Origin of the sequence: Rhodococcus sp. KBW08 (assembly GCF_003852455.1) — a bacterium.
GTDB lineage: Bacteria > Actinomycetota > Actinomycetes > Mycobacteriales > Mycobacteriaceae > Rhodococcus_F > Rhodococcus_F baikonurensis.
On the sequence record NZ_QAJJ01000010.1, the window covers coordinates 1 to 56,281 of the forward strand.

Here is a 56,281-nt window from a genome sequence, read left to right on the forward strand (position 1 = left end):
AGCGCAATGAGTTCTACGCCTCGAAAGGCCTGTACGGGCGGGTGACCGTGAAGGGTGATTTGGATGCGATCAACGGGGCCCGTCTGATCACCTTGCTGTCTAGCCTGTCGGCTCCGACACCAGAGAAGGACGGTGTCAAGGACACCCGCACGCCGGCTTTACGGCGCGCGGACGGGTTCTGCGAGTTGTTGCGCCGGTACGAGCGGGCGGGGTTGGGTCCGATCGAGGGTGGGGTGAAACCGCACATCACGGTGACAGCGTCGGCGAAGGACATGACCGACCTCAAAGCCTTGAAGGATCTGTTGCCGTCCACCGAGGAGTTGGGATTCGCGTGGACGGATTGGGTGGGCCCGATCAGTATCGACACTGCCCGGATGCTGGCCTGCGACTGCACGGTCACGCGGATCTTGTTGGATGAGAATGGTGTTCCGCTCGACTGCGGTAAGGAAGCGAGAACCGCGACGGTGCCGCAGCGGCGGGCGTTGGCGGTTCGTGATGGTGGGTGCGCGTTTCCGGGGTGTGGGACACCGTCGGGGTGGTGCGATGCCCACCATATCGTTCATTGGAACGATGGTGGCCCAACGGATCTCGACAATCTGATCTTGTTGTGCGGTCATCATCATCGGACGCTGCACCACACCGAGTGGAGGGTGGAGATCAGTCCGGATCGGAAGTCGGTGTTCTATCCGCCGATGTCGATCGACCCGTATCAGCACCCGATCGGCGGGAACAGCCCACCCACAGCGGCCTGAACTGAACCAACTGAAGACGCGAGCACCGGGGCACAGTCGTGCCCCGGTGCTCGGGCCTGCGTTTGGGAGTCTTGGTGGCCGGGTGTCAGCTCAGCGACTTCTTGAACCCGACATGGGAGGCGACAAATCCGAGACGCTCGTAGAAGTCGTGAGCTTCCTTGCGAGTTTGATCCGAGGTGAGCTGCGCCAGGAAAGCGCCGCGCCGGGCGCCTTCTTCGCAGGCCCAGCGGATCATCGAACTGCCGATGCCCTTGCTCCGGTAATCCTCGTGGACGCGAACAGCTTCGATCTGCAGTCGCGTCGCTCCCATCCGGCTCATCCCCGGAATGAAGGTCAATTGCATGGTGCCGATTACCGCGTCGCCGACCAGAACGGTGACGAGGAGTTGAGCCGGATCTTCGTCGATTCGCTTGAACGCGTCCTCGTAGATCGTTCGGGCTTCGGGGTTGGTCGTCTCCCGAGTGCTGCCGATCGGATCGTCGGCGAGCAAGTCGATCAGTGCTTCCACGTGTCGAATCTCGGCCCGCGTGAGGGTGTACTCCACTCCGCCGGACTGAAATGACGTCGCAATCATCGATGCTCCCCTGAAGAAGAATGAATGTCTGAAATGTCAGACTCTCACGAGTCTCCTCCAGCGCACTCGATCACGTCCAAAAACGCATGAGGGCGTTACCGAGCATGGCGTAGTAGTCGGACACACCGCTCAATTCGAAGATCCAGTAGATCGCGTCGAAGAAGACGACATTGATCTGCGGGACAAACAAGAGTGCAACCAGCAGGAGCAGTCCGTACGGCTTGAACTGGTCGAGTTGGTGCCGTGTGTTGGGTGCGAGATAGGGCTCCAGCGCGTTGTAACCGTCCAGACCGGGGACTGGGAGCAGGTTCAAGACCGTCGCCATGACCTGCAAGAAGGCAAGGAAGCTGAGGCCGGCCCAGAACGTCAGGTGCTCGGCCGCTGAGCCGTACGTACGTATGACGACGAGGAGAATCACCGCGGCGACGGCGTTCGTGAACGGACCGGCAAGCGATATTCGCGCCTGTACCTTGGGCGGAAACATCCCGGTGCGCAGATACACGGCGCCGCCGGGAAGTCCGATGCCGCCCAATGCGATGAACAGCACCGGCAGACCGATCGAGAGCATCGGATGGCTGTACTTGAGCGGGTTGAGCGTCAGGTAGCCACGAGCCTCGACATCGGTGTCTCCGTGACGCCACGCCAGATACGCATGGGCGAACTCGTGCAAGCACAGCGTGACCACCCAGCCTGCAACCACGAGAACGAAAACACCCGCTCGGCCCGTGATGGAGCCCCACGTCGAGTTCCAGGCGACCACTCCGGCGATGACAGTGATCGCAACTACGCCGAGGAAGACAGGGCTCGGCCGAACCGCCGACCGTGCTGCTCCGGTTCTCACCTGACCAACAACCAAGTTTTGTCATGCCGGTAGAAGGTCGAACGCTTGAGATCGCGTGGGTTGGCCACCCCGTCGCGAACCAGACGAGCCGCGGGCGAGCCCAGCTGAATGGCTCGGCCTTCCAGCCAGCGTCGCCCGCCCCAGCGACTCTTGCGATCCACAGATGCCTTGATGCCGGGGAGCTTGGGACTCGGCACTATCCGGATGCCGGGGACCGTGCCGGAGAACAGTTTGTTGTCGTCGACGTAGGCCTCGCCGATCAATTCTGCGGCATCGGCCGGACCCGTGACAGTTGCCGCACCTACCAGCGCGATTCCAGCGTCGTCGCGGATGAGCGGCACGGTGTGGACTGTGCCTTTCAACGCCGTGCGCGCAGCTCGCGCACCCGTTGCGAGTTTGTACGCGTCGGTTGCGTCCGACCTGTTCTCGGTGACGTAGGCGAGTTCGACGTTGAGTCGCTCCAGTCGCATCAACCGTGTCAAAGCCGCGGCAAACGCGCCGTCGTTACCGACGACGATCAAGCGCGGTTCGGTGACGACCTGCAGTTGAGACAGGGCCTCGTCGAAGTCCTGCTTCTCCGGAAGCTCAGGGACAGTGAACGACGTGAGTTCACCCAGGGGGAGTGGAACCGGCGAATCGCCACATTTGAGCACCACAGGGGTCAAAGCCACTCCTAGCTCGATCAAGACTTCTTCTCGGGTAGTGGGACCTCGCCACCCTTCCCCGAAATGGCCGTCCGAATCACTGCCGACGATCTTAGTGCGAGTCTCCGTGTCGACTCGTAATCGTGATGGTCACACCGCCAAATTCTGGACCGTCAGGTCTGGTCTGGTGCTCTGGGCTAGACTGCTCCTTCGGTCACTGCAACAGTTCGGCGCTGCATCATGTGCGCGGAAGCCAGGCAGTACCAATGCGGCGGGACAACTGCTGCACGTCGACCGTAGGAGACAACGTCATGCCGGCAATCGTCCTGATCGGCGCCCAGTGGGGCGACGAAGGTAAGGGCAAAGCTACAGATCTACTGGGCGAGCAGCTTCAGTGGGTCGTGCGATACCAGGGCGGTAACAACGCCGGACACACCGTGGTTCTGCCGAACGGTGACAAGTTCGCACTGCACCTCATCCCTTCCGGAATCCTCACCCCCGCCGTCAACAACGTCATCGGTAACGGTGTCGTCGTCGACCCGGGAGTGTTGTTGACCGAATTGGCAGGCTTGGAAGAGCGCGGCGTGGACACGTCCCGCCTGCTGCTTTCTGCTGATGCGCACCTGATCATGCCGTACCACGTGGCCATCGACAAGGTCACCGAACGCTTCCTGGGAGCGAAGAAGATCGGCACGACCGGCCGCGGTATCGGCCCGTGCTACCAGGACAAGATCGCCCGTGTCGGTGTCCGCGCTGCGGACGTCCTGGACGAGAAGATCCTGACCCAGAAGGTCGAAGCAGCACTCGAATTCAAGAACCAGGTGCTGGTCAAGATCTACAACCGCAAGGCACTCGACCCGCAGCAGGTCGTCGACGAGGTCCTCACGCAGGCCGAGGGTTTCAAGCACCGCATCTCGGACACGCGTCTGGAGCTCAACCTCGCCCTCGAGCGCGGCGAGACCGTTCTGCTCGAAGGTTCGCAGGGCACTCTGCTGGACGTCGACCACGGTACGTACCCGTACGTGACCTCGTCCAACCCCACCTCGGGTGGTGCGGCGGTCGGTTCGGGAATCGGTCCCACCAAGATCACCACGGTGCTCGGCATCCTGAAGGCGTACACGACGCGTGTCGGTTCCGGTCCGTTCCCGACGGAGCTGTTCGACGATCACGGCGCATACCTGGCGAAGCAGGGCGGCGAGGTCGGTGTCACCACCGGACGCGCTCGTCGTACGGGATGGTTCGACGCTGTCATCGCGCGTTACGCGACGCGCGTCAACGGCATCACCGACTACTTCCTCACCAAGCTGGACGTGCTGAGCAGCCTCGACACGGTACCGATCTGTGTCGCGTACGAGGTCGACGGTGTCCGCCACGACGAAATGCCGATGTCGCAGAGCGACATTCACCACGCCAAGCCCATCTACGAAGAGATGCCCGGCTGGTGGGAAGACATCTCGGAGGCTCGCACCTTCGAGGAACTGCCGCAGAATGCGCAGAACTACGTGCTTCGGCTCGAAGAGCTTTCGGGTGCATTCATCTCCTGCATCGGTGTCGGCCCCGGCCGCGACGAGACGATCGTCCGGCGCGAGATCGTCCGCTGATTCGATTCCTCGAAATCCCCGTTCCTGTCTGCAGGGACGGGGATTTCGTGTTCAAGCCAGCTTCGACAAGTGTGCGGTGACGGTCTTCCAGTCGGGAAACTCGGTGCTGCCGAACTTGATCCAGTCGCCCTCGAATCGATCTGCGCCGTTTGCTCCGCGGTCGTCGACGAGGTAGTCGCCTCGGTTGAGGTGCTTGTGGTGCGAGAGGATCAGACGTTTGTACGCGACGCTGCCTTCCTCCATTCCGAGGTGCTCTTGGACCCATAGCACCTTGTCGTGCCAGGCTGTGGCGTTCTTCCACGGCGCCGTCGAGAGGATGTAGGTGTCGAACTGCTGCGCCAGTTGGTGGTAGGCGTCGATGGCACCGTCGAGTGGGTCCATGCGAGAGAAGATGTGTGGCGCTTCGTCGAGGCCGTTCTTGTACTTCTCCCGGACGCCGTCGGTCAGGCGATCGATGCCCGACTGGAAGTTGACGAGGGTGTTGTCGAGATCGATGTAGAGAATCTTCTTGGAAGCCGGCATTGAAACCTCTCTGGAGACTTTCTGAGTGCGAAAAGAGTCCAGTTTTACGCAACTGGACTGAGATCAGTGAATTCTTCCCCCTGATCACAATCGCATGGAGGTCTGACAGAGTTGTTCTCGCCGTCCGGAGTTGCGTCGTGGAAGATGCCGCCGAGGGGTGCTGCCAGGCGAAACTGCTCCACGCGAATGTAGGTACCTTCACCTTCGGCGGGTGCGAAGAAGTAGACGAGGGCCACGAAGAGTCCGATGCCGATCAGGGTCGCGAAGGTAGTCATGGACATATGATCAACTCGACTGGCATTGAGTTACATAGCCAAGTTGGCGATACTGGACTGCATGATGACTCGAGTTCTCGGTGCCCGTTCGCTCGCGCGCGATCTGGGGTCCTGGCAGGAAGAGTCCGGACGCAGGCCCGCGTACCGTGCGCTTGCCGACGGCATCCGCCTGCTCGTGCACGACGGTCGCGTTCCGCTGGGGGTCGCACTGCCGAGTGAGCGTGAACTTGCGACGGTGCTCGAACTCAGTCGAACCACGATCACGTCCTCGTATTCGGTGCTACGAGACGAGGGGTATCTGATCAGCCGGCAGGGTTCACGAAGCACCGTGGCGTTGCCCGCCGGCGCGCGGCCGAACGGGTTGATGTTCCGCTCCCACCAACCGGGGCCGAGTGGACCCGTCGTCGATCTCAGTTACGCAGCGATGGCAGCTCCCGCCGCCCAGGTCGAACTTGCGTATGCGTCTGCGCTGCAGGAACTTCCGAACTTCCTGCCCACGCACGGGATGGAACCGGTCGGGATTGCCGACTTGCGTGACGTGATCGCGCAGCGCTACACGGCGCGGGGCTTGCCCACCACTGCCGAACAGATCATGGTGACCTCGGGTGCGCAGCACGCGCTTCGGTTGTTGCTGTCGGTGCTCACCTCACCAGGCGAGCGGGTGCTGGTCGATCACCCGACGTATCCCAATGCGCTGGAAGCGATTCGGCGAAACGGCGCTCGGCCCGTGCCGGTTCCGGTCCGGCCGGAGTTCGCGGCGGCCGGAGCCTGGGATCTGGACGGGATTCGAAGTGCAGCAAGGCAAACCGCTGCGAGAATGGCCTACCTGATCCCCGACTTTCACAACCCGACCGGCCTCTGCATGGACTCTTCCGGTCGCGCAGAGCTTGCGAAGATTGCGCATGAAACGCGAATGACTCTGGTCGTCGACGAGACGATGGTAGACCTGTGGCTCGACGCACCACCGCCGGCACCGGTCGCGTCACATGGGCGAGGCGCGGCGAAAACCGAAGTGGTGACGCTCGGTTCGACGGCGAAGTCCCTGTGGGGCGGGCTACGTGTCGGTTGGATTCGCGCCGATGCCGCACTCATCACCCAGTTGGTGGGGGCGCGTGCCGCGGTCGACCTCGGTACTCCCGTCATGGATCAATTGGCAGCCGCCTACTTGCTCGCCGACGACCGCTCGTTGCTCGAACAGCGTCGCGAAGTTCTGCGAGAACAGCGTGCGGTGCTTCTCGGTGCAGTGGCAGAGCATCTGCCCGACTGGCGTCCCACCATCGGCTCCGGCGGAATGTCGGTCTGGATGCGAATGTCCGCGCCCGTCTCGACGGCGTTGGCTGCGGTGGCACCCAACTTCGGTGTACTCCTGGCCGCCGGCCCCCGTTTCGGCGTCGAAGGTGCGTTCGAACGATTCATTCGCGTGCCGTACGCACGTTCTCCCGAGGACCTCATTCGCGGCGTTGCGTCCATCGCCGCTGCGTACGACACTCTCGCGACGGATCGCGACACGGCAGACCAACGAATGGTCGTCGTCTGAGAACTGGGTACACACCCTGAAAGCGGTGTGAACCAGGAGGTCGGGCATGACGGCGGTAGACGGTACAGGCGCAGCGGGAACCAGTGCGGCGGAAGCGCTCGCAGAACGATTGTTCGCGGCCACGCTCGGGGCGTCGGAGCTGCAGGCTGTGTATCTGGGCGACCGGTTGGGCTGGTACCGCGCGCTGAGCGATCACGGCCCGCTCACGTCCACGGAACTCGCGGACCGGACGGGGACCGTCGAAAGGTATGCGCGAGAGTGGCTCGAGCAGCAGGCCGTGGCTGGTTATGTGGACGTCAATTCGGATGCCGATCGGCGGTACAGCTTGCCGCAGGCCCACGCCGATGTGCTGGTCGACGACGAGAACCTGCTTTTCCTGGCCCCGTTGGCGAGGCTGTTCGTCGCGACGACGTCGTCGATGCCCCGCCTGCTGGACGCTTATCGTCACGGCGGGGGAGTCACGTGGGAATCGATGGGTCCGGACGCTCGCGAGGGCCAGGCGCTGCTGAACCGGCCGATGTATCTCCAGCAGCTCTGTCAGCAGTTTCTGCCGGTAGTCACCGATCTGCACGCCATTCTTCTCGGCGGCGGGCAGGTCGCTGATCTCGGGATGGGGGAGGGTTGGTCGTCGATCGCGCTCGCCCTCGGGTACCCGAATATCGAGGTGCACGGCTTCGACGTCGACGCAGCCTCGGTGAATGCTGCCCGCCGAAACGCCCACGATCGCGGGGTGGACGACCGCGTTCATTTCTCGTTGGTCGACGTGGCCGGCCAAGCCCCGGAGACTGGTCGAGCCGATGCCGGGACCTACGACGCCGTGTTTGCTTTCGAGTGCCTTCACGACGTTCCGGATCCGGTGGGATTTCTGTCCACGGCTCGGGCGATTGCCCAGCCCGGCGCCCCGGTGATCGTGATGGACGAACGAACGGCAGATGCCTTCGATCCCGAGGCGGGTCCGATCGAGCAATTGCTGTACGGATTTTCGCTGACCTGCTGCTTACCGGACAGTCTTTCGCATCCGGGGAGCATTGCCACCGGGACGGTGATGAGGCACTCGACACTCGAAAGTTATGCCAAGGCAGCAGGTTTCGAGAGAGTGGACGTGCTGCCGATCGAGCACGAGATGTTCAGGTTCTACAGGTTGGGCTGACGCCCCCGTGCGCGGTTAGAGAGTCCCGAGGCTCCTTGACCACGCACGGGGCCGAAGGCCCTAGGTCCAGACAGTGTCGATATCCGTCGCCTCACGTGCCGGGGCGGCGGGCGTCGCGGTGGGCGTGCGCGAGAAGCGCGGCGCCGGAGCATGCTGGGTGACGCCGTCGAGCTCGATGAGCGAACCGCGGGCCGCGATGTGTTCGTTGGACGGAGCCTCGGCGAACGTGAGGACCGGCGAGACGCAGGCGTCGGTGCCGAGGAAGATCTTGGCCCACTCGTCGCGAGTCTTGGACAGGAACTTTTCGGTGAAGAGCTTCTTCATGTCGTCCCACTTGGACGTGTCCATCTGATGGGGGAGCGTCGCGGGATCGAGTTCGAGGCCCTCGAGCAGCAGTGCGTAGAACTGCGGTTCGATGGATCCGACGGCCATGTACTTGCCGTCGGAGGTCTCGTAGGTGTCGTAGAACGGAGCGCCGGTGTCGAGGAGGTTGACGCCACGCTCGTCGGACCAGACGCCGCGACCGCGGAATGCCCACATCATGTGGGAGAGCGCGAGGGTTCCGTCGACCATCGCCGCGTCGACGACCTGGCCCTTACCGGATGTCGAGCGCTCGACGAGAGCCGACAGAATGCCGAAGATCAGGAACATGGAACCGCCGCCGAAATCGCCGACCATGTTGAGCGGCGGGACGGGACGTTCACCCTTGCGTCCGATGGCGTTGAGGACACCGGTCAGTGAGATGTAGTTGATGTCGTGACCGGCGGCGTTGGCGAGTGGGCCTTCCTGGCCCCAGCCCGTCATGCGGCCGTAGACAAGACGCGGATTGCGCTCCGAGACCACGTCGGGGCCGAGTCCCATTCGCTCCATGACGCCGGGGCGGAAGCCCTCGATGAGGACGTCGGCGCGGCTCAGGAGATCGAGAACCTTGGCGACGTCGGCCGGGTCCTTCAGGTTGGCCTCGATGATGCGGCGGCCGCGCTTGATCTGGTCGGTTGCGTTCGAGTCCTGCGGAATCTGCCCTGCGCGCTGCACGATGACGATGTCGGCGCCCATGTCCGCCAACAGCGTCGCGGCGTGCGGGCCCGGTCCCAATCCAGCGAATTCCACGATCCGAATGCCCGCGAGCGGGCCCTTCTTCTCCACAGCTTCTGCAGACACACGCACTCCCAATTCCGACGGTGACAACACTTCTGACCCGACGGTAACCTGTCGGATCGATCAGGTGTGCTCCGGGGCACTGTGTCCGCCGAGGGAGGCGCCGATCACTAGACGGCGGCACCCTCGAACTGAGCGTTGTAGAGACGGAAGTACGCGCCCGCCGCTGCGATGAGTTCGTCGTGTGTGCCCTGTTCGACGATCTTGCCCGCCTCCATCACGACGATCAGATCGGCGTTACGGATGGTGGAGAGCCGGTGCGCGATGATGAAGCTGGTGCGCCCGACGCGCAACGCGGACATTGCTTGCTGCACAAGCTGTTCCGTACGTGTGTCGACCGAGCTCGTCGCCTCGTCGAGAATCAGCAGCGACGGCTCCGACAGGAATGCGCGGGCAATCGTGATGAGCTGTTTCTCGCCGGAACTGATGTTCGACGCCTCCTCGTCCAGCACGGTGTCGTACCCGTCCGGGAGCGTGTGGATGAAGCGGTCGACGAAGGCAGCGCGTGCGGCTTCGTGGATCTCGTGTTCGCTGGCGTCGAGCCGGCCGTACGCGATGTTGTCGCGGATCGTTCCGCCGAAGAGCCACGTGTCCTGCAGAACCATGCCGACGTGGTTTCGCAGGTCGGAGCGGCGCATCTGCGAGATGTCGACGTCGTCGAGAGTGATTCGGCCCGAGTCGACTTCGTAGAAGCGCATGAGCAGGTTCACCAAGGTGGTCTTGCCGGCACCGGTGGGTCCGACGATGGCGACCATCTGCCCGGGCCGAGCCGTGAGGTACACGTTCTCGATCAACGGCTTGTCCGGCTCGTATCGGAACGAGACGTTCTCGAATTCGATGTGACCGACGTTGCGATGGCGTCCGGCGGGCTCGGGGAGAAGCGGCACGTCGATGTCGGGCGACTGCTCGGGTTCGTCGAGAAGCTCGAAGACCCGCTCGGCCGACGCGGCCCCGGACTGCAGGCTCGTCGACATGGACGCGATCTGCGTGAGTGGCTGGCTGAACTGGCGCGAATAGACGATGAACGCCTGAACGTCACCGAGAGACATGTTGCCGCTGGCGACCTTGAGTGCGCCGACCACAGCGAGCAGCACGTAGGTGATGTTTCCGACGAAGTTCATGACCGGCATGATCAGACTGGAGAGGAACTGTGCGCCGAAGGACGCGTCGAGGAGCTTCTTGTTCTGCTCGGCGAATTCACGCTCGGCTTCGGCCTGATGCCCGTACACACGAACCAGGTCGCGACCGCTGTAGTTCTCCTCGATCTGTGCGTTGATCTTGCCCGTCTCGGCCCACTGAGCCTTGTACAACACCTGTGCTCGCTTGGCGACCCTGGCAACGAGGAGCACCGATACCGGCACCGCGATCAGTGCGATCAGTGCGAGCATCGGCGAAATGACGAACATCATCGTCAGGACACCGAGGACGGTGAGCACCGACGTCAGGAGCGAGGTCAACGTCGACGACAACGTCGACGAGATGTTGTCGATGTCGTTGGTGACGCGGCTGAGGATCTCGCCGCGCGGCGTCTTGTCGAAGTACGGAAGGGGCAGACGGTGAAGCTTCGCCTCGACCGAGGCACGCAGGTTGTAGATGGTCTTCTGGACGATGATGTTGAGGAGGAATGCTTCCAACCAGGCAAGTAGCGACGAGAGCAAGTACACGCCGATTGCGAGCATGACGACCTTGCCGATAGCGTCGAAGTTCAGACCCACGCCCGGAACGACGTCGGTCGAATTGGACACGAGGTCGGCGAAGGTCGAATTTCCTGATGCCCGGATGGCGTCCGCGGCCTGCTCGCGGGTCAGTCCGGCAGGCAGGCTCTTACCGATGAACCCGGCGAAAATGAGGTCTGTCGCGTGACCGAGGATCTTCGGCACCGCGACGGAGAGCGCGATGCTGGCGATCGTCGCAGCGACGACGCAGATGACCGCAAATTTGTGTGGCTGCAGAAGCGAGAGAAGCCGCTTCATCGTCGCTTTGAAGTGGCGAGGTTTGGTGTCCGTCGCGGTCAGCGCAGGCTTCGGCTCTTTGTCGGGGTTCTCGGGGTTACTCGACTTCGCATCCCCGTCCGCGGATTCGGGTTCGCTCGGGATCTTGGCGAACACCACAGTCGGGGCATCGTCGAAGTACTGGCTGTTGGGGCCGCCCCATGTCGGGTCCTGCGGGCTGGTCATGCGCTCATCTCCGCGGGAATCTGGGAAGCCACGATCTCTTGGTACGTCGGACAGTTGGCCAGAAGGAACTGATGGTCGCCGAGGCCGACCGGCGCACCATCCTCCAGCACCATGATCTGGTCGGCATCGATGATGGACGCGACGCGCTGCGCGACGATGATGACCGTCGAATGAGTCGAGACCGTGCGGAGTTCGCGCCGGACCGCAGCATCGGTGTGCATGTCGAGTGCTGAGAACGAATCGTCGAAGACGAAGATCCGGGGTCTTCGAACCACAGCTCTGGCGATGGCGAGACGTTGGCGTTGTCCGCCCGAGAGATTGCCGCCGCCCTGGGCGATCGGAGACTCGAGACCATCGGACAGTTCCCGCACGAAGTCGTCTGCCTGGGCGATGGTGAGGGCTGCCCAGATGTCGTCGTCGGTGGCGGTCGGGTTTCCGTAGCGGATATTGCTCGCGATCGTGCCGGCGAACAGGTACGCCTTCTGGGGCACGTATCCGAAGTTGGTGAAGAGTTCGTCCTGATCCCAGCCGCGGACGTCCAAGCCGTCGACGAGGACGGCGCCGGCCGTGACGTCGAAGAGTCTGGGGATGAGTGAGACGAGGGTCGATTTGCCACTACCGGTACTGCCCACGATCGCGGTGACCGTACCTGGCATGCATCGCATCGAAACGTTCGACAGGACCGGCGTTTCTGCTCCCGGATACGTGAATCCGGCTCCACCGAACTCGACAACGCCGTAGGGGCTGGTCGGGCGGAGGGGCTGGGCCGGCGCGGGCACGGTCGGCTCGGTGTCGAGTACCTCGGTGATGCGGTCGGCGCACACGGCCGCGCGGGGGATCACCACGGCCAACATGGTCGCCATGACCACTGACATCAGGATCTGCATGACGTAGGCGAGGAAGGCGCTGATCTGTCCGATCTGCATGTCTCCGGTGTCGACCAGATGCGCGCCGAACCACAGCACCGCGACGCTCGACAGGTTGGCGATCAACATCACGGTGGGCAGCAGAACTGCCTGGTACCGACCGATGAGGAGCGAGGTGTCGGTCAGTTCCTTGTTGGCCTTGTCGAAGCGGATCGTCTCGTCAGGCTCGCGAACGAAGGCGCGAATGACACGCATACCGGTGAGCTGTTCGCGCAGTGATCGATTGATGTTGTCGATCCGCGTCTGCATAGTTCGGAAATGCGGGATCAGCTTGGCCACCACGACCGAGACGGTGATGCCGAGCAGTGGCACCGAAATCGTCAGGAGCCAGGACATCTGCAGGTTCTCGCGCAGGGCCATGACGATGCCGCCGATACACATCAGTGGGGCGCTGACGAGCATCGAGGACGTCAGCATGACCAGGGCCTGGATCTGCAGGACGTCGTTGGTGTTCCGTGTGATCAGCGTCGGCGCACCGAAACTGTTGAATTCGCGATCCGAGAAGCTGCCGACGGCTTTGTAAAAGGCGCCTCGAACGTCGTGGCCGAAGCCCATCGACGATTTTGCAGCCAGATAGGTCGATGCGACCGACGCGATGATCGATGCAAGCGAGACCAGAAGCATGATCCCGCCGGTGGACATGATGAATCCGGTGTCACCGCGGGCGACACCGTCGTCGATGATCCGAGCGTTGAGCGTGGGGAGGACCAACGACGCGATGGCCCCGAAGAGTTGAAGTGCGAGAACTCCGGCAAGCAACCAGCGGTACGGCGGGAGGTACGCCTTGAGCAGTTTTGCTAACACGACGGTTCCCAGTGAATTGGCCGGGTTGCCGCTCGTTCGCGATTGATCACAAGCACACGGTATGACAGATCGTGGTCGAGGTTGGCACCGACTCTGACGATTGCATCCTTTTGTCCTATTTGATTGTGATGTCTGCCACATTCGAATTCGAGGTTGGATTCAGGTCACAGTGCCTGAACTGCAGGTTTACACATCGATCCAATATGTCACGTTTCTGTTTGAACAAAAACAAACTGGACGTACTTGTTTAGCTTGGCTACAAAGGGGCGGAGCGAACAAAACGTGCGCCGCGTCATAGATATTCATGCAAGGAGTCACACATGGGATCCCTCGGAAACCTTCTCAAGGCCAACGGTATGGGCTGGGGCATTCTCCAGCTTCTTCCCCTGGTCAACATGCTCAAGACCATTCAGGGGCTGGACACCGCGAGCTCGAACTCCTGACGTTCGACCGCTGGAAATCTTCCGAAACAACACAGGAGTAGTCGCATGACCTCAATTCAGAATCTCGACGCCTTCCTCAAGAGCGTTCTCGCATTCGTGACCAAGTTGAACGCGGGATCGGCAGACGACTCGGGTTCGGCCGGTTCCACTGCCGAGTAGTTCTCGGTCCCAACTTCTTTTCAACTGCATCCCGACATAAGGAGACCCGACATGGGTTCATTCGAAGACTTCAGCGGCGTCGTCAAGACGTTCATTCCGGTACTCAAGGACCTGTTCACGGCGCTCGGTGGTGGCTCGCTCACCCCTGGGACCGGATCGGCGGCTGACAAGTAAGTCCCGTTTGTCCGAAAGTGTGGCTCGCAGTTGTCTGCGAGTCACACTTTCCGCATTTCTAATGTGAGCTAAATCACATTTTTGCAAGGATTGAACAGTAGATGTGCGCCCTGAACTGCAATTACGACTGAAAGTGTTACTGGTCGTTCACCTTGGTAGCTATTTGGTAGCTATACAAGTGTCGGTAGCCGGTCTATAAATGCAGTCAGCGCCACGGTAGTGCGCTACGTCACAGCTCGGGATGTTGTTCGGGGGCGGTTCAGCCATCCGTGCGGCAGAAGTTCCCGAACCATCTCGGCCACCGCCTGCGGCCGGAATGGCGCTGGAACATCACACCACCTCACATACAGGAGAACCTCCTATGTTCGGATCACTCAGCACCCTCGGACCCCTGCTCACCGCGCTCGGAGCTTTCCTCAAGTCCGTTCCCACCGAATCGCTGTCCGGCGAGGGCGAGGGCTCGTCCACCGGTTCACTCTCGGGTCTGTCCAGCGGATCCGCCGAGTAGTCATCCCTTCCGGCAGGGTCGTTCGGCTCTGCCAATCGGATTGCATGCAGGTGCCCTCTGTCCACTGTCGTGGCCGGAGGGCACCCGTGTTTGCGGAGATATTCGTAGTTGCCCTTTTGGCATGTGAACACAGAACTGCGAGTGGCAGCACCTGCGTACGATGGTTCGACGACATCGGCATACGGTCACCGCGACGTCCGGTGCTCCCGAATTCAGAGGTAGCCGACCGCGAGGTGACGCATGGTAGGGACGAGTCGCTTTCTGCGCCTTCTCCTAGTGCTGGCCGTCGTGCTTGCGGCTTCGTTGATCGGCATCCTCACCCGCCCACCAGGTTTGCTCGCGACATTCTGGTGCGCCAACGCCATTTTGCTGGGAATGATGGTCAGATGGCCGGTCCTGATCGAATGGCGAACGTGGATCGCTGCGGCCGTCGGATACGTCTGCGCCGACCTGATCACCGGCAATTCGCTGTCGCTTGCCCTGCAGTTGAACGGGGCGAACCTCGCCGGTGTCACAGTCGGTGTTCTTGTTCTGTACTACTTGAAGCGAACACCGTTCCGATTGGTCGATTCGCAGTCACTGGTGTGGATGGTCTTCGTCTCGTTCGTCGCGGCGACTGGTACCGCGGCAACCGCCGGCGCCTTGGACCGGCTCTTACGCGGTCTGTCCTTCACCGACACGTTTGTCCACTGGGGCGCCACCGAGGTCATGGCGTACCTGCTGGTCCTTCCTCTCATTCTGACTCTCACCATCCCGTCGAGCCTTGCCGAGTTCCGCACCAAACTGACGGCCAGAACTGTCGCCGCTATGAGCGTTCCGCTACTCGCCACTGCAGCCTGCGTGCCGATCGCCCTCAGCATCGAAGGGCCGATCGCGCTGGTCCTGCCGATTCCAGCTCTCCTGTGGTGCGCCACTCGCATCTCGGTTCCGAGCACTGCCTTCGTTTCCGTGGTCTGGTCGGTGTGGTCACTCATGATGGCGGGTAGCGGTCGACTCGATATCGGAGATCAAGCCGCCTCGACTTGGAACGAGGACGTCATCACGTCCATTGCGGTCACGTTGATCGCGTTGGGGCCGATCGCGGTTGCCTGTGCGACCGAGGAACGTCGCGCTGCCGAGCGTGAGCTTTTCCTTGCTGTCGAATTCGACCATCTGACCGGAGTCCTCTCGCGCGGTGCTTTTCTCGGACATGCGGAATCGGAACTTGCCGACGCGGCCCGCGCGCACTCCCCGGTCGGCCTGCTGATGCTCGACCTGGACCACTTCAAGAGCATCAATGACACGCATGGACATATGACCGGTGACAGCGTTCTCGCGAACTTCGCAGAACGGGCCGCTGACCGATTGTCGGACGGCGATCTGATCGGAAGGCTCGGCGGCGAGGAGTTCGCCATTCTGCTTCCGGACTGCAGCTTTGCCCGAGCAGTCGACGTCGCCGAGGCCGTCCGCGGCGCGCAGGTCGAGTACTCGGCCGAATCAGATGTGACGAGCACGGTCAGTGTCGGCGTCGCGTGGGTTGATCACGCGACGCCCGCCTTGGCCACCCTCATGAGCGTCGCGGACGAGGCTCTGTACGACGCCAAGCGTGCCGGACGCAATCTCGTGAAAGTGCGCAACGTCGGCAACGACGCCGTGCCGCAACAGAATTCCGAGCCGACCACGGCCACCCGCACCTATCGCAAACCGGCGGTACCTCGAACGATCAGGCGAGGGTTTGACCGCGAAGGCGTGGTCGACGGCGGATAACTGCGCTGACCTGCATCGGGATTGGCATATAGTCGCACCCATGCAGCTTGATTCGACGCCTTCGCACCTGCCGACCCTCCCACTTCGATTCGGGACCCCACTGACCGAGAACGCCATTCGCGTGATGATGTTGGGATCAGGCGAGTTGGGTAAGGAAGTTGTCATCGCGCTGCAGCGTCTGGGCGTCGAAGTGATTGCGGTGGATCGCTATCCCGACGCCCCGGGGCATCAGGTGGCCCACCGTGCTCACACTGTCGACATGACCGATCCGGAAGCGCTGCTTGCCGTCATCGAGTTGGAAAAGCCTCACTTCGTGGTTCCCGAGATCGAGGCCATCGCGACGGATGCGCTTGCACTCGTCGAAGAACGCGGAGGGGCGGTGGTCATTCCGACCGCCCGCGCCACTCAGCTCACGATGAACCGTGAGGGAATCCGTCGGCTCGCGGCCGAGGAGTTGGGCCTGCCCACTTCGCCGTATGCCTTCGCGGACTCGCTTGCCGAAGTACAGGCAGCGACAGACCGAATCGGTTTCCCGTGCGTCGTCAAGCCGGTCATGTCCTCGTCGGGAAAGGGACAGTCGACGGTTCGATCCGCCGAAGATCTCGACGCCGCATGGGATTACGCGATGGCCGGAGGCCGTGTTAATCACGGCCGGGTGATCGTCGAGGGTTTTGTCGATTTCGATTACGAGATAACGCAATTGACGGTTCGCGCCGTCGGGGAGAGCGGTCAGGTCGAAACGTCGTTCTGCGAGCCGATCGGGCACCTGCAGGAGGCCGGCGACTACATCGAATCGTGGCAGCCGCAGCAGATGTCCGCGGCTGCCCTCGCGTCGGCGCGGGACGTCGCCGAGAAGGTGACCACGGCTCTGGGCGGGCGAGGCATCTTCGGCGTCGAGCTGTTCGTGAAGGGCGACGACGTCTACTTCTCCGAAGTGAGCCCACGGCCGCACGACACCGGATTGGTGACCCTGCGGACGCAGCGACTCTCGGAGTTCGAGCTGCATGCCCGTGCGATCCTGGGCTTGCCGGTCGACACGACTCTCACGGCCCCGGGAGCGTCGGCGGTGATCTACGGCGGCGTGGAGGCAAAGGGAATCGGATTCGACGGTGTCGCCGAGGCACTCGCGGTTCCCGAGACGGACCTGCGGCTATTCGGCAAGCCGGAGAGCTTCACGCGTCGTCGCATGGGTGTTGCCGTGTCGACGGCCGCCGATGTGCCCACTGCACGCGCCCGGGCTCGCGAAGCCGCGTCGAAGGTGCGTCCCGTCGGATGAGTCCTGTGGCCGAGGTCCTCGTCGGGCTGGTCATCCTGGTCGGTCTGATCGGGGTCGTCGTTCCGATTCTCCCCGGGACACTTCTCGTTTTCGCCGCAATTCTCGTGTGGGCGATCATGACCGGTGGGGCGACGGCGTGGACGGTGTTCGCGCTGTCCACGCTGGCGCTGGTGGTCACCGGGATCGTGAAGTACACGTGGCCAGGCAAGCGGATGAAGTCCGGGGGCGTGCCCAACCTGTCGGTGGTGGTCGGCGGCGTCGTCGGCATCATCGGGTTCTTCGTGATCCCGGTCGTGGGGTTGTTCCTCGGGTTCATCGTCGGAACCTACTTCGCGGAACTAGCGCGGCTGCGTCGCTACGACATCGCCTGGTCGTCGACGCTTCACGCGGTGAAGGCAGTCGGATTGTCCATGCTGGTGGAACTGTTCGGAGCGCTGATCGCGGCGGGGCTGTGGCTGGGAGCCGTCGCGTTCACTTGAGCGCAGCGGTACCAGGAGCGTGCGTTGTCGCACATGACCGCGGACAGGTCGTCGCCGACGGCATCGGCGATCACGTCCAGGTCGTGGACCTCGAACGCTCGACGTGCCCGGGTACCGGGTAGGTCGGTGCCGAACATCAGCGCAGCGGGATTGACCGCGTGGATCTGGCGAAGCACATCGCTGACGTCGGAGATGGTGGTGCGGCCGAACCCGGTGGCTTTGACACGTACTCCGCGGTCGACGAGGTTGAGGAGATACGGCAGCCCGCGGGTGGACATTCCCAAGTGGTCGATGCTCACCGCCGGCAATTTGGCGAAGACGGGTTCCAACGACAGCAACAGCGTGGCATCGACGTAGAACTCGGCGTGCCAGCCCACCAGATCGAATGCGCGATTGGCGAGATCGGCGAGCAGACGCAGGTCGGTGGCGCCTCGGCGCAGATTGAACCGGACGGCGCGCACTCCCAGCGCGTCCAGAGCAACGATGTCTTCGTCCGTCGCATCGAGTGGCAAAGCAGTGACGCCCACCCAGCCTTCGCCGAGCTCGGACAATGCGGCTTTCAGGTATTCCTGGTCATTGCCCTGGTACGACGCCGTCACCACCGCGCCGCCGTCCACACTCAGGCCCTTCAGCGAGGCAATCCGGGCCCGGTAATCGGCCACGGTGAAGGGCTCAGGCAGGTACCCGTGATTCTCGACCAGCGGGAAGCGCGGGTCGATGATATGCACATGGGCGTCAAACACGGGGTCTATTTTGCCCTGTTGCCTTGGGTCCCCGCACACACCACCGGCCCGATGTGACCTGGGTCGCGTCGGGCCGGTGGAGGGCTTGTGTTCAGTTACTTCTGCGCACTCAGTTCGCGCGGTCGGGCTCCGACGCCTTCAGCATGTCGTGACGCTCGACGACCTTGATGCGCTCACGGCCTTCGGGCTCGCCCAGGCTGCGCTCGTGCGCGTCGAGGCGGTACCAGCCCTGCCAAGTCGTGTACGGCACCTGCTTGCCTTCGAGGAACTCGATGACGGCGTTCTCGTCGGGGTTCGCGGCGCCGGCGAAGTCGACGGAATCCTCGAGAAGATTCGCGACGGTTTCGTTGGCGTCACCCTTGGTGTGGCCGATGAGGCCGACGGGGCCGCGCTTGATCCAGCCGGTGACGTAGGTGGCCGGCATGAACCGGGCTGCGCCCTCGGCGTTGTCGTCTGCGACGACGCGTCCGGCGTCGTTGGGAACGGTGCCTGCCTGGTCGTCGAACGGCAGCTGCGTGATGTTCTGCGAGAGGTAACCGACGGCGCGGTACACGGCCTGGACATCCCAGTCCTTGTACGTGCCGGTGCCCTTGACGTTGCCGGTTCCGTCGAGCTGGGTGCGCTCGGTGCGCAGGCCGACGACCTTGCCGTCTTCGCCGAGGATCTCCGTGGGAGATTCGAAGAAGTGCAGGAACAGCTTGTGGGGACGGGCTCCGACATCGCGAATTGCCCAGTCCTGCAGGGTATTCGCAACCATGTCGACCTGCTTGGAGTTGCGGCGAGCCTGCTCGGAACCCTCGTCGTAGTCGATGTCCTCGGGGTCGACGATGACCTCGATGGTCGGCGAGTGGTCGAGTTCGCGCAGTTCGAGAGGCGTGAACTTGGCCTGGGCCGGGCCGCGGCGTCCGAAGACGTGAACCTCGACGGCCTTGTTGTTCTTGAGACCCTCGTAGACGTTCGCGGGGATTTCGGTCGGCAGCAGTTCGTCACCGGTCTTGGCGAGAACGCGGGCGATGTCGAGCGCAACGTTGCCCACGCCGAGGACGGCGACCTTCTCGGCCTCGAGCGGCCACGTACGCGGCACGTCGGGGTGGCCGTCGTACCAGGAGACGAAGTCGGCCGCGCCATAGCTGCCGTCGAGTTCGATACCCGGGATGCCGAGCGCGCGGTCGGCGTTGGCGCCGGTGGAGAAGATGACCGCGTCGTAGAATGACTGCAGGTCGTCGAGGGTGATGTCGGTGCCGTAGTCGATGTTGCCGAGCAGGCGTACCTGAGGCTTGTCGAGCACCTTGTGCAGGGCGGTGATGATGCCCTTGATACGCGGATGATCAGGCGCGACGCCGTAACGAATCAGGCCGAAGGGCGCGGGCATGCGCTCGAAGAGGTCGATGCTGACGCCGCGGCCGGAGACTGCGGTGTCGGATTTCATGAGGGCGTCGGCGGCGTAGATGCCGGCGGGGCCGGCGCCGACGATCGCGACCCGGAGTGGGCGGTTGGAGTCAGTCATCGTGAGGACAGCTACCTTCTTCGAAGTTCGGACAACATATCGACAAGTATCCAATTTAGCCGAACCTAAGCACAGCGCCTCGGTTGCGGCCGAACGGATCCACACTCTCACTCGATCGGTTGTGGGTAAACCTATTCTTTCTTCCCATTCTCCCGTTGTCTCGGGTATTCGGGGTAGGGGCCTGCTCCTTGACGGGCCACAACTTCAAGTTGTGGGGGAGTATTGGCGCTATGAGTGACGAGCTTCGCGAATCCGACAACATCGATGGCAAGAAGGCGTCTGCGGGGCCGTTCCTCTTGGCTGTCGCCATCGTCGCCTTGATCCTGGGTGGAATCTTCGTCGCGTCGTGGATCTCGCCGGCCGAGGAGAACGTCACCGAGTCGGACCGCGTGAGTCGCTCCGTCACCGACTACGTCGATGCCGAGAATCGGAATGACGCGGAGACGATCAAGACCCTGACCTGCGCGAGCTTCAATTCGAGCAACGGTCCGATGGCCGACGTCGACGGAACCGTCGAACTGAAGGGTGTGGACGGGGTCGTGGTCAACGGCGATCGTGCACGGGCCGACGTGACGATCACCGGTGGCGGAGCGGGCGAGCGAGTCTCGACCTGGGCCCTGACCCGTGACGGCAACCGTTGGGTCGTCTGTAACTGACGGCCCGCTCAGGCGCTCGCGGCAGTCTTGTGAAAACATGGACTACGTGAGTTACGCAGGCGATCTGACGCCGGAGCAAGCCTGGGAGCTGCTCCGCGAAAACCCCGACGCCGTGCTGGTCGACGTGCGGACCGATGCGGAGTGGAAATACGTCGGTGTCCCCGATGTTTCCTCCCTCGGCAAGCAGGCCGCACTGATCGAATGGGTGAGCCACCCGACCGGCGCGCGCAATGACAACTTCGTCGACCAGTTGAAGGAAGCCGGCATCACCGCCGATTCCTCCGGGTCGGAGCGTCCGGTGATCTTCCTGTGTCGATCCGGACAGCGTTCCATCGGTGCGGCGGAAGCTGCGACTGCGGCGGGTATCGGCCCGTCGTACAACGTGCTCGACGGGTTCGAAGGCGCATTGGGCGCCGACGGGCATCGCGGACTTGTAGGTTGGCGGGCCATCGGCTTGCCGTGGAGGCAGCAGTGAGCGGAATTCCCCAGGGCGGCGCATTTCAACGAGCGCTGCCGGACGACGTCGGTCTCGGCACCCTCGGTGTTCGCGGCGGACTGATGCGCACCGGGTTCGAGGAGACTTCCGAAGCTCTGTTCCTCAACTCCGGATTCGTCTACGAGAGTGCAGAAGCCGCCGAACAAGCCTTCACCGGCGAGGTGGATCATTTTGTCTACTCCCGCTACGGCAACCCGACCGTCAAGATGTTCGAAGAGCGTCTGCGTCTCATCGAAGGTGCAGAAGCGTGCTTTGCGACGGCCAGCGGAATGTCGGCAGTCTTCACGGCGTTGGGCGCACTGTTGGCCAACGGCGACCGATTGGTTGCCGCGCGCAGCCTCTTCGGATCCTGCTTCGTGGTGTGCAACGAGATCCTTCCGCGCTGGGGCGTCGAGGTTGTGTTCGTCGACGGTGAGGACAACGCGCAGTGGGAAGAGGCGCTGTCCGTGCCGACCACTGCCGTATTCTTCGAGACTCCGTCCAACCCGATGCAATCTCTCGTCGACGTTCGACGGGTGTCGGAGCTTGCTCATGCAGCCGGTGCAAAGGTAGTGCTGGACAACGTCTTCGCGACGCCGCTCCTGCAGCGCAGCCTTGATCTGGGAGCCGACGTCGTTGTGTACTCCGGCACCAAGCACATCGACGGTCAGGGCCGCGTGCTCGGCGGCGCGATCCTCGGAACCGAGGAATACATCAGCGGTCCCGTCCGAGAACTGATGCGGCACACCGGTCCTGCGCTCAGCCCGTTCAATGCGTGGACTCTGCTCAAGGGTCTCGAGACCATGCCGGTCCGCATTCGGCATTCCGTGGCTTCGGCCCTCGAGATCGCCGAATTCCTCGAAGGACACTCCGGCGTCAAGTGGGTCAAGTACCCGTACCTGACTTCACACCCGCAGCACGAGCTCGCGAAGTCTCAGATGAGCGGCGGCGGAACTGTAGTCACGTTCGAGCTCAATGCGCCTGACGGCGAGGGCAAGAAGCGGGCGTTCGAGGTTCTCAACGGTCTGCGCGTCATTGACATCTCCAACAACTTGGGAGATTCCAAGTCGTTGATCACCCACCCCGCAACCACAACGCACCGGGCCATGGGTCCGGAAGGCCGTGCAGCGGTGGGTATTACGGACGGAGTTGTCCGTCTGTCCGTCGGGCTCGAGGACACGGCCGATCTGTTGGCTGATCTGAAGCGAGCTCTGGGGTAGTCCCGTCGCAAACCGCGGAGAGTTTCGAGGGTAGTGCCGTCGAAGCTCTCCGCTCAGATTGGCGCCAATTGTTGTGTGACGAGGCTGAGGCCGGCCATGTTCAGGGTTCCACCTGCGCTGAGTGGGTCGTTCGGAAGGATGCTGAACGCCACGGTTACCAGAACGTCTTGGGCATTCTGCGCCGAGGTGAGGTCACTGCGGATCTTGGGAGTCAGTGTGCTGTTGTACAATTCGACGTTCGACTGTGTTGTTACATAGGTTCTGAATGCGTTGACAGTAGTTGGCAGGGTGCCGCCGGCAAGTGATGGGTCCGCGGTTACCGATGCTCGCAACCGAGGGCCAGTAGCTGAAACCGGTGAATAGCAGTAGTAGACGTAGTCGTAGCCGGCCCGCAGTCTGAACGAAGCGATATCGGCAATTTCGGTGTAAATGTTCGGGTTGGGGTCTGGGGCGTACACTCTCTCGGACCACCCGCTCGCGCCGTCTTTGACACACGCCCCGAGGGACAACGTGCCTGCCGTGACCTTCGCGCCCGACAGTGATTCCTGGTCGACCCATTTTGCGAGTGAATTCCCCCCGCCGAGCATGACCGCCAGCGCGACGGTCGCTGCAAGCGCACCCTTTATTTGTCTCTGCATCAGGGCACCAAGTCCTCGATCTCGGCCGGAAGGTCGCCCGGCGCACGCTGTCGCAACCCCGCTCCTGCTGTGAATTGGACGAACTCAGCGCCTGTCGTGCCGATGATCCACAACTGGTTGGTGCCGGAGAGCCAGTGCAGTACATCGGTCGATTCGACGGAAGTGCGATAGATCCGAGTTCCGAGCGCGTCGTACACGTCAAGGAAAATCCCGGTGTCGCTGCGGATTCTGCGGGCGGTGTATGAATCCGGACCTGTTGAGACGAGGTCGGATCCGACCTGTGCTTCAGTCGGGGGCGGGGTTGTTGTTGTCGCTGTGATCTCGGTAGTGGTCGTGGTTTCCGGTGTTGTGCTCGCAGTAGTCGTCGGCGTGGTTGTAGTCGGTGTAGTTGTCGTTGTGGTCGACGCAGACGTGGATGGAGTCGGTTCGGTGGTACCTGTGGTGGTGGTTGCCGTCGCTGTGGTTGTTGCCGGAGTAGTGGTTACGGTCGACTGAGTCGATGTGGGCGCACTGGCAGCCATTCTGCCGGCGGCGCTGGTTCCGGAAATCATCGAGCCACAGTATGTTCCACCGAAGAGAAGACCTTTACTCAAACTGAAGCCCGTCCATGTAGGGGCCGTCAGTCCGTTTTCAATCGAGTAAATTCGTACTGTAGAGGTGCCGCTCAGATCGAGAAGTGCGGGTGGGAGCGTGATGTCAACGGTATTGGCGCTCTGCATGTTATCGCTGTACGTGGTGCCGTCGGGCTTGAGTACCAGAACACGATAGGTGTAGGTTCCCGCCCCTGGCGCCGTCCACGTGATTCGAGCACTGGAGGCAAAAAGGCTCGGCGAATAGTTCTCGCATGTGAAGGTCTGGACTGTGGCGAACTGGCCGGTCTTTGCGGTTGCGGTGTCGGTGATCATGGCGGCGGTATTGCCGATCGGTGACATCGCCAGCAGTGCGCCCAGTCCGGCAGCTGTAACGAGGATCAATTCCCTTTGTCGCCAGGGTGCTGTGAGGATGCGCGACGAGACCTGCGTCGAACGTGAACGAGGCGAATTGTGTTCGGGCACAGTCGGAGTGTCGTTGGGTATGCCCTCTTCAGGCATGCCGCCGCTCGGTGGACCTTCGCCGCGCGGTGCTGGACGAAATGCGATCATCAACAGGGTGCCGGCGAACAATCCGCCGGCGAAGATTCCGATCGGACCGGACAGCCACGCAAGTACGTAGCCGACTCGACTCATGCTGAATACAACCAGGTCTGCGTCGGCGACCGCGTATGTTTCGCTGTCGGGAGCATTGTTGGCGTCACCTTTGAGTGTCAGTGACGACAGATTGTTGTCCAGCTGGTCGATTCCGTACACGCGGTGAGTGAGTCGATCTCCGCCGTTGGTGGTGACACTGACAATGTCGCCAACCGTCAACTCGGATACCGGTTGGGATTTCACAAATGCCAACGAGCCCGTCGGTATTGCGGGAGACATCGAGCCGGATCGAAAGACGACGGGTTTGATGCCGAATGCCAATGACAGTGCGGTGGCAACGATGCACAGAACTCCGAGGACGGCGCCTGTGGTCAGAGCAGCTTGCTTGAAGCGATTGATCGTGTCCGGGCGGTTGGGATGTGACATATCGATTCAGACCGCCGTTCCCGCGATGTTGAGTTGCGTATAGGGGAGGTTTCCGCCTGCCGGAGTACCTGCGGCCAGAGTCATTTTCACGCACAGAATCGTGCTGGTCCCAGCGGCCAGCGTTATCGGGCTTGCGAGGAGCGCCGCTGTACTGCCACCGCCGACCAGCGCGAGCTCTGCCTTTTGCGCAGTGCCGGAGCACGCCGATCCAGAGGATGTGCTATCCACATACACCGAGATTTTCAGCGCCGCAGCGAAACTCGGCGGAGTCGATGCGGGAGACTGGGCCGTGATGCCGAGAGAGGCACCGAAGGACCCGGTGTTCTTCACGGTCAGACTCTGTGTCACAGCGGTTGTGGATGTCATGGCGCTCGACGACAGTTTGATGGTGATGTTCTTTGCCTCGGTCACACCAGTGCTCGATGCGACCAGGTTGACGGTTCCCGCGGAGAAGTCGCCTGACGTGGATGTGGCTGTTGCACCCCAGGCCGCCATGGTGCTCAACGTGCCGACTCCGAGCACCATACCGAGTGAGAGCAGCGCCCGAATACGAGTGCTTCGGGCTCCGGAAAAACGCTGACGTAACGAGCTGTCATTGCCCGCCATGGTGCACACCATCTTTCGTCGACCTAGTTGTTTCCGGATCTGCGGTGTCAGCTGAATCGTCTGGTGCGGATCCTTGTGGCTCGCTCCGGTTCTTGTTGCGAGAGCGCATACTTTCACGTGTCCCGCTGGCGATCATGTACAACGCGTACACACCCAGCGTGCCGACCGTAACGGTGAGGATGATCTTGCGCTGGTCGCCGGTCAGCCAACTGTTGACGTGACCAAGGTAGGGGACTGAATACCACACCTTGCCGCGAATCTGTACCGGGAGCACCGGTTTCTCGTCGGGGGTGTTGTTGGCGTCGCCCTGCGTGATAAACGTGCGTTCGCCTTTGGTGTTGATACTCATCGAAATGATCCGATGCGTGACAACAGTCGGCTGGCCTGATTCGAGTTGGTAGGTGATGGGCATTCCGACGGTCAGATCGCCCTCGTCCACAGGTTTGACAATGATGAGTGTGCCCGGTTCGTAGGTAGGACGCATCGAGCCCGTGAGGATCGTAAATCGTTGTGAGCCTGTGACGATCGGTATCACGATCGTGACGACGATGACCGCGCACAGAGCGAACAGCAAAACCCAGGTCACAACTGAGCTGACCCACCACAGCGGGCCGGTCCGTTCACGTCGATGGGAGTGTTTTGTAGTCATTCACCTGCGCCTGTCATCTCGATCGAGTCCTACGACTGTTTTGCCGTGAAGGTGAAAACGAGCTTGGTCGACACCCCGCCCGCGGTGGTTCCTGTCATGTTGACCGACGCGCGCATGCACCAGACCGTGGAACTTCCGTTGGCCAAAGAGATTCCGGGGTTCGCGGGCACCGGGTATGCGGCGTTTGTTGCCACTCCCGAATAGACCTGGGTTCCGGGGAGGGCAGTGCCTGTGTTCACGGTGTTCGGACAGTTCGCGGCACTCGTCACGGTCGACATCTTGAGGTCGAGAACAGGATTTGCATTGGTGGCAGTCACCGAGGCCAATCGAAATGTCAGTGCCGCGTTGTTCGTAGCCGGATTCACGATGGTCAGCGGCATCTGAACGGCCGTCGTTGCTGTCATCGCTGAGCCCGCGAACGTGCTCCAGGTGTAGGTGCTGGCGGCGTTGGCAACCGTAGAACCAACCTTGAGTGCAAACGTGCTACCACCGGCGGTCAGTACGTCGTTGCTGATCGGGGCAGCGGACTTCCAAAGCGCGCCGGTGCCTTGCGCTGATGCGAACATCAACACAATCACCGACGCGCCCGCAAGGGCTCCCCAAGCTCTCCCCTTCATAGATCGTTTATGCCGGGATGGCTTGCTGTTGCAGCTTGATGGCGAGGTTCGACAAGTTGACCGACGCGCCCTGAGCCACAAGAAGCTGAACGTCAGCGAAGGTCAAAGTCACCTTCACCGTCACAGGTTTGCCGTTGTCGGCTTCGGTCAGTGGGGATGCGGCCGTGACTACGGAGCCGCCTACGGTCACCACCGTGGTTGCCGTGATGTTGTCTTTGAGTTGATTCGCGGTGGCTCCTGGAGCTGCCGTCGTGCCGGCTGTGATGGTGCTCGTGTCCGCTGCGATCGTTGCGGCGAGGCGATCGCCATCTGCGGTGATCGAAGTTGTGCAATCGAAAGTGAGCACTTCGGTCGGCACAATTCGCCATGCGGTGATATCTGCAATCGGCTTCACCGTCGGGTTCGTGGACTGCCATCCAGTTCCGGATACCGGGGCGCAGGGAGCGAGCTGCAACGTGCCCGCTGTGACAGCGCCGCCGCCGCCGACAACTTCGCTGTCACTCCACATTGCAAGCGAGCCGGCACCGCCGAGGAGGAGGGCGCCGGCCGCCGCAGCAGCGATCGCGCCCTTGGTCTGCTTCTTCATGAAAATCTCATTTCATGTCTGGGACCCGAAATGGGTCGTTCAGACATGAGTATCAGCCACGGCAAACGATTCGTTACTACTTTTTCGAAATTTATTTTTCGACTGTGGTCCACTCGTCTCGGTGAGGTGAAAGCTGCTTTGACCTGGGAATAACTATCAGTATGGAACTTTGCTGCGAAGGAAACCGTTTGTTTGTCCAGTTGGACAAACCGGACGAGTTGGATCCTGGCAAATGAACTGTTTTTTACCAGTTAATTACTGACTTTCCATTTTGTTTGACAATTTTCTCAATTGTTTGTGTTGCTACGAAATGGATTGGTTGTCGTTCCCACAAGATCGGCGACCGACTCGAGGACGATGGTCGGGCGGTAGGGATAGAGCTCCACCGACGCGCGGGTCGAGATCCCGGTCATCACCAGAATCGTCTGCAGTCCGGCTTCGAGGCCGCAGACGATGTCGGTATCCATGCGGTCACCGATCATCAATGTGTTGGCCGAATGAGCGCCGATGGACCGCAGGGCCGACCGCATCATCAAAGCGTTGGGCTTGCCGACGTAGTAGGGATCGCGCCCGGTTGCCTTGGTGATGAGGGCGGCGACGGAGCCGGTGGCCGGCAGCGAGCCGTCGCGCGACGGTCCGGTCGCGTCGGGGTTGGTGGCGATGAACCGCGAACCACGCTCGACCAGGCGAATCGCGGTGGTGATCGCCTCGAACGAGTACGTGCGCGTCTCACCGAGGACGACGTAGTCGGGGTCACTGTCCGTCAGGACGTAACCGATATCGTGCAGGGCAGTGGTCAGGCCCGATTCGCCGACCACGTAGGCGCTTCCACCCGGCCGTTGGTTCGCCAGGAACGTCGCGGTGGCGAGCGCTGACGTCCAGATCGACTTCTCCGGGATGTCGAGACCCGAATTGAGCAGACGTGCTCGCAGGTCACGCGGGGTGCGGATGGAGTTGTTGGTGAGCACCATGTACGGGATGTCGTTCGACGCCAGCTCTGCCAGGAACGTGTCCGCTCCGGGTATCAAGTGCTCCTCGTGGACGAGAACCCCGTCCATGTCCATGAGGTAGGTCCAACCGGTCTGATCTTCTGTACTGGTCATGTCTCCAGTATGTGCGGGAGCCGCCCGATGTGGGCGGTCAAGCGAGAAGTCGCCACAGCCCGATCAGGCCGACGGCGACAATCGTGTAGCGAAGTGCGGTGGGGGATAGGCGCCGTCCGTAGCGGGCACCCAGAACGCCACCGCCGAGTGACCCGACGGCGATCAAACCGGCTGCTGCCCAATTGATCTGGTCGAAAGCCAGGGTGATGTACATCCCCGCCGCAACGATGTTGACGAGCAGTGAGAGCAGGTTCTTCGCGCCGTTCATGCGCTGGAGGGTTTCCGGGAGGATGGCACCCATCACACCGATGAGGAGGATGCCCTGCGCGGCAGTGAAGTAGCCGCCGTAGATCCCGACTGCAAAGGTGCCCGCGGTCAGGAGCATCAGCCTTGTGGTGGACAGCGTCGTTTCCTCGGTGGAACGTTTCTTCGCCCAAGCCTGGATGCGTGGTTGGAGGAGGACGAGTGCGAGAGCCAGGATCAACAGCACCGGCACGATGGTCTCGAACAGTTTTTCGGGTAGATGCATGAGCAACCACGAGCCGAGTAATGCCCCGGCGAGCGACGCCGGAATCTGCCAGCGCAGGCGTTCCCACTGCCCGGACAACTCACGCCGATAGCCCCATGTGCCCGACACTCCGCCGGCGACCAGTCCGACCGCGTTGGACATGGTCGCGGTGACCGGTGGCATGCCGAAGGCGACCAGGGTGGGGAACGTGATCAGTGTTCCACTGCCGACGACGGCGTTGATCGCGCCCGCGCCGATGCCGGCCAACAAGATGAAGAAAGCGTCGAGTCCACTCACTCCGCAGACGGTACGGCAGATGCGAAGTCGGTCCGGACGGCGGTCCCGGTCTTCATTCGAACACTCCATTCAACACGGCGGTCAAGGCTTTAGGCACCGTTGAAATCAGTGCGATTTCAACCTGATCGATCCTTCATTTCCCTTGCAGTGCAGGGAAATACAACATTTGACGACTCGGCAATTCGCGTCTAGTCTTTGCTCACCATCCAGAGCGACCGAGAGACCTGGCTCGTCGACGTCGCAGCAACCCCCCGAGTGATCGGGAGCGGGTGCTACCGCCAGGACCGATGGAAGGCATCACATGGGTTCCACTTCGCACGCTCCGCACAGGCGCCGTCACATCGATCTGTGCCGCACGGCTTCGTGTCACTGTCGCTGACCGAACTGTCGTCTTCGTAACTCGAGTGCATTTACTCGAGCACACAGCTGCGTTCCCATTTCCCGAAAGGTCTATTCGTGATGTCCACTCCGTCAGGTAGTGCGCCGTGAGCGCGCCCACCGATGTCCGCCCCGAAAAGTCGGTGGCCGAGCCGCAACTTCCCGACTCGGAGCTTGTCGTTGCTCGTACCTGGCACCCGCTGCGCTGGGTGATCAGCGCGGTCGTACTGGTACTGCTTGCCCAATTCATTCACGGACTCGTTGTCAACCCCGGCTGGGACTGGCCGACGTTCGCGCAGTACTTCACCGCGAAATCCGTGCTCGCCGCGTTGTGGGTGACGATCAAACTGACCCTGTGGGGGACGATCCTCGGATTCGGTCTCGGTGTTTTCCTGGCGCTCGGCCGTCTGTCGAAGAACCCGGTCCTGCAGGTGATCGCCTGGACCTACATCTGGGCCTTCCGCTCCATTCCGCTCATCGTGCAGTTGCTCTTCTGGTTCAACATCACGTACCTGTACCAGACGCTTTCTCTCGGAATACCTTTCGGGCCCGAGTTCTTCACCTTCCAGGTCAGTGGTGTGATCGGCGGATTCACCGCAGCGGTCATCGGTTTGGCGCTGCACCAGGCCGCGTACTCGGCCGAGATCATCCGTTCCGGAATCATCTCGGTGGATCACGGTCAGATCGAAGCTGCTCACTCGCTCGGTATTCCGCGCAGTCGCCAGTTCTTCAAGATCGTTCTCCCTCAGGCGATGCGGGCCATCCTGCCCAACGCGGCAAACGAGGTCATCGGACTGTTCAAGGGAACGTCCATCGTCTCCACCATGGCAATCGCCGAACTGTTCTACCAGGTGCAGGTCATCTTCGGACGCAACGGTCGAGTTGTGCCGCTGCTGATGGTCGCCACCATCTGGTACATCATCCTGACGACGTTGCTCTCGATCGGTCAGTACTACGTGGAGCGCCACTACGCCCGTGGATCTGCCCGTGCCCTTCCGTTGACGCCGATACAGAAGGCGCGCAAGAAGTTCGAAGAGATTCGTGATGCGCGTCTCGATATTCCGAGAGGTGCGACCCGATGACCGCAGAGTTGGCCGAAGAGACGGTGTACGCCGTCGAAGCGCGCGGCATCCACAAGTCGTTCGGCGCGCTGGAAGTACTTGCCGGTGTCGATCTCCTGGTCCGCAAGGGCGAGGTGACTGTCATTCTCGGTCCGTCAGGTTCCGGCAAGTCCACTTTGCTGCGCACCCTCAATCACCTCGAGAAGGTCGACCGCGGGACCGTACGGATCGACGGAGAACTGATCGGATACCGGCGCAAGGGAAATCGGCTTCACGAACTGCGTGACCGCGAGATCCTGAAGCAGCGTTCACACATCGGATTCGTGTTCCAGAACTTCAACCTGTTTCCACACCTGACTGCGCTGGAAAACGTGGTGGAAGCGCCGCTCTCGGCCCAGAAGCGTGATCGTGACGAGGTGTACCGCGAGGCCCGCGCACTGTTGGAGCGAGTGGGGGTGGGGGACAAGGCAGACGAGTATCCCCGTCAACTCTCCGGTGGTCAGCAACAGCGCGTGGCGATTGCGCGAGCTTTGGCACTGAGGCCGGCGGTCATTCTCTTCGACGAGCCGACGTCGGCGCTCGACCCGGAACTGGTGGGCGAGGTTCTCGAAGTCCTGGCTCAGCTGGCTCGTGACGGCGCCACCTTGGTGATCGTCACGCACGAAGTCGGATTTGCTCGGGAAGTGGCGGACACCGCGGTCTTCATGGACGGCGGCGTCATCGTCGAACAGGGCCCACCTTCACAGGTGATCGACAACCCGGTCCACGAACGGACCAAGGCTTTTCTCTCCCGCGTCCTCTGACGCGACCTAGACACATTCCCGAAAGGAAAAATTGATGTTCTCCCCATCCCGTCGCGCGACCTTCCTGATCTCGGCTATCGCCACAGTCGGACTGCTCAGCGCCGCGTGCAGCAGTGCGGACGCCGAGTCGGACGGTGGACAGGTCACTGCCGCTGCGGGTTACAACCTCACAGCCGACCAGAATCGCATCACCACCGACAAGGTGGATTCCATCGCCGCCGAGGTTCCTCAGGCGATCCGCGACCGCGGCACACTGCGAGTCACCGGTAGTGCCGGTGCCGCTCCGCCGCTTCGCTTCTACGCCGACGACGACACCACCCTCATCGGCTCCGAGACCGATTTCGCCTACCTGATCGGTGACGTTCTCGGCTTGAAGGTCGACCTGCAGACCGCAGACTGGGCACAGAACTTCGTCCGCATCGACTCCGGCGAGGCCGACGCATTCCTCTCCAATGTGACTGTCACAGAAGAGCGTAAGGAGAAGTACGACTTCGCCACCTACCGACTCGACACCCTCGCTTTCGAAGCCAAGAAGGGCTCCGGGATCTCCATCAAGGAACCCAAGGATGTCGCAGGCAAGAAGATCGCGGTAGGTTCCGGCACCAATCAGGAAGCGCTGCTGGTCAAGTGGAGTGAGCAGAACGTCGCGGCCGGCCTGGCGCCCACCGACATCTCCTACTACCAGAACACCACCGACTACTACCTGCCCCTGCAGTCCGGCCGGATCGACGCCTACTTCGGACCGAACCCGTCGTCGCAGTTCCACGCCAAGCAGTCGGGTGAAACCGAAGTTGTCGGTGAGTTCTCCGGTGCAGGCGACACTCTGCAGGGGCAGATCGCCGTGCTGGTGAAGAAGGACAACGGCCTGATCAAGGCAATCAACGACGCGATCAACCACACGATCGAGAACGGCACGTACCAGCAGATCCTCGAGCGCTGGAACATCACGAATGAAGCCGTCGACACGTCCCTGATCAACCCGCCCGGTCTTCCGAAGACCAAGTGAGCTCTCGTCCATGAGTGAGATTCTCGATGTGATCGTCATCGGCGGAGGACTCGTCGGGTCCTCCGCCGCATGGCGGCTCGCGGCGCGCGGACGTAGCGTCGTTCAGTTGGAACAGTTCGGGCCGGGGCACAAGCACGGTGCGTCGCACGGTACGTCGCGCATCTACCGTCAGGCGTACGACAATCACCTGTACACAGGGTTGGCGGCCGACGCTCTGCCGTTGTGGCGGGAGTTGGAGGCCACGACGGACATCGGGTTCCTGGAACTGACCGGTGCCGTCGATCACGGTCTGCCGCAGGCAGTGCAGTCCAAGGCGCAGATACTTCTCGAGGCGGGTATCAAGGGCGAGATTCTCACTCCTGCCGAGGCGTCCGCCCGCTGGCCGGGGCTGCGATTCGACACCACCGTGCTCCATCACCCCGATGCGGGCCGGTTGCACGCGGACCGAGCCGTGACCGCGCTGAAAGCGGGAGCGGTGTTCGCCGGTGCCGAGGTCCGTCACGACGTTCGGGTGTTGGCGCTTGCACGTGCGTCGTACGGCGTGGACGTGGTGACGGACGGCGGAACACTCGCAGCTCGTCAGGTCGTGATCGCCGCTGGTGCGTGGACTGAGGACCTCATCGCAGACAGCGGTCTCGGTTCCGAGATCGTGCTGCCGGCGCTACGCACGACACAGGAACAACCGGCGCACTTCGCACCGCTCGATCCCGGAGTCGAGTGGCCGAGTTTCGTTCACCACACCGGTGCGCAGTTGGAGACTGCGGGGATCTACGGACTCGGTTCCGAGGACGGCATCAAGATCGGTGAACACGCGACCGGGCCGGTGGTGACTCCGCAGACCCGCGACTACACCCCTGACTCGGCCGGAGAGCAACGATTGGTGGAGTACGCCGAGTCGTGGTTGCCCGGTGTCGATTCCACCCGGGTGGAATCGATCACGTGCCTGTACACGAGCACACCTGACAGTAACTTCGTCGTCGACCGAGTCGGTGCCGTCACGGTGGCAGCGGGATTCTCGGGGCATGGATTCAAATTCGGTCCGGCCTTGGGTGAACTCGTATCGGACCTTGTCGACGGAACCACTCTCGCTCCGGAAGTTTTTCGGCTGGGGGAGCGTTGACCAGATTCATGGAGGAAAGTGTTGTGGCACTGGAGCTCGGGACTCGGCAGCTCGCGGGTATCGGCGCGGTAGAGGTCTACTCGGTCTCGCAGGACGACCCTTTGGCAGCTCCACTGATCGCGGAGTTGGCCCTCGAATACAGTTCGCGTTACGGCGGGACTCGCGAAGCGATGCTCGAGGATCTCACGACGTATCCGGCAGAAGAATTTGCATACCCACAGGGAGCGCTGTTGGTGCTCACCCACGACGGCCTGCCGATCGCCGGCGGTGCGTTTCGTCAATTCGATTCGACCACTGCGGAACTGAAGAGAATCTGGACGTCGGTCGACTATCGGCAGCGTGGCCTCGGCAAGGCCGTCGTTCGTGAGTTGGAACGAGAGATCGAGCTTCGCGGGTACAGCCGGGTGTTCCTCACGACGGGTCCTCGGCAACCGGAGGCCGTCGCGCTGTATCTGTCCAGTGGATACACACCGCTTTACGACGCTTCGCTCTCGCCCGAAGAAGTGGGCGTCCACCCGTTCGAGAAGCAGCTTCGGGTGCTCGAAAATGTGACTCGAGCAGCAATTCCTACCGACCGGGTTGACAACACCCGGGTTTGACCTCGTACACTTGCGAACGACCATCCAGAGCGACCGAGAGACCTGGCTCATTGAAGTCGCAGCAACCCCCCGAGTGATCGGGTGCGGGTGCTACCGCCAGGACCGATGGAGGAACACGAAATGAAGGCAGTCGAAGGCGGTTTCGATACCGCCTGGTCGCGTCGTCACGTAGACCTGTGCCGCACCGCGGGATCTTTCTGTACCAACTGACCTCGGTCAGTCATTCACACTCAGGCGAGTCGTCGACAAGTCTGTTTTCTTCTCTCTCACAAGTGATTCGTGCTCGATCGCCTTTTTCGTCTCAGGCGGCGGGTGCGCTCTTCGGCATGCCTCTTTAGGAGTTCTTGGTGTCTTCGCCCTCATTCGGTGCCCGTAAACGCGCGACCGTCATCGCCGGTATCGGTGCTGTCACGGTTCTCGGCACCGTCCTCGCCGGTTGCAGCAGCAACGGAAGTGACAGCGCGGCCGACGCGGGTCCCGCGCAGTCCGGCGGAACCCTTCGCTACGGACTGTCACAGGCGCCGACCTGCGCCGATCCGGCCCAGGCCGGCAGTAACCAGACCGTGTATGTCACTCGGACCGTGGTGGATTCGCTGACCGATCAAAATCCCGACACCGGAGAAATCACCCCGTGGCTCGCCAAGAGTTGGGAGATCAGCCCCGACGCCGCGAGCTTCACGTTCGTTCTTCGCGACGACGCCACCTTCAGCGACGGCACCCCGGTGACGGCGGATTCGGTGAAGAAGACCTTCGACTCGGTCAAGAATCTCGGACCGAACGCGTCGTTGGCGAAGAGTTACCTGTCCGCGTACACCGGTACCGACGTCGTAGATGCCCACACGGCGAAGATCAATTTCTCCGGACCCAATGTTCAGTTCCTGCAAGCAACTTCGACGCCGCAGCTCGGGATCCTCGCAGATTCCACCACCGCGCTGGCTTCCGAGCAGCGTTGCCCCGGTGCAGCGGTGATCGCGTCCGGCCCGTTCGTCTACACCGACTGGCAGCAGGACAAGAGCGTCAAGATCGCCAAGCGTGCGGGATACAACTGGGCGTCGGACGCGGTCGCGCATCAGGGCGAGGCCTACCTCGACGGCGTCGACTTCACGGTGGTCCCCGAATCCGGTGTGCGGGCAGGCAGCGTGGCCTCCGGCCAGCTCGATGCGGTCAGCGATGCGCTTCCACAGGATGCGCCGCAGATCGAGGGCGCCGGTGGACGAATCCTCACAAGGCCGAACCCGGGTGTGAGCTTCTTCTTCCAGCCCAACGTCAGTCGCGGCGTTCTCGCCGATCAGGCTGTTCGCCAGGCCATCATCCCCGCGATCAACCGCCAAGAACTCGTCGATACCGTTCTGGATCCGTCGTTCTTCCCGGCCACGAGCCCGTTGGCTCACACCACTCCGCTCTACAGCGACGAATCCAGTGTCGTGACGTACGACGCCGACAAGTCGGCGAAGCTCCTCGACGCGGCCGGTTGGAAGACCGGCAGCGACGGTATCCGCGAGAAGGACGGGCAGAAGCTCACTTTCAGCGTCACCTTCAGTCCGGTGTTCTCGGGTAACCAGGCCATCCTCGAGCTCGTACAGCAGCAGCTCAAGAAGGTCGGCGTCGACTTGCAGCTCAACCTGGTCTCGAACGGTGAATGGACCGAGAAGGGGGTGTCGGGTGATTACGATTCGCTGTACTACAACAGCACTCGCGCGGATGCCGACATCCTGCGGGCATCGTTCAGCACCGAGGGTCGCAACCTGAACCGCCGCGGCGCAGATCCGGAGCTCGACAAGGTACTCACAGACCAGCTTGCAGCCACGGACAACGGCCAACGCGGTGAACTGGTATCCACCGCACAGGAATTGATCCTCGACCGTGGACTCTCCATTCCGACCATCGAGCTCTCGCAGGCTATCGGCGCCGGATCGAGTGTGCAGGACCTGAACTTCGAAGCCTCCTCACGACTGCAGTTCTACGACGCATGGTTGTCGGGTAAGTAATCATGACTCGATACGTACTCACCCGACTGGGCCAGGCCGCAGTGGTTCTGTGGGCCGCCTTCACCATCTCGTTCGTGATTCTGTTTCTCTTGCCGAGCGATCCGGTCAGCATGGCTGCCGACTCGTCCGGTCAGGGTGTTGCAGTGGATCAGGCTGCCCTCGATCAGCTTCGGGCACGGTACGGCTTGGACCAGTCGGTGTGGGTGCAGTACTGGACATCGCTGACAAACGCTCTTCGCGGTGATTTCGGTACGTCCATCTCCACCGGCCAGTCGGTGACGGATGCCATCTTCTCGGCGCTGCCCAGCACTCTGGTGCTGGCAACCACCGCTTTGGTTCTGGCCGTGTTGTTCGGAGTGGCGATCGCATTCTTCGCTACCTACACCCGCAAGCGGTGGCTCGCGAACCTGTTGTTCTCGCTGCCGCCGCTGGGTGTGGCGGTGCCTACCTTCTGGGTTGGCCTGATTCTTCTGCAGCTGTTCTCGTTCCGTCTGCACATCTTCCCGGCATTCGGCGACAAAGGTTTCGCAACGGTGATTCTTCCGGCGATCACCTTGGCGATCCCGACCGGCGCGGTGATCGCGCAGGTGCTCACGACCAGCCTGCAGTCGACGCTACGTTCGCCGCATGTGGAGACTGCGTACGCCAAGGGCGCGAGCCGGTGGCGCGTGCAGACCCGTCACGCGTTGCGACTGGCGAGCATTCCGGCATTCACCATTGCCGGTGTGCTGGTCGGCACGCTGCTGGCGGGCTCGGTGGTCGTGGAAACGGTGTTCTCTCGCGCGGGCGTCGGCCGTCTGACACAGACGTCGGTGATGGCGCAGGACATCCCGGTGGTGCAGGGAGTCGTCGTGTTCGCCTCTCTCGTGTTCGTGCTCGTCAACCTCGCGGTCGACCTCTTCTACCCCTTGATAGATCCACGGATCATCCAGACGAAGAAGAGTCACACCGAAAAGTCGAATACCGAAAGCTCGACCGATCTGGAGCCGGCTCATGTCTGACACATTGATCGAACCCCTACTCCTCGATCCGAGCGTCGAGGCGAAGGCACCTGTTGTTTCGCGCCGAAAGTCCACGGCGATCGGCTGGATCCGAAAGCCCGGCTTGGTGATTCCGGTGTTGATCGTGTTGCTTGCCATAGGCTTTGCCGTCGCACCCGGATTTTTCGCCAGCGGCGATCCGTTGTCCGGTGTCCCGGCGGACAAACTGCAGGGCCCGAGCCTGGCTCACTGGTTCGGAACCGACAATCTCGGACGTGACCTGTACACACGGTTCGTGCACGGCGCCGCGCTGTCCCTGACCGCAACCTTGGTGGCGGTCGGAATCGCATTGGTGGCGGGATCGATAATCGGATTGCTCGCGGGCTTTGTCGGTGGCGTCGTCGACGCCGTGCTGATGCGCATCGTCGACGTGCTGCTGTCCATTCCGGCACTGCTGCTCTCGTTGGCCCTTGTCACCGCACTCGGGTTCGGCACCATCAACGTCGCCATCGCGGTCGGTGTCAGCATGGTCGCGAACTTTGCGCGAGTGATGCGTGCCGAAGTGATGCGGGTGCGCGGCGCTCAGTACGTCGAGGCCGCGTTCAGCTCGGGTGTGCAGTGGCTCGGTGTCCTGCGTCGGCATGTGCTGCCCAACTCCTACGCGCCCGTGGTCGCGCTGTCCGCAGTCGAGTTCGGGCAGGCTGTGCTTGCCGTGTCGGCACTGAGCTTCTTGGGATTCGGCGCCGTTCCACCTACCCCCGAATGGGGATCGCTGGTATCCGAGGGACGCAATTTCCTCGCCAATGCCTGGTGGATGACAACACTTCCCGGTCTCGCGATTGTCGCCGTGGTCATCTCGGCACACCGAATCGGCCACGAGATCGAAAGGAACAACCGACGATGAGCACGACCGAGGATCAGTTGCTTTCCGTCACCGACCTACAGATCTCCTACGGCAACGAGCCCGCGGTATCCGGCGTGAGCTTCACAGTCGGCCGTGGTGAAGTAGTTGCGGTGGTCGGGGAATCGGGTTCGGGTAAGTCGACCACGGCCCACGCGATATTGGGTCTGCTCGCCGGCAGCGGTCACGTCACCGGCGGGACCGTCGAGTTCGAAGGTGAACGAATCGACTCGTACTCCGACCGTGCGTGGCAGCGAATCCGCGGCGCGCGTGTCGGTTTGGTGCCGCAGGATCCGACGACTTCGCTTAACCCTGTAACGCGGATCGGCGACCAGGTTGCCGAAGTCCTGCGGATCCACGGCCTCGCCGACCGTCGCAAAGCGCGGTTGGACGCCGTCGAGGTGCTCGAGCGCGCGGGTATCGACCGACCGGAGATCCGAGCACGCCAGTACCCACACGAGCTGTCCGGCGGTATGCGGCAACGAGTTCTGATCGGCATCGCGCTTGTCGCGAACCCGGCCCTCATCATCGCCGACGAGCCGACCAGTGCTCTCGACGTCACGGTTCAACGACGTATTCTCGACCATCTCGACGAGCGGATCGCCGAATCCGGTGCCGCCGTGCTCCTGATCACGCACGACCTGGGAGTGGCCGCAGATCGTGCGGACCGGATCCTGGTCATGCAGGGCGGCAGAATCGTCGAATCCGGCCGTACCGCAGATATTCTGGACAACCCGCGACACGAGTACACGAAGAAACTTCTCAACTCGGCTCCGAGCCTGTCCTCGGGACCGGTCGATCGCCCGGTCCGCCAGGACACGAGCCCGCTGTTGACGTTGACCGGAATCACCAAGCGGTTCAACGTCGGACGCGGGAGTTCGATCACCGCGGTGAACGAAGTGTCGCTGACTGTTCCGCGGGGACAGACCGTGTCGCTGGTGGGGGAGTCGGGCTCGGGCAAGTCGACCACGGCGCGCATCGCCGTGCGATTGGAACAGCCGGATGCCGGCACCATCTCCTTCGACGGCCACGACATCACGAAGGTCAAGGGCAGCGACTTGCGCGAGCTGCGTCGAAAGATCCAGCTCGTGTACCAGAACCCTTATGCATCGCTCGACCCGAAATTGTCCGTCCAGGACATCGTGGCGGAGCCGCTGCGGGCCTTCAAGGTTGGTGGAGGCAGCCAGCAGCAGACTCGTGCAGCAGAGTTGCTCGATCAGGTTGCACTTCCCGAGCAGTTCCTCAGTCGCAAGCCTGCCGAACTCTCGGGCGGTCAGCGTCAACGAGTGGCGATCGCCCGCGCGCTCGCGCTGAAGCCGGACCTGCTCGTTCTCGACGAACCGGTATCCGCTCTCGACGTCTCGGTGCAAGCGCAGATTCTGGCTCTACTCGACGAGTTGCAGCGAGAACTGGGCCTGACCTACCTCTTCATCTCCCACGATCTGGCGGTAGTTCGCCAGATCAGCGACGTCGTCGGCGTCATGCAGGCCGGGAGATTGCTCGAAATCGGCACTACCACCGAGATTTTCGACAATCCGCGAAACGAGTACACCCGCACACTTCTCGACGCGATCCCCGGGCGGGATCATTCGACACGAAAGGCCGAACATGTCCGAGCGTAGTTCCGGAGCATTCCTGGTCGGCCTCGAATTCGAGGGCACCGGCGCTCATCCGTACTCCTGGCGGCGCGAGGACTCACGCGCCGAAGATCTGTTCACGCCGTCGTACTGGGTGGACCTGGTGACCGCCGCGGATCGGGGTGGCGTGGACCTGGCATTCCTCCCGGATTCTTTCGGACTGCAATCCGAGGGCCGGCACGCCGTGCGGGGCAGGTTGGAGGCGGTGGCGACTGCAGCGCGGCTCAGTGCTGTGACCTCGCGTATCGGCCTGATCCCCACGGCGACGGTCACACACACCGAACCGTTTCACATCTCCAAGGCCGTCGCGAGTATCGACTACTCCTCTGCGGGGCGGGCCGGCTGGCAGGTCGCGGTGTCCGACACCGCCGAGCAGGCAGCATTGTTCGGCCGGAAGGCGGTGCAGGCTCCGGAGTCCGCGTGGGAAGAAGTTTCCGAGGCGATCGAGGTGGTCAGCCGGCTGTGGGACAGCTGGGAGGACGACGCCGAGATACGTGACGCGGCGAGCGGACGATTCATCGATCGCGACAAGCTGCACTACATCGATTTCGAGGGAAAGAACTTTTCCGTCAAGGGTCCGTCCATCACACCGCGCTCCCCGCAGGGGCAGCCACTGATCGCCGTCGACGCGAGTCGACCGGAGGCTCGCGACCTCGCTGTTGCGCGCGGAGATCTGATTCGGATCTCGGCAACCGACCTCGGTGAGGCGAAAGCCACGGCCAAGCTGGTCCATTCGAGTGCGGCTGCCCTCGGGCGAAGCGTCAGGGTTCTCCTCGATGTCGACGTTCTTCTCGGCGCCGACCGCGGAGCGGCCGACGACGCCTTGGCCGAACTCGAGGAATGGGCGGGAGCACCGTACACCCCGCACTCGCTGTTCTATCGCGGTGACAGCGCGGGTTTGACTGCGCTGCTGCGCGAGATCGGTGGGCTTGCCGGGATCGACGGAGTAGTTCTGCGCCCGCTGGCACTGGCCGCCGCAGTGGAAAAGATTGTGACGGACGTGGTGCCAACTCTCAATCCGCGACCGAGTATCGCCCCCACGCTGCGCGAGCGGTTGGGCTTCGAGTTGCCCGTCAATCAGTTCGCGTAGCGCGAGAAAAGAACAGGAACACCGATGACACAGAACAGGATTCGCAAGCACGTTCATCTGGGCGCTCACTTCCCCGGCGTGAACAACACCACGGTGTGGACCGATCCGGCGTCCAAGAGCCAGATCGAGTTCAGCTCCTTCGAGCATCTCGCACGCAGTGCCGAACGCGGATTGTTCGACTTCTTCTTCCTCGCAGAGGGTTTGCGCCTACGCGAGCATCAGGGCAAGATTCACGACCTCGACGTGGTCGGTCGCCCCGACACTTTCAGTATTCTCAACGCGGTTGCCGGAGTGACAACGCATCTCGGCCTGGCCGGGACGATCAACACCACGTTCAACGAGCCGTACGAGTTGGCCAAGCAGTTCTCGACGCTCGATCATCTCTCCGGCGGCCGCGCCGCCTGGAACCTGGTGACCTCCTCGGATGCATTCACCGGCGAGAACTTCCGCCGCGGTGGGTATCTGGAGCATGCCGAGCGGTATGCACGAGCCAACGAGTTGGTCGACGCAGTGCGGACGCTCTGGGACAGTTGGAGCATCGATCGTCCGATCATCGACCGTGAACGCGGAATTTTTGCCACCGACCAGCAGGTCGGTCAGTTCCAACACTCCGGTAAGCAGTTCGACATCGCCGGACGCTTCGAGGTTCCTCGGATTCCACAGGGGCACCCAGTTCTGTTGCAGGCAGGAGACTCCGACGAAGGACGCGAGTTCGGCGCGGCCAAGGCGGACGCCATCTTCACCGGACACGGAACGCTCGAAGCAGGCAAAGCCTTCTACGCGGACGTGAAGGGGCGCCTGGCCAAGTACGGACGCACGCACGCAGACCTCAAGATTCTCCCCGCTGCCACCTTCGTCCTCGGTGACAACGCCGCGGACGCACAGGAGAAGGCGTATCACATCCGTCGGCAGCAGGTCGGGCCCCAGACTGCCATCGCTTTTCTCGAACAGGTCTGGGGCAGAGACCTTTCGCAGTACGACGCCGACGGCCCCTTGCCGAAGGAAGATCCGTCGGACGACGTCAACATCACCCGCGGCCGCGTCCGGCACGTCAAGGATCCGCGAGCGGTTGCCGATCAGTGGCGTGCGAAGGCGGAGGCCGAAAACCTCAGCATCCGTGAACTCATCATCGAAGTGACTGCCCGCCAACAGTTCGTGGGCAGTCCCGCCGAGGTGGCTGCCGAGATCGACAGCTACGTCCAGGGCGACGCGAGCGACGGATTCATCCTCGTTCCCCACCTCACCCCCGGTGGCCTCGACGAGTTCATCGACACGGTCGTACCGGAACTGCAGGACCGCGGCAGTTTCCGCACCGAATACTCAGGAACCACCTTGCGCAGCCATCTCGGACTGCGCCACCCGCACGAGCAGGCTGAAGGAGTCCGCGCATCATGACCGTTACCGACACGTCCACCAGCACCTTCACCGGCGATTGGAATGTTTGGCATGCCTCGCGCGACGCCACCTTCAGTGAACCACTCGGCTGGCTGAGCCTGACTGCGTTGCACTGGCTGGTGGACACCGATTCCACCTTCGCGGATCTGCCGGGTGCATGGCGCGCCGACGCGAATGCCGTTGTCGTCACCGCGACACCGGCTGACGACCTCTCGATCGACGGTGTCGCAGTGGACGGTTCAGCCACTCTGAATCCGATCGAGGGTGCACCGGGACTGATCGTCAAGCAGGGTGCACGGCTGGTCGAGGTCATCCGCCGCACCGGTGAGGTGGCACTGCGGATTCATGATTCGTCCGCCCCGGCATTGGCACGGTTCAGTGGCATTCCGACGTTCGAGCCGAATCCGCAGTGGCGCATCGACGGTGTCTTCACTGCTTTCGAGGAGGCTCGCACGGTCACGACGGGCGCGGTCGTCGATCGCCTCGAGCATCATCACGACGCCAGGGGAACCATCGGCTTCGAACACGACGGTGAAACGCACACGCTGATTGCGTTCGCGGGCAAGGACAACGGCTTTCACATCCTGTTCACCGATGCGACCAGTGGTGTGTCCACCTACCCGGCCGCACGCTCGCTGCACGTGAGCGCACCGGAGCCCGGTGGCGCGGTAGTCCTCGATTTCAACCGGGCGTCGAACCTGCCCTGCGCCTTCACCGATTACGCGACGTGCCCCGTCGCTCCCGCCGAGAATCGTTTGCCGTTCGCGGTGGAAGCCGGCGAGAAGACCCCGAGTACCCGCGATGGAAGCGCACCGAGGTGAGCGCGCCGCTGTCCGTACTCGACCTCTCGCCGATCAGTGAGGGCGGAACGGCCCGCCAGGCCTTGCGGAACTCGTTGGACCTCGCTCGTTCTGCCGAAGCGTGGGGATACAAGCGTTACTGGGTCGCCGAACACCACTTCGTCGGCGTAGCGAGCTCGTCACCGGCCGTGCTTGTCGGACTGATTGCGGCCGCGACCAACACCATTCGCGTCGGCTCGGCCGCCGTGCTGCTGGGCAACAACACGGCAGCTCAGGTAGTCGAGGCCTTCGGTACCGTCGAAGCGTTGTATCCGGGTCGTATCGATCTCGGTATCGGGCGCAGCGGACAGCGTCGGGTGGAGGCACTTCGCGCCGTCGCTGCCGGAACGCCTGCCCCGGCAGAATCGAAGCGGGAGGCGGTCGTGCGTGAGGGCGTCGTGATCCCGGCGCCCTTCGATCCGACCGGGCTACTCACGTCACCGCGCTTGCAGGCGTCGTTCGAGGCGCTGGCCTTTCCGGGAGCGCAGGCGCCCGATTTCGAGCAGCAGGTCGACGACATACTTTCACTCCTGAACGGCACTCACCGCACCCGTGACGGCATCGACTTGCACGCCAGTCCCGGCGAGGATGCCGACGTCGAATTGTGGGTGTTCGGAAGCAGTGCAGGCCCCAGCGCCGAGCTGGCCGGACGGCTCGGATTGCCGTTCGGTGCGAATTATCATGTGGCGCCGTCGAGTACGCTCGATGCCGTCGAGGCATACCGCGCAGCATTCCGCCCGTCGGACGTCCTCTCGGAGCCGTACGTGGTCGTGTCCGCTGATGTTGTTGCTGCGGAAGACGATGCGACGGCGAGAGAGTTGGCGTCGACGTTCGGACACTGGACACACAGCATCCGCAGCGGGCACGGGGCAATACCGTATCCCGATCCGGCGACGGCGCTCCCACTTTCCGATGCCGACAAAGCAGTGGTGGAGGATCGGCTGATCACGCAGTTCGTCGGTTCACCCACCACCGTCGCCGACAGGCTCGAGAGTTTGCAGAAGCTCACCGGGGCGGACGAATTGGTGATCACCGGGGTGACCTACCGGCACGAGGATCGCCTGCGCTCGTACGAGCTGCTGGCCAAGGAATGGGGACTACCCGCACTACTCGCAGCATGAGCTCGCCTGGTCCATTAGTGTCGAATGATGTTTTCACCTCGAGATGCGCTTGCGCTTGCTCTCGACGTAGCGCGTGAGGGCATGGAGCTCGGGGAGATGCCGATCGGCGCAGTCGTGTTCGACGACGACCGTGTGCTCGGGCGGGCGTATACGCAAGAACGGGCACTACGCCGACGGGTAGTCCATGCGGACCTTCAAGCGATCTTGCAGGCCGACGAGGCTCTCGGGTTCACTCGAGCGTCAGGAGAATTGACCTTGGCGGTCAATCTCGAACCATGTCTGATGTGCATGGGTGCGGCGATCACGCTCGGTGTGACCCGGGTGTGGTTCGCTCTCGAATCCCCGAACGACGGTGCAAAGGAACTCGTGGAGCTTTGGGCGCCGCCCGTGGAGCTTCCGTTTTTCTGTAAGCCGCGTGAAGTGCTCGGCGGAATTCGCCGTGACGAATCGCGAAGGTTGTTCGCTGAATACGCCACTGGCACCGGCCCCGCCGGTATGCGGGACTGGGCGCGCAGTCTCACCTGAGGCCACGGCCTGCGATGAAGGCGGCGAAGCTCACGCCCCGATAGCGCCGGCGATCATCGGCCACGACGCACGCATGTCGGCTTCGAAGAGCCCCCAGGTGTGGGTGCCCTCGGGTCGGAAGCTGAACGTCGCGGGAATGCCGAGCTGGCCGAATCGACCTTGCAGAGCGGCGGTGCACATGTTGGTGATGCCTTCGAGCACAGCGCCGGGAACGACGCCGGCAGCCATGGCCAGTGAATTGATTCCGTCCACCGGGCCGGGAAGGCCATTGCCGGTGGAGATGAACAACGCTGTCCCGCGCAGTTTCTCGGCGTTGATCAGCGGGTCGTGCGCAGCCCACTGCGGGCTACCCCACGGACCCCACATGTTGGCTGCGTTGCCGCCGCCGAGTATCTCGACCATCGAGCGCACCGCTGCCTGACCGAGCGGGTCGCCGGCGCGCGGACAGCCACTGTACGAGCCGACGGCGCGGTAGGTGCCCGGCGACTGGATCGCGAGGTCCAGAACCGGTCCACCCGCCATCGACACACCGCCCAGAGCGTTGACGCCGGTCGTGTTGTACCGAGCGTTGACCGCCGCCGGTAGTTCCTTGGTGAGGTACGTCTGCCATTTGTTGCGGCCGAGCACCGGATCGTCGGCGTTCCAATCGGTGTACATGCTGAACTTGCCGCCGACCGGCATGACCACGTTGACGTGCTTGTCGTCGAAGAAGTCACGAACTCCGGTGTTGTTGAACCACGAGATTCCGTCCTCGCCGCCGCCGACGCCGGTCAACAGATAGAAGGTCGGCGCGGGGCCACCTCCGGCCGGGGAAATCACGTCGTTGGCGATCCAGCGGTCCATCGACGGGGAGTAGACGTCGATGCGACTGACCACGGAATCCGCGCTCGCGGTCGGTGCGCTGAGGCCGAGAAAGCCGGCGGCCATGGCCACCGCCATCGTCAGCCGAACCGTGAAACGACGTGTCTTCATATTTCCCCCCAGGCGCAAGCCGGACAGCGTATTTGTGCCTTCCAACAGTGGCACAATGCGAAGAGGAGTGACGAATGTCCGGGTAACAGTCGTATAAGAAGATGGAGACAATTGCGTGGGATCGCAGTCGCACCACCCCGAATCCGACGTGATTCGGCTGGCCTTCGGGCTGGCTGCGATCACGGCCGGTGCGGCGCGCAGAACGGCTGGTCTCGCCCTTGATTCGGTGCAGCGGATCCCCGTAGTCGGTGGCACCCTCGACGACGCGATCACCCAGGTCACCACTCGCGGCACTGGCGCGATCCGCTCGACGGCGGAATTTGCCGATTCCACGTTGAGGACGGTGATCAAAGCTGTCGTCGACGCTGCTCTGGCCGAAGTCGACATCACGAAAATCGTCGTCGACCACGTCGACATCGACAAGATCGCCGAGAACATCGACGTGGACAAGATTGCCGAACGGGTCTCGCTCGAACCGATCATCGACCGGGTCGACGTGGACGAGATCGCAAGCCGCCTCGACGTCAAAGCTGTGATCGACCGCCTCGACCTCGACGGCATAGTCGACACGGTCGACCTCGAACGCCAGGTCAACCGCATCGACCTCGTCAAGATCGCCGACCAGGTCATCGAGGGTGTCGACCTCCCCCAGATGATTCGTGAATCGACCGGTTCACTCTCCACCGAGGCCGTGCACGGGGCGCGCGTGCAGGGCATGCAGGCGGACGACGCTGTCGCCGGGTTCGTCGGCCGCCTGTTCGGCCGCGACAACGCACCGTCACCAGAAAAGCCGTCACCAGAAAAGCCGGCACCAGAGACCGATCCGAAGACGAACGCAGGCGAACGCTAGTGGCCCAGGAGAGTTCCGGCCCGGCCGGCATCGTCACCCGTGGACTCGCCGGACTGATCGACCTGGGCGTCGTCCTGCTCCTGATGGGTTCCGTGTACGTGGGCTTCGCCTTCGTCCGACTGCTCTTCTCGCCGCAGAGTTTCACGTTCTCGGAACCGGGAATCTTCCTGTCCACGACGGCATTTCTCGGTGTCTCGGTGGCGTATCTGACCACCTGTTGGGCGACCACCGGCCGGACCGTCGGCTCCCTCGTGATGGGGCTTCGGGTGATCACGTCGGGTCACCGGCTGGTCCGTTGGCCGTTGGCCTTCATCCGAGCGGTGCTCTGCGTGCTCTTCGCCTTCGGATTGCTGTGGTCGGCGGTCGATCGACGACGACGATCGTTGCAGGACATCGTTCTGCGCACCGAGGTCGTCTACGACTGGCGTCAGGACCCGGATCTGGTGGCACCCCACGGAGGCGAGCACGCATGAGCGAACCGAACCGCCCGGACGAGCGCTTCACACTCGCCAGTGAGCGCACCTTCCTCGCCTGGATGCGTAGCTCACTCGCCTTGCTGGCGGGCGGCATTGCCGTCGTCCAGTTGGTGCCGGAATGGAGTACCGGGTGGGTTCGTACGACTCTCGGTCTGACGCTGATCGCTCTCGCCGCGGCGGCCGCCCTCGTGGGTATGCGACGCTGGCTACAGGTGAAGAAGGCGCTCGAGGACGGAGCGGCGATGCCGGAACCGCACGCATTGTGGCTGTTTGCACTGGCATTGGCCGGGGTTGCCGTCGCAGCCGGCGTGGCAACGGTGGTTACCAGCCTCGCTCGCTGAGATAGGCAGAGAAGTCCGAGCGGTGTCTGGATAGTCTGCAAAGAACGAGAAGCACGTCAGAGAAGTTAACGAAACAGACGACAAGGGAGTGCACGGTGGCGCAGGAACTCAAGCTCGGATACAAGGCATCGGCTGAGCAATTCGGCCCTCGCGAACTGGTAGAGCTGGCAGTTCTGGCAGAGCAGCACGGAATGGATTCCGTTGCGGTGAGCGATCATTTCCAGCCGTGGCGACACAACGGTGGACACGCGCCCTTCTCACTCGCCTGGATGACGGCCGTCGGTGAGCGCACCGAGCGCGTGCAGATCGGCACGTCCGTGATGACGCCGACGTTCCGCTACAACCCGGCGGTCATCGCTCAGGCGTTCGCGACTATGGGATGCCTCTACCCGGGGCGCATCATGCTCGGCGTCGGCAGCGGTGAGGCTCTCAACGAGATCGCGACAGGCTTCCAGGGCGAATGGCCCGAGTTCAAGGAACGCTTCGCGCGCCTGCGTGAGTCCGTGCGGCTGATGCGTGAGCTGTGGCTGGGCGATCGTGTCGACTTCGAAGGCGAGTACTTCACCACTCGTGGCGCCTCGATCTACGACGTTCCCGAGGGTGGGATTCCCGTGTACATCGCGGCCGGTGGACCCGTTGTCGCCCGGTACGCGGGACGCGCCGGCGACGGCTTCATATGCACCTCCGGAAAGGGCATGGAGCTCTACACCGAGAAACTGCTTCCCGCCGTAGCCGAGGGCGCTGCGAAGGCCGAGCGCGACGTCGCCGACATCGACAAGATGATCGAGATCAAGATCAGCTACGACACCGACCCGGAGGCCGCACTCGAGAACACGCGTTTCTGGGCTCCGCTGTCCCTGACGCCGGAGCAGAAGCACAGCATCGAGGACCCGATCGAAATGGAAGCAGCTGCCGACGCTCTGCCCATCGAGCAGGTGGCCAAGCGCTGGATCGTCGCTTCCGATCCCGACGACGCCGTCGAGCAGGTCAAGGCCTACGTCGACGCCGGTCTCAATCACCTGGTGTTCCACGCACCCGGCCATGATCAGCGCCGGTTCCTCGAACTGTTCGAGCGTGACCTGGCGCCGCGCCTGCGCGCTCTGGGCTGATTCCCGAGATCCACTGAACGGTGTCTGCCACTCGACGTGTGGCAGGCACCGTTCGTCTTTCTCGTAGCGGCCGGTTGTCGGCACGAGCGTGAGCGTGACCACGATCAGTGGCAAGGTGGGCGGCGGCCCACACTAGGCTGTTGGGCATGCCAGAAGCGCCCGCTGCCGTGTCGAGTGTCTACGTCGCCTCTCCTGAAGGTGACACCGGAAAATCCACCATCGCGCTGGGCGTGCTGCAGATGCTGTGCGCGACCGTCGCCCGGGTCGGTGTCTTCCGCCCGATCGCCCGCTCGACCGAGGAAACCGACTACATCCTCGAACTGCTGCTGGAGCACACCACCGCCGATCTCTCCTACGCCGACGCACTCGGCGTCACCTACGAGCAGGTTCACGCCGACCCCGAAGCCGCACTGGCCGACATCGTCGCGAAGTACCACACCGTGGCCGAGCAGTGCGACGCCGTCGTGATCATCGGAAGTGACTACACCGACGTCGCAAGCCCCAGCGAACTGAGCTTCAACGCCCGCATCGCCGTGAACCTCGGAGCGCCGGTCCTGTTGGCGGTTCGAGGCGCTCGGCGCAGCGTCGAGGAGGTCGCTCAGCTCGCGCACCTGTGCGCCGCCGAGTTGGCCGCCAACCACGCCCATCTGCTCGCCGTCGTCGCCAACCGTTGTGATCCCGACAAGCTCGACGAGGTCACCGCAGCCCTGTCCGACATCGGTGTTCCGACGTGGAGCCTGCCGGAGATTCCGTTGCTCGTCTCGCCAACGATGGCGGAGTTGATGGAGGCCACCGGCGGCGAGTTGTATTCGGGTGACCCGGAACTGCTGCACCGTGAGGCACTGAAGGTGATGGTGGGCGGCATGACCGCCGAGCACATCCTCGAGCGTCTGGTCGAGGGCATGGTCGTGATCGCACCGGGCGATCGCTCGGATGTGCTGCTCGCGTTGCTCAATGCGCATGAGGCGGAGGGATTTCCGTCGTTGGCGGGCATCATCATGAACGGCGGGATCACGCCGCACCCGGCCATCGCGGCGTTGATGGCCGGCCTGAAACAGCGTCTACCGATCCTGACGACAACCCTCGGCACTTTCGACACCGCAAGCGCCGCGGCCCAAACCCGCGGACGCGTGGCAGTCGGATCTCAGCGAAAGGTCGACACCGCGCTGAGTTTGATGGAACAGCGCGTCGACGCCGACGTTCTGATGGACCGACTGGCACTGCCGATCCCGTCCGTCGTGACCCCACAGATGTTCGAGTACAAGCTGATCGACCGGGCTCGACGCGATCGCAAGCACATCGTCCTCCCGGAGGGTGACGACGACCGGATCCTGCGCGCGGCCGGCCGGCTGCTGCAGCGCCAGGTTGCCGACCTGACGATCCTCGGCGACGAACCCAGTGTGCGTCGACGCGCAGCGGAACTCGGCGTCGACATCAGCGGCGCACAGGTACTCGCACCGGCGCAGTCCGAGTACACCGAGCGCTTCGCACAGGAATACACCGCGCTGCGAGCTCACAAGGGCATGACCATCGAGCGGGCCCGTGAGGTGATCGCCGACATCTCGTACTTCGGAACGATGATGGTGCACTTGGGTATTGCCGACGGCATGGTCTCCGGTGCCGCCCACACCACCGCTCACACGATCCGGCCCTCGTTCGAGATCATCAAGACAGCCCCCGGCGTCTCGACGGTTTCGAGCATCTTCCTGATGTGCCTGGCCGACCGCGTGCTCTCCTACGGTGACTGCGCCGTGGTCCCGGACCCGACGTCGGAGCAGTTGGCGGACATCGCCATCTCGTCGGCACAGACGGCGTCGCAGTTCGGGATCGATCCGCGCATCGCGATGCTCTCGTACTCCACCGGCGATTCGGGCAGTGGAGCCGACGTCGACAAGGTTCGCACCGCAACCGCTTTGGTGCGCGAGCGCCGACCGGACCTGTTGGTGGAAGGACCCATTCAGTACGACGCCGCCGTCGAGCAGAGTGTCGCCGACAAGAAGATGCCGGATTCTCTGGTGGCGGGCAAGGCCACGGTGTTCGTGTTCCCGGATCTGAACACCGGCAACAACACCTACAAGGCAGTGCAGCGCAGTGCCGGCGCTATCGCCGTCGGCCCGGTTCTGCAGGGACTGAACAAGCCGGTCAACGACCTCTCGCGTGGAGCGTTGGTCCAGGACATCGTCAACACCGTGGCTATCACGGCAATTCAGGCACAGGGAGCGCAAGCGTGAGCGACGGCACCGTACTGGTCATCAATTCCGGCTCGTCATCCATCAAATTTCAACTCGTGCATCCGGATACAGCGGAATCGGTGGCGCACGGCCTCATCGAGCGTATCGGTGAACCAGACGGCCACATCGTCTACAACCACCGCACCGGAGTCGAAGACCGAAGCCTCCCCATCGCCGATCACCGAGCGGGCCTGAAGATGGTGCTCGACATCGTCGCCGAGGTCGGACGGCCGCTGAGCGAGGCAGGAATCATCGCAGTCGGTCACCGAGTCGTGCACGGCGGCGACATCTTCTATTCGCCGACGCTCATCGACGACGGCGTCGTGAAAGCCATCGCGGATCTGTCGAACCTTGCGCCGCTGCACAATCCGGCCAACGTGATCGGTATCGAGGTGGCGCGCGAAGAACTGCCGGACGTTCCGCACGTGGCCGTGTTCGACACCGCGTTCTTCCATACGTTGCCTGCCGCAGCATCCACGTACGCGATAGATCGGGATGTGGCCAAGGCCAACCAGATTCGCCGGTACGGCTTCCACGGGACCTCACACGAATACGTGTCGGGACGAGTCGCGGACTTCCTCGGCAAAGATCCGGCCGAGCTGAATCAGATAGTCCTGCACCTCGGAAACGGCGCTTCGGCCTCGGCGATCAAGGGCGGCAAGGCCATCGACACCACGATGGGCCTCACCCCGCTCGAAGGCCTTGTCATGGGTACTCGCAGCGGCGACATCGACCCAGGCATCATCTTGCACCTCAACCGCAACTCGGGAATGAAGGTCGACGAGATCGACGACCTCCTGAATCGTCGTTCCGGTTTGAAGGGGCTCTCGGGAGTCAACGATTTTCGTGCCCTGCTCGCACTGATCGAGGGCGGCGACCAAGACGCACAACTTGCGTACGACGTCTACGTCCACATGCTGCGTAAGTACATCGGCGCCTTCATCGTTCAACTCGGCGGCGTCGACGTCATCACCTTCACCGGTGGCGTCGGGGAGAACAACATCGACGTACGACGCGACAGTCTGGCCGGCCTCTCCCGTCTGGGCATCGAGGTCGACCCGGCTCTCAACGAGGCGAAGAGCCGCGACGAGCGTCGTATCTCCGCATCCACGTCGGACGTCGAGGTGCTGGTGGTCCCCACCAACGAGGAGTTGGCGATCGCTCGCGCGGCGAAGGCTTTGGTGGCCGCGCTGTAAATCTCGGGCGTCCGTCAGAAATTGCTGCGCGGACGCACCGCATTCGCCCGGTCCACGAGTGCGTAGCGGTGTGTGCGGGAGGTCGTGGCGCGAGCGAGGGCGCGAAGGCAGGCTTCGGCTCCGGTGCGTAGACCTTGCTCGGTGAAGGGCAGGTCGAGGATGGGTTCGAGTTCGGTGTGCGAGCGATTGCCGTAGCGAATCCAATCGAGCGCCGTGCCCAACACCAGGGTTCGCATCTGCAGACTTCGACTCTCCTCAGCCGGTAGCGCCCGAACGCGACGGGCAGCTTCCCGCAGAGTCGATTCGTCGAGTTCGGCGATCGGAACGCCGGACAGCATCGTCAGAGCGCTCGACATCCGTGCGACGTTGTAGTGCCGGGAAGACGTGGGGACTTCGTCGAGGGCTGCGATGGCTGCCTTCTTGTTGCCGTGATCGGCGAGTTGTCGGGCGAGCCCGAATGCTGCGCTCACGTAGTTCCGTTCGGTCCGCCAGACGGTGCGGTAGTACTTCTCGGAGAAGCGGCACCACTGGTCCGGGTCGTCGCTCTCCCAATGCTGGAGGATCAGTTCTGCTGTTGCCGCCAACGCGAGTTTGGGTGCGGCCTCGCCCGGGAGCGCGTTCAGGACCGATTCGAAATGACTGAAGGAGGGCTCGAATCGGTCCAGTTGCAACGCTGCAAGCCCTCGATACCACTCGATCTTCCAGTGATCTCCGATGGATCGGTGGAGTTCGTCCAGAACAGTCAGCGCGGTCTCCGGATCGCCGAGATCGAGATGCGCCTTGGCCTCGGCCAGTCGAACTTCTCCGGAGATGGCGGCCGCCGGTGTGCCGGACGTTCGGTCGATGCCGTTCTCACGGGCATGCTTGAGCGCATCGAGAGTCTGAGACGGTTCGCTGTGCACCGCAGCCGCAAGCAACGGCGCGCTGGGATCTGTGGGGTCGACCAACGGAATGGGAAGTGCGTGCGCAACTTCGCGAGGATCGAGAGCAGCGTCGTGGCTGACACCGTCGACGTACACATCGGTTTGCCCGACCAATTCATCGGTGCCGAAAGACGTTCGCTGCCTGCTGAACACGAGTGACAGTCCGGGATTCTCCTGCCCGGTCTGCTCCGCGAGAATTTCTCGCAGAACGCCGGTGAGTTGGCCCGCGATCTCCTCGGCAGACTGGAATCGCTTCTTCGGATCCGGGTCGGTGGCGCGCAGCAGCAGGCGATGGAAGAACTCGTGGTCGCGCAGCAGAGGCTCGTCCTCGGGTTCAGGGAGACCGTCGAGGTACCGTCCGTGCTTCGACGGCATGTCGAGGGTGAGAACTGCAAGTGTTCTTCCGACGGTGAAGATGTCGGAGGCGATGGTCGGGCCGGTCTCGATGATCTCCGGTGCTTGATAGCCCGCAGTGCCGTACAGGTATCCGTAGTCTTCGATTCCGGACACGGCGCCGAGGTCGATCAGCTTCAGCTGGTCTTCGGTGACCATCACGTTCTCGGGTTTGAGGTCGTTGTACGCCAGGCCGGTGGAATGCAGATAGCTCAGCGCCGGAAGGATTTCCAGTACGTAGCCGATTGCCTGCTCGATCGGCATGTGCTTGCCGTCCGGGAATTCGGCCAGCACCTCGCGCAATGATCGCCCGCCCACGTACTCCATGACGATGTACCCCATGGGTGTGCCGTCCGGGCGCGGATGCTCGACGAAGTTGAAGATCTTGACGATGCTGGGGTTGGCGACCTCGGCGAGGAACTGACGCTCGGCCACCGCGACGGCTTGGGCTTCGGAATCACCGAAATGCAAGAGCCCCTTGAGAACTACCCACCTGTCGCTGACATTGCGATCGATCGCGAGGTAAATCCATCCCAGGCCGCCGTGCGCGATGGGGCCTTGAACCTCGTACTGACCCGAGACCAATTCCCCCTCTTCGAGGAGCGGACGGAAGTCGAAAGTCGAACCACACTTGGGGCAGGTTCCGTGCTGAGTTGCCTTGGTGCTTGCACTCTTACGGCCGACCGGTTCGTTGCACTTCCAACAGAATCGTTTGCGCTCGGGGACGGTCGGGTCACTCATCACCGCCGACGCCGGGTCGATCTGCGGGACGGGGGGAACCTCCACCAGGCCGCCGCCGAGGCGCAGCTTTCGTCCCGACCGGCTGCGCCGGGATCGGGTGGAGCGGCCGGTAGGGGAGGAGGACGCGGACGGCGTGGTTCCTCGTAGCTGGGCCGAGGTCGGTTCGAGGCGCTCGTAGGCGCCGGTGGCTTCGGGTTCGGGGCGTACGGATGCCTGCGTGGAGTCAGGCTCGCGGTGAACTGCCTGCGTGGAGTCTGGCTCGCGGTGAACCGCCTGCGTGGAGTCAGGCTCTAGGTGAACCGCCTGGGTGGCGTCGGCTTCGGGACGCATGGACGCCTGCGTGGCGTCGGGCTCGGGGCCGGTCTCTTCGGTCATGTCTGCCTCAATCCCGGTAGACGGCCGGCGGGGGACCGGGTGACGGACCGAGGACGCTGAGCCAGCGGTCGTAGATACGGTTCCAGGTCCCGTCAGTGCGGATCCGATCCAGTGTTCCGTTAACGAATCGGACCAGGTCGGAGTTGTCCTTGTTCACGCCGATTCCGTACGGTTCGACGCCCAGTGATCCGCCGACCATCATGAGATACGGATCCTGCGAGGCGAGGCCCGCGAGAATCGTGTCGTCGGTGCTGATCGCGTCCACCTGACCCTGTTGCAGGACGACGAGGCAGTCGGACCACATCGGGACTGTGACGACGGTGGCTTCGGGTTGGAGCTGCTGAATTCGAGTGGCCGACGTCGTTCCCCGGGCGGCACAGACTCGCTTACCCGCCAGGTCGTCGATGCCGCGCACAGGTGAACCCTGCAAGACCTGAATTCGTTGCTCGGCGGAGAAGTACTGCGTCGAGAAGTCGACCTTCTCGCGCCGCTCACACGTGATGGTCATGGTTTTGACGACAACGTCGACCATGGACTCCTGGAGCGCCGCGATCCGGTCGTCGGACGTCAGGATCCGGTACTCGATCTTCTCGGGGTCGCCGAGCAGATCGCGGGCGATCTCGCGGGCGATGTCCACGTCGAAACCTTCGAGACGCCCGGTTGCCGGATCGCGAAAGCTCATGAGGTTGGAACCGGTGTCCAGGCCCACGATCAGGCGCCCGCGGGCTCGGATGGCGTCGAGGCTCGGCGTGGGTGGCTGCGGAGATGCGTCCGCGGGGGTGGGCCGCAGGCTCGCGGTGAGATTGGTGCACGAAGCGGTAGTCGTCGGCGTCGGGCTGGGCGCGATGGTTGCCTCGGCGGGCAGGGGCGGTTCCGTGTACGACGTGGCGGCCGCGTTGTTCAGGTCTTCTACTCGGTCCGCACCGCAACCGGCGAGTGCCAGCATCGCCGCCGCCAGAACCGCGACGCATGCAGCCGGGATCTTCCTCCGCATTGCCGGTACTCCCGTCACTGGTACTCCCGCAGTCGGGGCCAGAATCCGATGAAGATTCCGGCAACTCCGAGTACTGCCAATACGGTCATGCCCGGTGCAGAGGCTGCCAACACACGTGAGGCGTACGAGACGTCGGAACGCAGATTTGTCCGCGAATCCACGATTCCCTGCCAGAGTTCGTGATCGAGCCTTCCGTACTCCGCGACCGAATCCTGTTCTCCGGCGCCGATGGTGATGGCCGCGGCGGAATTGAAGTCACCGTTTCCGAGGCGGTCGTACATGCGCGTGTGCGCAGCCACCCACTGCTGGCGCGAGTCGAGGGCGGCGGCCAACACGTCGCTGTTCACTCGCGCGCGATCATCGTTTTGCAGGCGCTCGAGGGTGTCGCGCAGAGCGTCGACCTTGCGCGTGAACGTGACGTTGTCCTCGGCGGTCGAATCCCGTCTCGCCAATGTGAGAGTTTCGACTGTGCGTGCTTGCTGCGCCATGATTCGCGCCTCGGTCAGTTCGTGCAGTGGCTCGGCGCCCGCGTCGAGAGCGCGCCCGGTGGCAAGGGCGGACACCAGTCCGACCGTGAGCAGCCACAGCAGAGCTGCCGCAACGGCAATCGAGGCAAGGATCAACCCGAGGTTGAAGCGTCGGCGACTCTTGCGGGAGAAATACACCTGGGTAGCCACCAGTGCGCACAGAACGAGGACGAAGGCCACGATCGGCCACCACGGTGGAGTCTCGAAATCGCGCTGTACCTGGGAGACCAAAGTCTCTTGCGAGGCGTGGAGTTGCTGAGCCATCGGCAGCAGCGAGGTTTGCATCAACTGCGAGGCTTCGCTCAAATATGCTGCCCCGACCGGGTTTCCGACGCGATTGTTGGCCCGTGCGGTTTCGACCAGCCCGGTGTAGACGGACAGGTCGGTCGAGATGGTGGTCAACGCGCTGTGGCCGGCAAGATCCGTCGAGTCGAGGCCGGCCGATGCCTGCACGATCTCCGCCGACGCCTCGCCGATCGACTGCGTGTATCGGTCGCGTACGTCGGCGGGTTCGAGGCCACCGGAGATGAAGGCCGTGGCCGCGGCGGCGTCGGCCAATGACAGCGCGCTGTAGAGATTCTGGGCCGAGTTGGCGAGAGGCTCGGTTTCGACGAGGAGGAGGTCGAGATTTGCCTGACGGTTCTCGATCGCTGCAGTGGCGAGAAGTCCGGCGATCAAGGTGATCGCGATCAGGATCAGTCCGACGACGGTCAGCCGGCCAGGTGTGGACGACATGAATGCCTGCA

56 protein-coding genes and 2 riboswitches (1 of these 58 cut by a window edge) are annotated in these 56,281 nt (G+C 62.8%); of the genes, 34 read left to right on the top strand and 22 right to left on the bottom strand.

Features of this window, described 5'->3' with window-relative positions:
* Nucleotides 1–752 (top strand): HNH endonuclease signature motif containing protein (locus DBV08_RS14200; RefSeq protein WP_148090785.1); only part of this gene is annotated, 752 nt, incomplete at its 5' end.
* Nucleotides 753–837: 85 nt separating this feature from the next.
* On the opposite strand, the gene DBV08_RS14205 is transcribed toward DBV08_RS14200, so the two are convergent.
* From DBV08_RS14205 to DBV08_RS14215, 3 genes are all read right to left on the bottom strand, one after another.
* Nucleotides 838–1,326, bottom strand: coding sequence for a GNAT family N-acetyltransferase (locus DBV08_RS14205; RefSeq protein ID WP_007726792.1), 489 nt, complete (start codon nt 1,324–1,326; stop codon nt 838–840).
* A 70-nt stretch (nt 1,327–1,396) separates the two neighbouring features.
* A complete protein-coding gene (locus DBV08_RS14210) occupies nt 1,397–2,167 on the bottom strand; it encodes a site-2 protease family protein (RefSeq protein ID WP_124567839.1) in 771 nt (256 codons plus the stop codon).
* Nucleotides 2,164–2,838, bottom strand: coding sequence for a hypothetical protein (locus DBV08_RS14215; protein ID WP_095972425.1), 675 nt, complete (start codon nt 2,836–2,838; stop codon nt 2,164–2,166). Before DBV08_RS14215 ends, DBV08_RS14210 begins: the two co-directional genes overlap by 4 nt.
* A gap of 284 nt (nt 2,839–3,122) precedes the next feature.
* On the opposite strand from DBV08_RS14215, the gene DBV08_RS14220 reads away from it, so the two are divergent.
* A complete protein-coding gene (locus tag DBV08_RS14220) occupies nt 3,123–4,412 on the top strand; it encodes an adenylosuccinate synthase (protein WP_095972424.1) in 1,290 nt (429 codons plus the stop codon).
* A gap of 51 nt (nt 4,413–4,463) precedes the next feature.
* Here DBV08_RS14220 and DBV08_RS14225 read toward each other — a convergent pair whose 3' ends face one another.
* Both DBV08_RS14225 and DBV08_RS14230 read right to left on the bottom strand, forming a co-directional pair.
* On the bottom strand, nt 4,464–4,934 hold the full coding sequence (locus tag DBV08_RS14225) for a 5' nucleotidase, NT5C type (protein WP_124567840.1): 471 nt from the start codon (nt 4,932–4,934) through the stop codon (nt 4,464–4,466).
* A 44-nt stretch (nt 4,935–4,978) separates the two neighbouring features.
* Entirely contained in the window at nt 4,979–5,209 is a 231-nt protein-coding gene (locus tag DBV08_RS14230) for a hypothetical protein (protein ID WP_124567841.1), read from the bottom strand.
* 61 nt (nt 5,210–5,270) lie between these two features.
* Between DBV08_RS14230 and DBV08_RS14235 the strand changes: the two genes are divergently transcribed.
* Together DBV08_RS14235 and DBV08_RS14240 are read left to right on the top strand one after the other, a co-directional pair.
* The gene (locus DBV08_RS14235) at nt 5,271–6,746 is read left to right on the top strand and encodes a PLP-dependent aminotransferase family protein (protein ID WP_050655050.1); all 1,476 of its coding nucleotides are present in this window, start codon (nt 5,271–5,273) and stop codon (nt 6,744–6,746) included.
* Between the two features lie 46 nt (nt 6,747–6,792).
* Nucleotides 6,793–7,896, top strand: a complete 1,104-nt coding sequence (locus tag DBV08_RS14240; RefSeq protein ID WP_095972422.1) for a bifunctional 2-polyprenyl-6-hydroxyphenol methylase/3-demethylubiquinol 3-O-methyltransferase UbiG — start codon at nt 6,793–6,795, stop codon at nt 7,894–7,896.
* 60 nt (nt 7,897–7,956) lie between these two features.
* Here DBV08_RS14240 and DBV08_RS14245 read toward each other — a convergent pair whose 3' ends face one another.
* From DBV08_RS14245 to DBV08_RS14255, 3 genes are all read right to left on the bottom strand, one after another.
* Nucleotides 7,957–9,057, bottom strand: a complete 1,101-nt coding sequence (locus DBV08_RS14245) for a CaiB/BaiF CoA-transferase family protein (RefSeq protein ID WP_095972495.1) — start codon at nt 9,055–9,057, stop codon at nt 7,957–7,959.
* 107 nt (nt 9,058–9,164) lie between these two features.
* On the bottom strand, nt 9,165–11,231 hold the full coding sequence (locus tag DBV08_RS14250; RefSeq protein WP_124567842.1) for an ABC transporter ATP-binding protein: 2,067 nt from the start codon (nt 11,229–11,231) through the stop codon (nt 9,165–9,167).
* Complete coding sequence (locus DBV08_RS14255) at nt 11,228–12,961, bottom strand: ABC transporter ATP-binding protein (protein ID WP_124567843.1); 1,734 nt, start codon at nt 12,959–12,961, stop codon at nt 11,228–11,230. Before DBV08_RS14255 ends, DBV08_RS14250 begins: the two co-directional genes overlap by 4 nt.
* A 320-nt stretch (nt 12,962–13,281) precedes the next feature.
* Between DBV08_RS14255 and DBV08_RS32860 the strand changes: the two genes are divergently transcribed.
* The 6 genes from DBV08_RS32860 (at nt 13,282) to DBV08_RS14275 (ending at nt 17,746) form a co-directional block, all read left to right on the top strand.
* The gene (locus DBV08_RS32860; protein WP_260395586.1) at nt 13,282–13,404 is read left to right on the top strand and encodes a hypothetical protein; all 123 of its coding nucleotides are present in this window, start codon (nt 13,282–13,284) and stop codon (nt 13,402–13,404) included.
* Nucleotides 13,405–13,614: 210 nt separating this feature from the next.
* Nucleotides 13,615–13,737: a hypothetical protein gene (locus tag DBV08_RS32865; RefSeq protein ID WP_019749478.1), complete on the top strand. Its 123-nt coding sequence runs from the start codon at nt 13,615–13,617 to the stop codon at nt 13,735–13,737.
* 361 nt (nt 13,738–14,098) lie between these two features.
* Nucleotides 14,099–14,245 carry a hypothetical protein gene (locus DBV08_RS14260; protein WP_003944356.1) on the top strand — a complete coding sequence of 49 codons (147 nt, stop codon included), beginning with the start codon at nt 14,099–14,101 and terminating at the stop codon, nt 14,243–14,245.
* 240 nt (nt 14,246–14,485) lie between these two features.
* Entirely contained in the window at nt 14,486–15,991 is a 1,506-nt protein-coding gene (locus tag DBV08_RS14265; RefSeq protein ID WP_206029395.1) for a GGDEF domain-containing protein, read from the top strand.
* Nucleotides 15,992–16,031: 40 nt separating this feature from the next.
* Nucleotides 16,032–17,267 (top strand): formate-dependent phosphoribosylglycinamide formyltransferase, encoded by a 1,236-nt coding sequence (gene purT / locus DBV08_RS14270; protein ID WP_095972417.1) that lies wholly within the window; start codon nt 16,032–16,034, stop codon nt 17,265–17,267.
* A complete protein-coding gene (locus tag DBV08_RS14275; RefSeq protein WP_050655057.1) occupies nt 17,264–17,746 on the top strand; it encodes a DUF456 domain-containing protein in 483 nt (160 codons plus the stop codon). The genes purT and DBV08_RS14275 overlap by 4 nt, the downstream gene beginning before the upstream one ends.
* On the opposite strand, the gene DBV08_RS14280 is transcribed toward DBV08_RS14275, so the two are convergent.
* Together DBV08_RS14280 and DBV08_RS14285 are read right to left on the bottom strand one after the other, a co-directional pair.
* Nucleotides 17,650–18,489, bottom strand: coding sequence for an amidohydrolase (locus tag DBV08_RS14280; protein ID WP_234036705.1), 840 nt, complete (start codon nt 18,487–18,489; stop codon nt 17,650–17,652). The two genes, DBV08_RS14275 and DBV08_RS14280, sit on opposite strands and share 97 nt — an antisense overlap.
* A gap of 109 nt (nt 18,490–18,598) precedes the next feature.
* Nucleotides 18,599–19,996 carry an FAD-dependent oxidoreductase gene (locus DBV08_RS14285; protein WP_003944405.1) on the bottom strand — a complete coding sequence of 466 codons (1,398 nt, stop codon included), beginning with the start codon at nt 19,994–19,996 and terminating at the stop codon, nt 18,599–18,601.
* Between the two features lie 230 nt (nt 19,997–20,226).
* Here DBV08_RS14285 and DBV08_RS14290 point away from each other — a divergent pair, with 230 nt between their 5' ends.
* From DBV08_RS14290 to DBV08_RS14300, 3 genes are read left to right on the top strand one after another with little or no spacing between them, the layout of a single operon-like run.
* Entirely contained in the window at nt 20,227–20,652 is a 426-nt protein-coding gene (locus DBV08_RS14290; RefSeq protein WP_095972415.1) for a hypothetical protein, read from the top strand.
* A gap of 46 nt (nt 20,653–20,698) precedes the next feature.
* Nucleotides 20,699–21,127 (top strand): rhodanese-like domain-containing protein, encoded by a 429-nt coding sequence (locus DBV08_RS14295; RefSeq protein ID WP_007726822.1) that lies wholly within the window; start codon nt 20,699–20,701, stop codon nt 21,125–21,127.
* On the top strand, nt 21,124–22,347 hold the full coding sequence (locus tag DBV08_RS14300; RefSeq protein ID WP_172436668.1) for an O-succinylhomoserine sulfhydrylase: 1,224 nt from the start codon (nt 21,124–21,126) through the stop codon (nt 22,345–22,347). The genes DBV08_RS14295 and DBV08_RS14300 overlap by 4 nt, the downstream gene beginning before the upstream one ends.
* A gap of 53 nt (nt 22,348–22,400) precedes the next feature.
* Here DBV08_RS14300 and DBV08_RS14305 read toward each other — a convergent pair whose 3' ends face one another.
* The 8 genes from DBV08_RS14305 to DBV08_RS14340 form a co-directional block, all read right to left on the bottom strand.
* Nucleotides 22,401–22,985: an alternate-type signal peptide domain-containing protein gene (locus DBV08_RS14305; protein WP_019749487.1), complete on the bottom strand. Its 585-nt coding sequence runs from the start codon at nt 22,983–22,985 to the stop codon at nt 22,401–22,403.
* A complete protein-coding gene (locus DBV08_RS14310; RefSeq protein ID WP_124567844.1) occupies nt 22,985–24,598 on the bottom strand; it encodes a signal peptidase I in 1,614 nt (537 codons plus the stop codon). Before DBV08_RS14310 ends, DBV08_RS14305 begins: the two co-directional genes overlap by 1 nt.
* A gap of 6 nt (nt 24,599–24,604) precedes the next feature.
* Complete coding sequence (locus DBV08_RS14315) at nt 24,605–25,204, bottom strand: hypothetical protein (protein WP_124567845.1); 600 nt, start codon at nt 25,202–25,204, stop codon at nt 24,605–24,607.
* Nucleotides 25,191–25,853, bottom strand: coding sequence for a signal peptidase I (locus DBV08_RS14320; RefSeq protein ID WP_124567846.1), 663 nt, complete (start codon nt 25,851–25,853; stop codon nt 25,191–25,193). The genes DBV08_RS14315 and DBV08_RS14320 overlap by 14 nt, the downstream gene beginning before the upstream one ends.
* Before the next feature lie 29 nt (nt 25,854–25,882).
* A complete protein-coding gene (locus tag DBV08_RS14325; protein ID WP_124567847.1) occupies nt 25,883–26,470 on the bottom strand; it encodes a hypothetical protein in 588 nt (195 codons plus the stop codon).
* Nucleotides 26,471–26,477: 7 nt separating this feature from the next.
* Complete coding sequence (locus DBV08_RS14330) at nt 26,478–27,056, bottom strand: alternate-type signal peptide domain-containing protein (RefSeq protein WP_095972408.1); 579 nt, start codon at nt 27,054–27,056, stop codon at nt 26,478–26,480.
* A 287-nt stretch (nt 27,057–27,343) separates the two neighbouring features.
* Nucleotides 27,344–28,159, bottom strand: coding sequence for an HAD-IIA family hydrolase (locus tag DBV08_RS14335; protein WP_124567848.1), 816 nt, complete (start codon nt 28,157–28,159; stop codon nt 27,344–27,346).
* Nucleotides 28,160–28,196: 37 nt separating this feature from the next.
* Nucleotides 28,197–28,964: a sulfite exporter TauE/SafE family protein gene (locus DBV08_RS14340; protein WP_124567849.1), complete on the bottom strand. Its 768-nt coding sequence runs from the start codon at nt 28,962–28,964 to the stop codon at nt 28,197–28,199.
* Nucleotides 28,965–29,163: 199 nt separating this feature from the next.
* Nucleotides 29,164–29,258, top strand: a riboswitch (SAM riboswitch).
* 191 nt (nt 29,259–29,449) lie between these two features.
* Here DBV08_RS14340 and DBV08_RS14350 point away from each other — a divergent pair.
* The 15 genes from DBV08_RS14350 (at nt 29,450) to DBV08_RS14415 (ending at nt 44,407) form a co-directional block, all read left to right on the top strand.
* A complete protein-coding gene (locus DBV08_RS14350; protein WP_095972405.1) occupies nt 29,450–30,424 on the top strand; it encodes an amino acid ABC transporter permease in 975 nt (324 codons plus the stop codon).
* The gene (locus DBV08_RS14355; protein ID WP_050655070.1) at nt 30,421–31,206 is read left to right on the top strand and encodes an amino acid ABC transporter ATP-binding protein; all 786 of its coding nucleotides are present in this window, start codon (nt 30,421–30,423) and stop codon (nt 31,204–31,206) included. The genes DBV08_RS14350 and DBV08_RS14355 overlap by 4 nt, the downstream gene beginning before the upstream one ends.
* Before the next feature lie 34 nt (nt 31,207–31,240).
* Complete coding sequence (locus DBV08_RS14360; protein WP_095972404.1) at nt 31,241–32,212, top strand: ABC transporter substrate-binding protein; 972 nt, start codon at nt 31,241–31,243, stop codon at nt 32,210–32,212.
* Nucleotides 32,213–32,222: 10 nt separating this feature from the next.
* Complete coding sequence (locus DBV08_RS14365; protein ID WP_124567850.1) at nt 32,223–33,332, top strand: FAD-dependent oxidoreductase; 1,110 nt, start codon at nt 32,223–32,225, stop codon at nt 33,330–33,332.
* An 8-nt stretch (nt 33,333–33,340) separates the two neighbouring features.
* The gene (locus DBV08_RS14370) at nt 33,341–33,931 is read left to right on the top strand and encodes a GNAT family N-acetyltransferase (RefSeq protein ID WP_185564629.1); all 591 of its coding nucleotides are present in this window, start codon (nt 33,341–33,343) and stop codon (nt 33,929–33,931) included.
* Nucleotides 33,932–33,948: 17 nt separating this feature from the next.
* A riboswitch (SAM riboswitch) is annotated at nt 33,949–34,043 on the top strand.
* 8 nt (nt 34,044–34,051) lie between these two features.
* Nucleotides 34,052–34,141, top strand: a complete 90-nt coding sequence (locus DBV08_RS33145; RefSeq protein ID WP_310504006.1) for a putative leader peptide — start codon at nt 34,052–34,054, stop codon at nt 34,139–34,141.
* Nucleotides 34,142–34,278: 137 nt separating this feature from the next.
* Entirely contained in the window at nt 34,279–35,919 is a 1,641-nt protein-coding gene (locus tag DBV08_RS14375) for an ABC transporter substrate-binding protein (RefSeq protein WP_095972402.1), read from the top strand.
* Nucleotides 35,920–35,921: 2 nt separating this feature from the next.
* Complete coding sequence (locus DBV08_RS14380) at nt 35,922–36,920, top strand: ABC transporter permease (protein WP_003944382.1); 999 nt, start codon at nt 35,922–35,924, stop codon at nt 36,918–36,920.
* The gene (locus DBV08_RS14385) at nt 36,913–37,803 is read left to right on the top strand and encodes an ABC transporter permease (RefSeq protein WP_007726838.1); all 891 of its coding nucleotides are present in this window, start codon (nt 36,913–36,915) and stop codon (nt 37,801–37,803) included. The genes DBV08_RS14380 and DBV08_RS14385 overlap by 8 nt, the downstream gene beginning before the upstream one ends.
* Entirely contained in the window at nt 37,800–39,422 is a 1,623-nt protein-coding gene (locus DBV08_RS14390; protein WP_124567852.1) for an ABC transporter ATP-binding protein, read from the top strand. Before DBV08_RS14385 ends, DBV08_RS14390 begins: the two co-directional genes overlap by 4 nt.
* Nucleotides 39,409–40,527, top strand: coding sequence for an LLM class flavin-dependent oxidoreductase (locus tag DBV08_RS14395; protein ID WP_124567853.1), 1,119 nt, complete (start codon nt 39,409–39,411; stop codon nt 40,525–40,527). Before DBV08_RS14390 ends, DBV08_RS14395 begins: the two co-directional genes overlap by 14 nt.
* A gap of 24 nt (nt 40,528–40,551) precedes the next feature.
* Nucleotides 40,552–41,922 carry an NtaA/DmoA family FMN-dependent monooxygenase gene (locus DBV08_RS14400; protein ID WP_124567854.1) on the top strand — a complete coding sequence of 457 codons (1,371 nt, stop codon included), beginning with the start codon at nt 40,552–40,554 and terminating at the stop codon, nt 41,920–41,922.
* The gene (locus DBV08_RS14405; protein ID WP_124567855.1) at nt 41,919–42,743 is read left to right on the top strand and encodes a DUF1684 domain-containing protein; all 825 of its coding nucleotides are present in this window, start codon (nt 41,919–41,921) and stop codon (nt 42,741–42,743) included. Before DBV08_RS14400 ends, DBV08_RS14405 begins: the two co-directional genes overlap by 4 nt.
* Nucleotides 42,740–43,882, top strand: coding sequence for an LLM class flavin-dependent oxidoreductase (locus DBV08_RS14410; protein WP_095972395.1), 1,143 nt, complete (start codon nt 42,740–42,742; stop codon nt 43,880–43,882). Before DBV08_RS14405 ends, DBV08_RS14410 begins: the two co-directional genes overlap by 4 nt.
* Before the next feature lie 27 nt (nt 43,883–43,909).
* The gene (locus DBV08_RS14415) at nt 43,910–44,407 is read left to right on the top strand and encodes a nucleoside deaminase (RefSeq protein ID WP_260395589.1); all 498 of its coding nucleotides are present in this window, start codon (nt 43,910–43,912) and stop codon (nt 44,405–44,407) included.
* 30 nt (nt 44,408–44,437) lie between these two features.
* Here DBV08_RS14415 and DBV08_RS14420 read toward each other — a convergent pair whose 3' ends face one another.
* The gene (locus tag DBV08_RS14420; protein WP_003944347.1) at nt 44,438–45,379 is read right to left on the bottom strand and encodes an alpha/beta hydrolase family protein; all 942 of its coding nucleotides are present in this window, start codon (nt 45,377–45,379) and stop codon (nt 44,438–44,440) included.
* 115 nt (nt 45,380–45,494) lie between these two features.
* On the opposite strand from DBV08_RS14420, the gene DBV08_RS14425 reads away from it, so the two are divergent.
* From DBV08_RS14425 to DBV08_RS14450, 6 genes are all read left to right on the top strand, one after another.
* Nucleotides 45,495–46,229 carry a hypothetical protein gene (locus DBV08_RS14425; protein WP_124567857.1) on the top strand — a complete coding sequence of 245 codons (735 nt, stop codon included), beginning with the start codon at nt 45,495–45,497 and terminating at the stop codon, nt 46,227–46,229.
* Nucleotides 46,229–46,702, top strand: a complete 474-nt coding sequence (locus DBV08_RS14430) for an RDD family protein (RefSeq protein ID WP_124567858.1) — start codon at nt 46,229–46,231, stop codon at nt 46,700–46,702. Before DBV08_RS14425 ends, DBV08_RS14430 begins: the two co-directional genes overlap by 1 nt.
* Nucleotides 46,699–47,046: a YidH family protein gene (locus DBV08_RS14435; RefSeq protein WP_003944317.1), complete on the top strand. Its 348-nt coding sequence runs from the start codon at nt 46,699–46,701 to the stop codon at nt 47,044–47,046. Before DBV08_RS14430 ends, DBV08_RS14435 begins: the two co-directional genes overlap by 4 nt.
* 95 nt (nt 47,047–47,141) lie before the next feature.
* Nucleotides 47,142–48,155 (top strand): glucose-6-phosphate dehydrogenase (coenzyme-F420), encoded by a 1,014-nt coding sequence (gene fgd, locus DBV08_RS14440; protein ID WP_003944371.1) that lies wholly within the window; start codon nt 47,142–47,144, stop codon nt 48,153–48,155.
* 146 nt (nt 48,156–48,301) lie between these two features.
* Nucleotides 48,302–50,386 carry a phosphate acetyltransferase gene (gene pta, locus DBV08_RS14445; protein ID WP_042452123.1) on the top strand — a complete coding sequence of 695 codons (2,085 nt, stop codon included), beginning with the start codon at nt 48,302–48,304 and terminating at the stop codon, nt 50,384–50,386.
* On the top strand, nt 50,383–51,582 hold the full coding sequence (locus DBV08_RS14450) for an acetate kinase (RefSeq protein ID WP_095973709.1): 1,200 nt from the start codon (nt 50,383–50,385) through the stop codon (nt 51,580–51,582). Before pta ends, DBV08_RS14450 begins: the two co-directional genes overlap by 4 nt.
* A gap of 14 nt (nt 51,583–51,596) precedes the next feature.
* Here the strand turns inward: DBV08_RS14450 and DBV08_RS14455 are convergent, their stop codons facing one another.
* The 3 genes in view from DBV08_RS14455 to DBV08_RS14465 are tightly spaced (at most 14 nt apart) and all read right to left on the bottom strand, a layout consistent with a single transcriptional unit that may run on beyond the window.
* Nucleotides 51,597–54,014, bottom strand: a complete 2,418-nt coding sequence (locus tag DBV08_RS14455; protein WP_124567859.1) for a serine/threonine-protein kinase — start codon at nt 54,012–54,014, stop codon at nt 51,597–51,599.
* A 7-nt stretch (nt 54,015–54,021) separates the two neighbouring features.
* Nucleotides 54,022–55,008, bottom strand: coding sequence for a glutamate ABC transporter substrate-binding protein (locus tag DBV08_RS14460; protein WP_283383811.1), 987 nt, complete (start codon nt 55,006–55,008; stop codon nt 54,022–54,024).
* A gap of 14 nt (nt 55,009–55,022) precedes the next feature.
* A protein-coding gene (locus tag DBV08_RS14465; protein ID WP_124567861.1) for a hypothetical protein crosses the window boundary here: on the bottom strand, nt 55,023–56,281 show its 3' portion. The gene runs 103 nt beyond the window's last position; only the last 1,259 of its 1,362 coding nucleotides appear in the window; its start codon lies off the right edge, out of view; the stop codon is at nt 55,023–55,025.

Bases quoted from the DNA above. Each gene is read 5' to 3' on its own strand.
- DBV08_RS14285 (WP_003944405.1), bottom strand. From the start codon at position 19,996: ATGACTGACTCCAACCGCCCACTCCGGGTCGCGATCGTCGGCGCCGGC.
- DBV08_RS14265 (WP_206029395.1), top strand. From the start codon at position 14,486: ATGGTAGGGACGAGTCGCTTTCTGCGCCTTCTCCTAGTGCTGGCCGTC.
- DBV08_RS14415 (WP_260395589.1), top strand. From the start codon at position 43,910: ATGTTTTCACCTCGAGATGCGCTTGCGCTTGCTCTCGACGTAGCGCGT.
- DBV08_RS14225 (WP_124567840.1), bottom strand. From the start codon at position 4,934: ATGCCGGCTTCCAAGAAGATTCTCTACATCGATCTCGACAACACCCTC.
- DBV08_RS14260 (WP_003944356.1), top strand. From the start codon at position 14,099: ATGTTCGGATCACTCAGCACCCTCGGACCCCTGCTCACCGCGCTCGGA.
- DBV08_RS14220 (WP_095972424.1), top strand. From the start codon at position 3,123: ATGCCGGCAATCGTCCTGATCGGCGCCCAGTGGGGCGACGAAGGTAAG.
- DBV08_RS14305 (WP_019749487.1), bottom strand. From the start codon at position 22,985: ATGCAGAGACAAATAAAGGGTGCGCTTGCAGCGACCGTCGCGCTGGCG.
- DBV08_RS14275 (WP_050655057.1), top strand. From the start codon at position 17,264: ATGAGTCCTGTGGCCGAGGTCCTCGTCGGGCTGGTCATCCTGGTCGGT.
- DBV08_RS14380 (WP_003944382.1), top strand. From the start codon at position 35,922: ATGACTCGATACGTACTCACCCGACTGGGCCAGGCCGCAGTGGTTCTG.
- DBV08_RS14390 (WP_124567852.1), top strand. From the start codon at position 37,800: ATGAGCACGACCGAGGATCAGTTGCTTTCCGTCACCGACCTACAGATC.
- DBV08_RS14420 (WP_003944347.1), bottom strand. From the start codon at position 45,379: ATGAAGACACGTCGTTTCACGGTTCGGCTGACGATGGCGGTGGCCATG.
- DBV08_RS32865 (WP_019749478.1), top strand. From the start codon at position 13,615: ATGGGTTCATTCGAAGACTTCAGCGGCGTCGTCAAGACGTTCATTCCG.
- DBV08_RS14205 (WP_007726792.1), bottom strand. From the start codon at position 1,326: ATGATTGCGACGTCATTTCAGTCCGGCGGAGTGGAGTACACCCTCACG.
- DBV08_RS14290 (WP_095972415.1), top strand. From the start codon at position 20,227: ATGAGTGACGAGCTTCGCGAATCCGACAACATCGATGGCAAGAAGGCG.
- DBV08_RS14395 (WP_124567853.1), top strand. From the start codon at position 39,409: ATGTCCGAGCGTAGTTCCGGAGCATTCCTGGTCGGCCTCGAATTCGAG.
- purT (WP_095972417.1), top strand. From the start codon at position 16,032: ATGCAGCTTGATTCGACGCCTTCGCACCTGCCGACCCTCCCACTTCGA.
- DBV08_RS14435 (WP_003944317.1), top strand. From the start codon at position 46,699: ATGAGCGAACCGAACCGCCCGGACGAGCGCTTCACACTCGCCAGTGAG.
- DBV08_RS14355 (WP_050655070.1), top strand. From the start codon at position 30,421: ATGACCGCAGAGTTGGCCGAAGAGACGGTGTACGCCGTCGAAGCGCGC.
- DBV08_RS14405 (WP_124567855.1), top strand. From the start codon at position 41,919: ATGACCGTTACCGACACGTCCACCAGCACCTTCACCGGCGATTGGAAT.
- DBV08_RS14365 (WP_124567850.1), top strand. From the start codon at position 32,223: ATGAGTGAGATTCTCGATGTGATCGTCATCGGCGGAGGACTCGTCGGG.
- DBV08_RS14240 (WP_095972422.1), top strand. From the start codon at position 6,793: ATGACGGCGGTAGACGGTACAGGCGCAGCGGGAACCAGTGCGGCGGAA.
- DBV08_RS14385 (WP_007726838.1), top strand. From the start codon at position 36,913: ATGTCTGACACATTGATCGAACCCCTACTCCTCGATCCGAGCGTCGAG.
- DBV08_RS14310 (WP_124567844.1), bottom strand. From the start codon at position 24,598: ATGTCACATCCCAACCGCCCGGACACGATCAATCGCTTCAAGCAAGCT.
- DBV08_RS14330 (WP_095972408.1), bottom strand. From the start codon at position 27,056: ATGAAGAAGCAGACCAAGGGCGCGATCGCTGCTGCGGCGGCCGGCGCC.
- DBV08_RS33145 (WP_310504006.1), top strand. From the start codon at position 34,052: ATGAAGGCAGTCGAAGGCGGTTTCGATACCGCCTGGTCGCGTCGTCAC.
- pta (WP_042452123.1), top strand. From the start codon at position 48,302: ATGCCAGAAGCGCCCGCTGCCGTGTCGAGTGTCTACGTCGCCTCTCCT.
- DBV08_RS14315 (WP_124567845.1), bottom strand. From the start codon at position 25,204: ATGGCGGGCAATGACAGCTCGTTACGTCAGCGTTTTTCCGGAGCCCGA.
- DBV08_RS14455 (WP_124567859.1), bottom strand. From the start codon at position 54,014: ATGACCGAAGAGACCGGCCCCGAGCCCGACGCCACGCAGGCGTCCATG.
- DBV08_RS14320 (WP_124567846.1), bottom strand. From the start codon at position 25,853: ATGACTACAAAACACTCCCATCGACGTGAACGGACCGGCCCGCTGTGG.
- DBV08_RS14235 (WP_050655050.1), top strand. From the start codon at position 5,271: ATGATGACTCGAGTTCTCGGTGCCCGTTCGCTCGCGCGCGATCTGGGG.
- DBV08_RS14360 (WP_095972404.1), top strand. From the start codon at position 31,241: ATGTTCTCCCCATCCCGTCGCGCGACCTTCCTGATCTCGGCTATCGCC.
- DBV08_RS14400 (WP_124567854.1), top strand. From the start codon at position 40,552: ATGACACAGAACAGGATTCGCAAGCACGTTCATCTGGGCGCTCACTTC.
- DBV08_RS14370 (WP_185564629.1), top strand. From the start codon at position 33,341: ATGGAGGAAAGTGTTGTGGCACTGGAGCTCGGGACTCGGCAGCTCGCG.
- DBV08_RS14325 (WP_124567847.1), bottom strand. From the start codon at position 26,470: ATGAAGGGGAGAGCTTGGGGAGCCCTTGCGGGCGCGTCGGTGATTGTG.
- DBV08_RS32860 (WP_260395586.1), top strand. From the start codon at position 13,282: ATGGGATCCCTCGGAAACCTTCTCAAGGCCAACGGTATGGGCTGGGGC.
- DBV08_RS14230 (WP_124567841.1), bottom strand. From the start codon at position 5,209: ATGACTACCTTCGCGACCCTGATCGGCATCGGACTCTTCGTGGCCCTC.
- DBV08_RS14250 (WP_124567842.1), bottom strand. From the start codon at position 11,231: ATGACCAGCCCGCAGGACCCGACATGGGGCGGCCCCAACAGCCAGTAC.
- DBV08_RS14460 (WP_283383811.1), bottom strand. From the start codon at position 55,008: ATGCGGAGGAAGATCCCGGCTGCATGCGTCGCGGTTCTGGCGGCGGCG.
- DBV08_RS14335 (WP_124567848.1), bottom strand. From the start codon at position 28,159: ATGACCAGTACAGAAGATCAGACCGGTTGGACCTACCTCATGGACATG.